This is a genomic window from Microbispora sp. H10949, from assembly GCF_014161435.1.
GTDB lineage: Bacteria > Actinomycetota > Actinomycetes > Streptosporangiales > Streptosporangiaceae > Microbispora > Microbispora triticiradicis.
This window is the reverse complement of the sequence record NZ_JABBWZ010000007.1, coordinates 338,444-395,184: the sequence shown is the minus strand read 5'-3', so window position 1 is coordinate 395,184 and position 56,741 is coordinate 338,444. Positions and strand designations below refer to the sequence as shown.

The following is a 56,741-nucleotide window of genomic DNA, read 5'->3' as shown; positions in this document are numbered from 1 at the left end:
GAACCGGGCGTAGAAGGCGACCGCCCGCTCCTTGCAGGCCGCGGTGTAGCCGCCGACGACCTTGGGGGTGTTGCGCAGGCCGAACTTCGGGTTGCCCGGGTCGATCCGCTCCGGCGAGAACGCCAGGTGGAAGTCCTCGCCCGCGGAGAGCCCCGACTCCTCCAGGATCGGCCGTACGAGCTCGTCGGTGGTGCCGGGCCACGTGGTGGACTCCAGCACGACGAGCGTGCCCGCCTGAAGGCGCTCGGCCACGGCCCGGGTGGCGCCCTCGACGGCCGACAGGTCGGGACGGTGGTCCTCGTCCAGCGGCGTCGGGACGCAGATGACGATCGTGCTGGACCGCGACAGCACCGAGGCGTCCAGCGTGGCGGTGAAACCCGCCGCGAGCATCGCGTCGAGGTCGGCGTCCGTCAGGTCGTCGATGTAGGAGCGGCCGGCGTTGAGCGCGTCCACCTTGCGGGGGTCGACGTCCAGACCAGCCACCCGCAGACCGGCCGCCGTGGCCTCCTTGGCCAGCGGCATGCCCACGTATCCAAGCCCGATGATCGTGAGATCGAAGGCAGTCACGATACGGCCTGAGGGCGGAAACAACACTTCATGGTGGCAAAGGTTATCTCAACTCGGCACCAGGCACGCCTGATGCAACACATCGGACTTCGTGCGTTTTACCGGGTTTCGGTCAGCGACTGGTAGATCCCCCGGTAGGTCCGGGCCAGGCTGCTCCAGGTCCGGTGCGCGGCGACCTCGGCCTTCCCGGCCTCGCCCATGACCCGGCGGCGCTCCGGATCGTCGCGCAGCGCGGCCAGCCCCTTGGCGAGCGCGGCCGGGTCTCCTGGCGGCACCAGCAGACCGGCGCCCTCGCCGCCGACGAGCTCCGACAGCGCGGGCAGGTCGCTGAGCACGACCGGCTTGCCCAGCGCCATCGCCTCGACCGGCTTCAGCGGCGTGACCAGGCGGCAGACGCGCAGGTCCTCGCGTGGGCAGACGAAGATGTCGATGGCGGCCTGGGCCTGCAGCGCCTCGTCCGGGCCGACCCGGCCGGGCAGGATCGCGTCCCTGAGGCCGAGCCGCTCGACCTGTTCGAGCAGCGCGGGCCGCTCCGCGCCGTCGCCGACGAGCAGCACCCGCACCGGCGTCCCGGCGTCACGCAGCAGCGCGGCGGCGTCCAGCAGGGTGGCGAAGCCCTCGTAGCCCACGATGCTCGACACCGAGCCCACGACGATCTCGCCGCGGCCCACGCCGTAGCTCTCGCGGAACGCCTCGCCGTCGTAGTCGGCGGTCAGCAGGGAGTCGTCCACCGCGTTGGGCGCGAGGAAGATGCGCTCCCGGGGGACGCCGCGCTCCATGATCTCGGTGGCCATGGTCTCGGCGAGCGTGACGACCGCGTCGGCCTCGCGCATGATGCGCGCCTCCCGCTCCCGCTGGAGGACGTGCCGCTCGCTGCCGACCCGGGCCGGGTCCCGGGAGACCCAGGTCTCCTCCAGGAAACCGCGCACCTCGTACACGAAGGGGGTGTTCGTCCGCTCGCGGACGGCGAGCGCGACGGAGCCGTTGCGGTGGTCGGTGGCCGCGTGCAGGACCTGCGGGCGGAGGGTGCGGACCAGCTCCGACACGTCCGCGGCGCCGCGGATCATCCGGCCCTGCGTCTCGAACGGCACGTCGTCCTTGGGCAGCAGCCGGTAGTAGGGGACCCCGTCGATCTCCTCGTACGGCTCGGCGTCGGTGTGCCCCTGGAGCATCGGCCAGCCCCAGCTCGTCACGACATGCGGGTCGAGCCCGGCCGCCCGCTGCGCGGTGACGATGCGGTGGGTGCGCACGGTGTATCCCGCCTGCGTGTACGGCAGCGCGTTGGTGACCATGTGCAGCACCCGGCCGGGCACCCGCTCGCCCATGATGACCTTGGGCTTCGGCGGGATCGGGTCCGGGCCCAGCGCCGCGAGCTCGCCCTCGTAGTAGGCGATCCTGCGGCGGACGAACGGCCATCGGGCCTGCGCCTGGAGCACCCGGACCGACTCGGACATCCGCCCGGCGTCGAAGTGCGCCTTCGCCTCCTTCAGCGGGCCCTTCGCCGCCCGCTGCAGGATCTTGCGCGTACGGACCTTGACGAAGCGGGCGGCGGGCCAGGCGACGCGGCCGACGAACGGGCGCACCCCGGCCGGCATCGCGTCGGCGGCCGCCTGGGCGATCCGCATCGGGTCAGACTTGGCCTTGCTGGCGACGATGCGGGAGACGAGGATCGGGTTCCGCGCGAACCCCCGGAGGAAGCCGCCGAGACCGGCCTTCGCGGACGCGGCGGACACGACCTTTACGGGCTTGTTGGCCTCGGTTTCCACGGCGCGACCGTACCATAGGCAACGTTTGTCTCAGGGTTAGGTGAAAGGCGAGGTAGATGAGAGACCAGCCCCTCGTCCTGCACGTTTTGGGCGCCCGGCCCAACTTCGTCAAGGCGGCGCCCGTCGTCAAAGGACTGGCCGCGCTCGGCGTCCGGCAGGGCATCATCCACACGGGTCAGCACTACGACGCGCTGATGTCGGACGTGTTCTTCGCCGACCTCGGGCTGCCCGAGCCGATCGCGAACCTCGGCGTCGGCAGCGGCACCCACGCGCGGCAGACGGCGGCCCTCCTCACCGGGCTTGAGGACGTCGTCCTGGAGCACCGTCCGGCGCTCGTGGTCGTCTACGGCGACGTGAACTCCACGCTCGCGGCGATCCTGGTCTGCGCCAAGCTGGGCGTGCCGACCGCGCACGTCGAGGCGGGCCTGCGCTCCTTCGACCGGGGGATGCCGGAGGAGGTCAACCGGATCGTCACCGACGCGCTGTCGGACCTGCTCTTCGCCACCTCGCCGGACGCGCTGGCGCACCTCGCCAACGAGGGCGTGGACCCGGCGAAGGTGCACCTCGTCGGCAACCCGATGATCGACAGCCTGTTCGCCGCGCTGCCCTCGCTCGACCCCGCGCCCGTACAGGAGCGCCTCGGCATCTCCGGGCGGTACGCGGTGGCGACGCTGCACCGCCCGGCGAACGTGGACGACCCCGAGGCCGCCCGCGAACTCGTCGACGCGGTGCTCGGGGTGGCCGAGCAGGTGCCGGTGATCGTGCCGCTGCACCCCCGCGGCCGGCAGCGCCTCGCGGAGGCCGGCCTGGTCGATCGCGACGGACTGCGGATCGTGGACCCGCTGGGTTACGTGGACTTCCTGTCCCTGGTCCGGGGCGCCGCCCTGGTGGTGACCGACTCCGGCGGCGTGCAGGAGGAGACGACCATGCTGGGCGTCCCGTGCCTGACCGTACGGCCCAACACCGAGCGGCCGATCACCGTGACGCACGGGACGAACCGGCTCGTGACCCCGGCGTCGCTGCCCGCCGCCGCGTCGAAGGCGCTCGCGGACGGCGCCGCCACCCCCAGCGGGGAACTGCCGCCGCTCTGGGACGGCGCCGCCGGGCCGAGGATCGCCCGCGTCATCGACGCCTGGCTCCGCGGTGACAACCTCTCCCCCGCCGCCAAAGGCCGGGCGCGCTAGCGCCCGGCGAGCGATCCGTAGGGGCGCGCCGCCAGTCTGGACTGAGGAGCGAGGAACGAGCGACGAGGGAAGACGGCGGGTGTGAGCGCCCCGACGGTGAGCGGGAAGCACAGGCCGGGCGCGCTAGCAGGAAGCTAGCTGCGAGGCTGAATCACCTATTTCGGCATAAAGGCGGCGGCGACAGCCGTACGATGACTCTTCCTTCGAGGGGGGAAGCATGGCTGAGACCGACGAGACTCCTGAAGAGCCCCGTTTCCAGCGGCTGGGGCCGGTGAACTGGCTGCCCGAGGAGCGCAAGCACGTCGAGCAGTACGAGGCGCGCATCCGCGACCTGGAGAATCGGCTCGCCTACCAGGAGGCCCGCGCCGACTACGCGCTCTGGCGGCTCCAGGCCACCCAGACCCAGAAGCCGTACCGGGTCGCGCAGGTGCTGACGAACGCGGCCAAGCCCAAAAAGATCGTCCGGCTGCCGCGCGACCTCAGCAAGGCGATGAAGGACGGCAGGAAGGCGCCGAAGGCGCCGCCGTCCGCGATCGAGGTCGCCGCCGCGGCCGAGGCGCGGGGTCCCGAGGTCAAGATCCCGACCCTCCAGTGGCCCGACGGCCCTGTCGTGCGGCCCGACATGCGCGTCGCGGTGATCCTCGACGACTTCTCCCGCATGGCGTTCAGGTACGAGTGGGACCAGATCGAGTTCGGCCTGCAGGACTGGCGGGAGATCTTCGCGGAGCGGCGTCCGGAGATGCTGTTCTGCGAGTCGGCCTGGCACGGCAACCAGGGCCGCTGGCGTTACCAGATGACCGGGACCAACGCGCCCAAGCAGGAGTTGCGCGACCTGATCGCCTGGTGCCGGGAGGAGGGCATCCCCACGGTCTTCTGGAACAAGGAGGACCCGCCCAACTTCGACTTCTTCATCGAGACGGCCAAGCTGTTCGACCACGTGTACACGTGCGACGGCGACATGATCCCGAAATATCGCGAGATGCTGGGTCATAACCGTGTCGGCGTGCTGCAGTTCGCCGCCCAGCCGCGGATCCACAACCCGATCCAGACCAAGCAGGGCCGGCCGTACGACGTCGTCTTCGCCGGCATGTACTTCCGCGACAAGCACCCCGAGCGGCGCGAGCAGATGGAGACCATCCTCGCGCCCGTACGCCCGCTCGGCCTGCACATCTTCGCCAGGAACGGCACGGTCGCCGACAAGTACGCCTGGCCGGAGGAGTACCGCCCCCACATCGCCGGCGAACTGCCGTACGAGCAGATGCTGGCCGCGTACAAGATGTACAAGGTCTTCCTGAACGTGAACTCGGTGATCGACTCCCCGACCATGTGCGCCCGGCGCGTCTTCGAGCTGTCGGCCTGCTCGACCACCGTGCTGTCGGGCTGGTCGCGGGCCATCGAGGAGACGTTCGGCCCGCTGATCCCGGTCGCGCACTCGCAGGAGGAGGCGTACAACCGGGCGATCTACTTCATCAACAGCCCGGAGCTGCGGTCCCGGCAGGGACACCTGGCGATGCGCGAGGTGTTCGACAAGCACCTGTTCTCCCACCGGGTCGACCAGATCCTCACCGACCTCGGCCTGCCGGTCGTGTCGCGCTCGCGGTCGATCTCCGTCGTGCTGCCGACCAACCGGGCCGGCCAGCTCGAACACGCGATCACCCAGGTGGCCCGGCAGCGGCACCGCGACCTGGAGCTCGTGCTGGTCATGCACGGCCTGTCGGAGGACCCGGCGGTCGTGCGCGACAAGGCGCTCGCGGCGGGCATCCCGGCCGTGAAGGTGCTCACCGCCGACCCGTCCTGGACGCTCGGCGAGGTGCTCAACCACGGCATCGCCCACGCCGACGGCGAGCTGATCTCGAAGATGGACGACGACAACATCTACGGCGAGCACTACCTGTCCGACCTGGTCCGTTCCTTCGACTACGCCGACGCCGAGATGGTCGGCAAGGGCGCCCACTACACCTACTTCCCCGACCAGAACGTCACGATCTTCCGCCTGCCCGGGCTGGAGCACCGCTACGCCCACCTGATCCAGGGAGCGACGATCCTGGCCAGGACCGACCTGCTGCGCGCGTTCCCGTTCGAGCCGGTCAACGCGGGCGAGGACACCCGGCTCGTACGGCGCTGCAAGGAAGAGGGCGTACGGATCTACTCGGCCGACCGCTACAACTTCATCTACATGCGCGGCTCCGACGCCACGGCCCACACCTGGCAGGCCGCGGACTACAAGCTGACCCGCAACGCCCAGTTCTGCTTCGCCGGCAACCCCGAGCCGCACGTGCTCATCTGAACGTACTTGTCCGGCGTGAGGGCCGCGGCCCTCACGCCGCCTCCCGGCCGACGCTCTGAACTGGTCGTTCTCTCCTTGGTACCCCTGGCTGTACCCCCATTGGGGTGTACGCGGGAGCGACCGGGAGGGCCCGCGGCTGGTGTGCTGATCACTGTCAGTCGAGCACTCCCACAGGAGAGAGTGAAATGGCAGTCGACAGCTGGCCGGAGGCCGAGCGGTACACGAGTCGGAGCGGGGTTCGGGGCTTCATCCGCAACCATCCGCTGATCAGCTTCTTCGTCCTGGCCAACCTGATGAGCTGGGTCGCCTGGGTGCCCTACATCCTCTCGGCGACCGGCCTGGCGGTCTGGGACTTCGCCTTCCCCCGGTTACTCGGCAGCACGCAGCTCGCCGGGGTGCTGCCCGGCGCCTATCTCGGCCCCATCTTCGCCGCGTACATCGTGACCAGGGTCGCGGACGGCAAGGAAGGCGTCCGCCGGTGGCTGCGGAGGATGACCAAGTGGCGGGTCGGCTGGGTCTGGTATCTCGTGGCCGTCCTCGGCGTCCCCGCCGCCATCATCGCCGCCTCTCTCGCGCTCTCCGGCGAGGACATCCACGTGCCGCCCGTCGCGGTGCTGGTCGCCTACCTGCCCAGCCTGCTGATCCAGATGGTCACCACCGGTCTCGCCGAGGAACCCGGCTGGCGTGACTTCGCCCTGCCCCGCATGCAGCGCAGATTCGGCCCGCTGGGCGCCACCGCCATCCTCGGCCTGCTGTGGGGCGTCTGGCATCTGCCGCTGTTCCTGAGCGAGTGGGGTGGGTGGCCGGACGTCACCATGATGAGAGTCGGCGAGTTCGTCGCCTTCTGCTGCGCCTTCAGCGTGGTCGTCACCTGGATGTTCAACCGGACCGGTCAGAGCCTGCCGCTGGTCATGCTGCTGCACGTGAGCGTCAACAACTTCATGTCGCTCCCGTACGGGGAGATGTTCCCGTCGATCGCCACCGCCGAGCAGGCGAGCCATGTCACCCTGCTCGCGGCCACCACGGCGGCGATCCTGCTGCTCATCGCGACCCGCGGCCGTCTCGGCTACCGTCCGGTCGAGGAACCCGTGCCGGAGCTCGCCCGGCAGAGCTGAAGGGATGTCCTGTTCCAAGCTCTCTGGCCCACAAGGGGGTGCATGATGGCGGCACACCAGGCGGAACCGGCCGACACCCGGCGAAACGATCGGAGGGGTGTCGCCGCACGCGCCCGTGATGTCTTCGGCGCGTTCGAACATCTCGTCGGCGGCCTCGGCACGGCGCTGCTGGCGCTCGCCGCTCTGGTGTGGCTCGTCGTGGCCGGACTGACCTGTGTGATCGGTGTGGGCCTGCTCCTGCTGCCCACCGTGCCGCGTGTCCTACGGTCCGCCGCCGAGCGCGAGCGTGACCGGTTGTCCCGCTGGGGTCCGGAGATCGTCCGTTTGGGGCCCGCGCCGGCCGGCGCACGCGCCGCGCTCGCCGATCCGGCCGTACGGCGGGAGCTGTGCTGGATCCTCGCGCACGGCACGCTGGGCCTGTTCCTCGGCGTGGCCGGGTTGACCATGGTGCTGAACGCCGTGCAGAACATCACGTATCCGCTGTGGTGGCGGGCGCTGCCCGCGGAGGATCCCACCCCGACCCTGGTGTTCTGGGACGTGATCGACGACGCCGGCGCCATGGCGGTCGCGATCCTCGGCGTGGGAATGGCCGCCTGCTTCCTGGTGCTCGGGACGGGAATGGCCCGGTTGCAGGCGTGGCCGGGACGCCGGCTGCTGGCGCCCACCGCCGACGTCGACCTGTCCCTGCGGATCGCGGAGCTGTCGGCCACTCGCGCGGCGGCACTGGACGCCCACGCCGCGGAGTTGCGGCGGATCGAACGCTCGCTGCACGACGGGGCGCAGAACCGGCTGGTCGCGGTCACCGTGATGCTCGGCGCGGCCCGCCGCGCGCTGGCCCGTGACCGGCCGGACGCGGAGGACATGCTCGAACGCGCCCAGGAGACCGCCGAGCACGCGCTGGCCGAGCTCCGTACGGTCGTCCGCGGCATCCTGCCCCCTGTGCTGGCCGACCGGGGACTCGCCGGTGCGCTCGCCGGGCTCGCGGCGAACTGCGGTGTGCCCTGCCGGGTCGACGTCGACGCGCTCGGCAGGTGCCCCGCCTCCATCGAGGCCACCGCCTATTTCGTGACCGCCGAGGCACTCACCAACATCTCCAAGCACAGCCGGGCCCGGCACGCCACGGTGACCGTACGGCGTGAAGGCGACCGGTTGTCCCTGCGAATCGAGGATGACGGCGTCGGCGGCGCGGACGAACGGCGCGGCTCCGGGCTCACCGGCATCCGCAGCCGGGTCGAGGCGCACGACGGCCGTCTCACCCTGACCAGCCCGCCCGGCGGGCCGACCGCACTCGAAGTGGAGTTGTCATGCGGATCGTGATAGCCGAGGACGATCCGCTGCTGCGTGAAGGCGTCGCGCTGCTGCTGCGCGCGGAGTCCTTGGACGTCGTGGCCACGACCGACTCCCCGGACTCCTTCCTGGCGGCCGTCGACGCCCACCGGCCCGACGTGGCCATCGTCGACGTCCGGATGCCTCCGACCCACACCGACGAGGGCATCACCGCGGCGGTCGAGGCCAGGCGCCGTCAGCCCGGCCTTGCGGTGCTCGTGCTGTCCGCCTACGTCGAGCAGGCGTTCGCCACCGAGCTGCTCGCCGGCGGAACCGACCGGCTCGGATACCTGCTCAAGGAGAGAGTCGGCCGCGTCGACCAGTTCCTCGACGCCCTGCACCGGGTGGCCGCGGGAGGCACGGCCATAGACCCCGAGGTCGTCGCGCAGTTGCTCACGCGCACCCGCACCGACAGCGGGCTGGAACGGCTGACCGCCCGGGAGTTCGACGTGCTCGCCCTGATGGCCGAGGGACTGGGCAACACCGCCATCTCCGAACGGCTCTTCGTGAGCGAAGGCGCCGTCCACAAGCACATCCGCAGCATCTTCGCCAAACTCGACCTGGCGCCCACCGACCGAGCGGACCGGAGGGTCACAGCCGTCCTGCGCTACCTGGAAGAGACCCAGCGCCGCGGCTGACGTCGTACACACGCCGCACCCCGGCGTTGCGGCGTCTGCCTGATGGGACCCGCACCCCCACTGGCTGTGACTCCAAGTAATCACCTCGATAGCTTGTTCTATACAGAGAGTGATGAAAGAATTAGGGCAAGAGTTCGAATTGCAGGAGTGGTGGGAGGAGGGGCGCATGGAGTCTCCGACGTTCGACGCGTCAGCGCCCCGTCCTCCGGCTGATCCCTGGTGGGCCAGGATCATCGACGGCCCGCCCCTCTGGTCCTCGGACGACTCTCCTGCGTCCGAGCCCGGCGCCGAAGACTCGCATCTTCGCCCTGCCGCCGCGCCGAACCACGCTGTTGACGGCGGCGCTTTTGGCGCGGGGTCGTCGTCATGGGTGGCGGTAGCGGCGCTTGCTGAGGCGGCTCGGGCGGTGGCGCTCGTTCCAGTGCCCGAGGCACCTGAGGTGTGTCTGGCCGAGGCCGAGGAGTTGCTGTCGGCCCGCGACCGCATCACCAGCGCGTTGGCTGCCCGGGTCGGGCGTGTCCATCGGGCCGGGGAGGCGAAGAGCCATGGGCATGCCTCCACCAAGTTGTGGTTGCGTTCCGCTGGGGGGATGACCCCTGCGGGAGCAGGCCGGTTGCTGACGATGAGCATGGAGCTGGTCCGCCTGCACGAGGTGCGCCGCCTGTTCGCGGAGAGCAGCTTGCCCGAGGGGATCGTGGAGGCGATCTGCACCGCCACCTCCGGGCTGACCGACGACCAGGCCACCACCGCCGAGCGGATCTTGCTGCAGTTGGCCGGGTCGGCGGGTGCGGCGGAGGTGGCCAGGGCGGGGCGGTATCTGCGGGCGGTGCTGGACCCCGACGGCCACGAGCAGGACGAGCAGGCCGACTTCGACCGCCGGTTCTTCCGGGTGCGGCGGCGCAGGAACGGCGGGTTGGAGGGAGAGTTCTACCTCCCGGTGGAAGCCGCCGCACGGCTGCAGCACTGGCTCGACGTCTACGCCAAGCCGAAGGCCGAGGGCGACGACCGCACCCCGAGCGTGCGGAACGCGGACGCGTTCATCGCGTTCCTGGAAAGCAAGATCGTCACCGAGCTTCTGGTGCTCGTCAACGCCGAATCCCTCCCCGACGACCCCGCGACGGCTCCCGGCAGCGAACCACACGCCGGTGATGCTCCGGGGCGTGACAGCGGGCGCTCCGAAAGCGACATACCCGAGTGTGACGGTGACCGGTTCGGGAGCGATGCGCCGATGCCGGGCGACGAGCACTGGGCTGACGCGCCTGTCAGCCGGGACCCTGGCGTGGATGCTCCCACCTGCGGCGACGAGCGTCTCGATAAGGATTGCTCGGCCACGGGCAGCCCGAACGTCGCCGAGCCGCACTCCCACTCGGCCCACGGCGACGAGCACGCCGAGCCGCGTGGCGGCGGGAACTGCACTGGAAACCGACGTGCGTCCGGCTGCCCCGATGAGGACCGCCCTGCCGGTGACTGCCCTGCCGACGACTGCACGGCAGGGGACTACCGGCATGCCTTCATGCCGGGTGAGGTGCCGCACGGGATGCCGAGGGCGGGAGCCGACACTCCGCCGGGTGCGGAACACGGCAGCGACACCTGGCCGGGAAACGACGCCCGGCCTGGAAGCGACGCCCGGCCTGGAAGCGACACCTGGCCGGGAGGTGAGTCCTGGGCGGGGGCGGGAGCCGACGCTCCGCCAGGGTTGGGGGGCAACAGTCCGCCGGGGGTGTGGTTGCGGGGGTTGCCGGGGCTGATCCTGGCGACCGGGCATCTGCTGCCCGCCTCCAGGGTGCACCGGCTCGCTCGCACCAGCACCCTGGTCCGGATCGTCATGAACGCCGGTGGGCAGGTGCTGGACATGGGCCGCAAGGTCCGTCTGGCGACCCCGGCGCAGCGGCGGGCGGTCTTCGCGCGGTATGCGACCTGCTGGGTGGACGGCTGCCCGCTGCCGGCCACGATGTGCCAGGTCGACCACGCCGAGGACTGGTGCAGCGGCGGGCTGACCGACCTCACGCTGCTGGGACCGGCGTGCCAGTTCCACAACCGCGACCGCTACCGCCACCCCAGCCGCTACACCCGCCGCAAGGTCGGAGCCGACCGCTGGGCCTTCACCTACCGCAACCCCCGCACCACCCGGCGAGCGAGGACATGACGGGAGAAGGGGGCGATGGCTGCCGGCGTCGCGGCCTTATACCTGACGGTTGTTGACATGATCGGGGGATAGTCTCCCGCCGGAAGGAGGCGATGCGATGCGTTACGTAGCGCTGTTGCGCGGTATCAACGTCAATCCCGCCACCGCGGTGGCGATGGCCGATCTCAGGGCGCTTCTCGACCGCCTCGGGTACGGGGACGTGCGTACGCACCTGCGCAGTGGAAACGCCCTGTTCACGGCCGGCGGTGACGCCGATTCGATCGCCGCCGCGATCGAGCGCGGGCTCCAGGAGGAGCTCGGCCTGTCCACAACGGTGATCCTCCGTACTGCTGAGGAGCTTCGCGGCGTGGTGGAGCGCAATCCCCTGGAGGTCAGGGACCCCGCGCGGTTCGCCGTGGTCTTCCTGGCCCGGCCGCCGGACCGGGAAGGGCTGGCGAGCATCGAGCCGGCGGCGTACGCCCCGGAGGAGATGCGGATCGGCGAGCGGGAGCTCTACGTTTACTTCCCCGACGGGCTGCGGCGTCCCAAGCTGCCGCCGCTGCTGGAGAAGCATGCGACCGGCCCGGCGACCATGCGCAACTGGAACACCGTCACCCGCCTGCTCTCGCTCGCCACCCAGTAGGGTCGGTGTCCTGATGAGCGCCACTCTTGTCGCGAAGGAACTCGCCGCCGGGCACGGCGACCGCGTCCTGTTCACGGATCTCGATCTGGTCGTCGCGCCCGGGGACGTCGTGGGGCTGGTGGGGGTGAACGGCGCGGGCAAGTCGACGCTGCTGCGCCTGCTGGCCGGCCTCGACGCCCCCGAGCACGGCAGCGTACGGCTCAGCCCGCCTGCCGCCAACGTCGGTCATCTGCCGCAGGAGCCCGAACGGCGGCCCGGGGAGACCGTCGCCGCCTTCCTCGCCCGCCGTACCGGGGTCGCCGCCGCACAGCGGGCCCTCGACGCGGCCACCGAGGCGCTCGTCGGCGGCGATCCCGGCGACGCGTACTCCGAGGCCCTCGATCGCTGGCTCGCCCTCGGCGGCGCCGACCTGGAGGAGCGGACCGCCGAAGTGGCGGCCGACCTCGGGCTCACGGTCGGCACGGAGCAGGAGATGGCGTCCCTGTCCGGCGGGCAGGCGGCCCGGGTGGGGCTGGCCGCGCTGCTGCTCAGCCGTTACGACGTGTTCCTGCTCGACGAGCCCACCAACGACCTCGACCTCGACGGCCTGGACCGGCTCGAACGCTTCGTGACGGGACTGCGCGCCGGGACCGTGGTCGTCAGTCACGACCGCGAGTTCCTCGCCCGCACGGTGAACAGGGTGGTCGAGCTCGATCTCGCCCAGCGGCAGGTGCGCGCGTACGGCGGCGGGTACGACGCCTACCTGGAGGAGCGCGAGGTCGCCCGCAGGCACGCACGCGAGCAGTACGAGGAGTACGCCGACACCAGGTCTTCGCTGGAGGCCCGGGCCAGGGGCCAGCGCGCTTGGATGGAGAAGGGCGTCAAGAACGCGCGCCGCAAGGCCACCGACGGCGACAAGCTCGGACGGAAGTTCCGCACCGAGGCGACGGAGAAGCAGGCGGCCAAGGCCCGGCAGACCGAGCGGATGATCGAGCGGCTGGAGGTCGTCGAGGAGCCGCGCAAGGAGTGGGAGCTGCGGATGGAGATCGCCGCCGCGCCCCGCTCCGGGGCCGTCGTCGCGACGCTGCGCGGCGCGGTCACGCGACGTGGCGCCTTCACGCTCGGGCCCGTCGACCTGCAGATCGACTGGGCCGACCGGGTCGCGATCACCGGCGCGAACGGCTCGGGCAAGACCACCCTGCTCGGCGTGTTGCTCGGCCGGGTAACCCCGGACGAGGGGACGGCGACGCTCGGCCCCGGGGTGGTCGTCGGCGAGGTCGACCAGGCCCGCGCCCTCTTCGAAGGCGACGAGCCGCTGCTCGACGCGTTCGGCGCGCTCGTCGACCTGCCGCCCGCCGACGTCCGCACGCTGCTGGCCAAGTTCGGCCTGCGCGCCGACCACGTGCTGCGCCCGGCGGCCACGCTGTCACCCGGTGAGCGCACGAGGGCGGCACTCGCTCTCCTCCAGGCCCGAGGGGTGAACCTGCTCGTCCTGGACGAGCCCACCAACCATCTCGACCTTCCCGCGATCGAGCAGCTGGAGTCGGCGCTCGCCTCGTACACGGGGACCCTGCTGCTCGTCACCCACGACCGGCGCATGCTGAAGGCCGTCCACACGACGCGCCGGGTCGTCGTCGAGTCCGGCCGGGTCCGCGAAGACTGAACCGCTACGGCCGCTGAGCCTCACGGCCGAAGTAGCGGGCCACGACCTGCGTGTGGAGCGGGAACGCCAGCTCCTGAGGGGCGTCGATCACCAGCCACTCGCTGGTCTCCGCGGTGGGGACGACCGGCGGGAGGGCGTCCGCGGCTGTGCGCGGCCCGAGGCCGAAGATCAGCACGGTGCCGTCGGGCGCGCTGAGCACGTCGAACAGCCGCACTCCGGCCGCGTCGACGACGACGCCCGTCTCCTCGCGGACCTCCCGTACGGCGGCCTGCTGCCAGGACTCGCCGATGTCGATGAAGCCGCCGGGGAGGGCGAGCAGGCCGCGGTGCGGCTCGACCGCCCGGCGGACCACGAGAAGGCCGGACGTACGCGCACCGTCCACCGGAAGCACCAGGACCGCGACCGGCAGGGGGTTGAGATAGCCGGTGTTGCCGCACTCCTGGCAGGTCCTCGGCCAGGGCAGGCCGGGCGCGTAGGCCGCTCCGCAGAAGGAGCAGTGGGAGTTCCTGATCGCCACGCTCGCGAGGGTAGCACCGGCGGACTCGACGTTGATCACGGATCGGTGCCGCGCCGGAACCGTCTCATCCCTCCGAGGTGACGTGCAGGGCGACCGGCCGCAGGACCAGGCCGTCGGCCCACTTCACCGACTCGGGCGGGGTGGCCAGGCGGAGGTCCGGGCGCCGGGTGACCAGGGCTCTGAACGCCTCGGTGAGCTCGACCCTGGCGAGGCTGGCGGCCAGGCAGCGGTGCGGGCCGTACCCGAACGCCACATGCGGGTTGGGCGGGTGGCCGGTGAAGCGGTGGATGTCGAACTGGCCGGGCTCGAGAAACGCCCGCGGGTCGTGGTTGGCGGCGTTCAGGTTCGGCATGACGACCGTCCCCGCGCTCAGCGGGCCGCTGGGCAGGTCGGTGTCCGCGGTGACGCGGCGCATGAAGGCGTTGGCGGGCGGCCCGTCGAAGCGCAGGACCTCCTCGACGGCGGTGGCCGTCAGGGCGGGGTCCGCGACCAGTTCGTCCCACTGGCTCCGGTGCAGCAGCAATCGGAACACGCCACGGGCGATCATCGAGGCCGTCGTCTCGTACCCGGCCGTGATCAGGGAGAAGACGGTGTTGACGAGCTCGCCCTCCGACAGCCGGTCGCCTTCGTCCCTGGCCTGGATGAGCAGGTCGATGAGGTCCTGCCCGGGCGAGAGGCGATGCCGGGCGACCAGTTCGGCGGCGTAGGCCATGAAGTCGGTGTAGGCCTCCTGGCGCACCTGCCCGTCGGCCGTGGAGGTGGTCAGGAACATGTCCGTCCACCGGACGAACTGCTCGTAGTCGTCGATCGGCACGCCGAGCATTTCGCAGATGACATGGGCGGGTAGCCGCAGCGCGTATCCCTGGACCAGGTCGAAGTCGTCGCCCAGGCCGTCGAGGAGATCCTCGGCGATCTTCGCGATGCGGGGCCGCCACGGCTCGATCTGGCGCGGGGTGAAGGTTCCGTGCATGATCCGGCGGTACCGCGTGTGCTCCGGCGGGTCCTGGTTGACCAGCGCGTCCGGGTCGTCGTCGATGCCGACGCCGCTCACGAACCGCGGCAGCCCGGGAAGGCGGAGATTGCGGCTGGATGTGGGCGAGGCCAGCAGGGCGCGGACGTCCTCGTACCGGACGACCATCGGGACGCGGTCGCCGCTGGGCATGGTCGCCGGCTCCAGCGGCCCCGACTCGCGCCTGCGGGCGAGCTCCGGCGACGGCGTGGCGAGCGGACCCGGCACGATGTCCGGCCCCCCGCTTGGACTCGGCTCGGTGGCCATCGCAACCCCTTCCCGGTCTGGGGCGCCCGGGGGGCGGCCTACGCGGAACGTACGAAATGTCGCCCGGCCCGTCAACAGGCCCGGAATGTTCTGCCATACGGTGACAGTTGCGCATGACGAAACCGCTGTGCCGAGGGCGTTCTTGAGGGAGTCTCATTCGTGACCACGACGACGACATCGAAGGGCATCGGGCTACGGTCGGAACGCGGTCCCGTCCTCGCCGCCATCATGCTGTGCACCGGCTTGGTGGCGCTGGACAGCACGATCATCGCGACCGCGGTGCCCTCGGTCGTCGGCGACCTCGGCGGGTTCTCCCAGTTCCCGTGGTTGTTCTCGATCTACCTGCTCACCCAGGCCGTCACCGTGCCCATCTACGGCAAGCTGGCCGACGTCTTCGGGCGCAAGCCGGTGATGTTCTTCGGCATCGCCGCGTTCCTGCTCGGGTCGGTGCTGTGCGGGGTGGCCTGGAGCATGCCCGCGCTGATCGCGTTCCGGGCGATCCAGGGCATCGGCGCCGGAGCGGTGCAGCCGATCAGCATCACGATGGCCGGCGACCTCTACTCGGTCGAGGAACGGGCCCGGGTCCAGGGCTACCTCGCCAGCGTGTGGGGCATCTCGGCGGTCGTCGGCCCGACGCTCGGCGGCGTTTTCTCCGAGTACGTCTCCTGGCGCTGGATCTTCTTCATCAACCTGCCGCTCGGCGCGGTGGCCGCCTGGGTGCTCGCCCGCCGGTTCGAGGAGCGGGTCGAACGCGGCTCCCACCGGATCGACTACCTGGGCGCCGTGCTGCTGACCGGCGGTTCCTCGCTGCTCATCCTCGGCCTGCTGGAGGGCGGCGTGGCCTGGGAGTGGAACTCGGCGCCCAGCCTGCTGATCTTCGGGGCGGGAGTGCTGCTGATCGCCGCCTTCGTCCTCGCCGAGCGCCGCGCGGCCGAGCCGGTGCTGCCGCTGTGGGTGTTCCGCCGCCGCACGCTGACCGGCGGCAACCTGGTCTCCGTCGGCGTCGGCGCCCTCACCATCGGGCTCACGTCGTACGTCCCGACGTACGCGCAGGGGGTGCTGGGCACCGGCGCGCTGGTGGCGGGCTTCGCCCTGGCCGCGCTCACTATCGGCTGGCCGCTCGCGGCGACGTTCTCCGGCCGCCTCTACATGCGCATCGGATTCCGCGACACCGCGCTGATCGGGATCGTCGTGGTGGTGGCGGGCACCGTGCTGTGCGCGCTGCTCGGCCGGAACGCGATGATCTGGCAGGTCGCCGCCGTCTGCTTCGTGGTCGGCGTCGGCCTCGGGCTGTCGGCCAGCCCCACGATGGTCGCCGTGCAGTCGGTCGTCGGCTGGGAGCGCCGCGGCGTGGTCACCGCGACGAACATGTTCTCCCGCTCGATCGGCAGCACGGTCGGCGCCGCGATGCTGGGCGCCATCTCCAACGCGACGCTGTCGGACCGCTTCGCCCACCCGCCCGCCTCCCTCGCCGACTCCGCGGCGGGGCGCCTGCCCGACAGCCTCGACGCCACGAGCCTGGTGCTGAACGCCCAGGGCGCGGCGGCCCACTCGGCCGCCGCGTCCTTCGTGCGGGGCGCACTGTACGACGCCGTCCACCACATCTTCATCGCGCTCGTCGTCGTGGCCGTGCTCAGCGTCGGCGCGCTGCTGCTCATGCCCCGCCGTACGACGGAGCTGTCGTTCGACTGACCGGACGCCCCGGCCGAGACGTCAGGCGGCCGAGCTGTCAGGCGGCCGTGCGTTCGCCGAGGGGGCGGCGGCGCAGGCTCGTCCGCTGGAGAGCCGGCGGCACGTACGCCTGGTCGAGCACGCCGACGTCGGTGCCGGGCGGGACGATCGCGTCGATCCGGTCGAGGATGTCGTCGGTCAGAGCGACGTCGACGCCCGCGAGCAGGTCGTCGAGGTGGCTCATCGTGCGCGGCCCGAGGACGGCGCTGGTCACGCCGGGATGAGCGATGGCGAAGGCCATGGCGAGGTGGGTCAGCGGCAGACCCGCCTCCTGGGCGAGCGAGATGAACCGTTCGACGGCCTCGATGCGGTGCTCGTCGTTGACGTGCTTGAGGAAGCCGGCGCGGCGGAGCTCGTTCTGCCGCCCCTTGCGGACCTGTCCGGTGAGCAGTCCCTGCCCGAGTGGGCCCCACACGAGCGTGCCCATTCCGTAGCGCTGCGCGGCCGGCAGCACCTCGCGTTCGATGCCGCGGTTGAGCAGCGAGTAGGGCGGCTGCTCGGTGCGGAATCGCTCCAGGCCGCGCCGCTCGGCGACCCACTGGGCCTCGACGATGTCGGACGCCGGCATGGCGGACGTCCCGATCGCGCGGACCTTCCCACTGTGGATCAGGTCGGAGAGCGCGGAGAGCGTCTCCTCGACGTCCGTGGCGGGGTCCGGCCGGTGGATCTGGTAGAGGTCGATGTGGTCGGTCCCCAGGCGGCGCAGCGAGTTCTCGACGGCGGTCATGATCCAGCGCCGCGAGGCGCCCTGCTGATTGGGATCGTCACCGACGGGGCGGCTCACCTTGGTCGCGAGCACGACGTTGTCCCGCCGTCCCTTGAGCGCCCTGCCGACGATTTCTTCCGAGTCGCCGTAGGCGTCGGCGGTGTCGATGAGGTTGATCCCGGCGTCCAGCGCCTTGTGGATGATGCGGGCCGAGTCGCCGGGATCGGGGTTGCCGATGGACGTGGCGAACATCAATGCGCCGAGCCCATAGGGGCTGACCTTGATGCCGGTGCGGCCGAGCGTGCGGTACTGCATGCGAACCATGCCTTCCTTCGTCGAACAGCCGGGGTCATCCGTAGCGTCGGCTCCCAGCCTCCGGCGGCGCGGGCGTGGGCGGGAGAGACGCCCTTATCCCGGGACAGGCCGTCCCTGGCAACGTCCGGCGCACCGGGGCATGGTGAGGGGCATGGTGAAGGGTGTGGACAGAACCGAACTGGCCGACTTCCTGCGTCACTGCCGTGCCCGAGTCACCCCTGCCGATGTGGGGCTGTCGCACGGCGCGCGGCGGCGCACCCCGGGACTGCGCCGTGAGGAGGTCGCGCAGCTGGCGAGCATGTCCACCGACCACTACACGCGGCTCGAACAGGCCAGGGGCTCGCACCCGTCCCGCCAGATGCTCGCCGCCGTCGCCCGCGCGCTGCGGCTGACCGGCGACGAACGGGACCACCTCTTCCACCTGGCCGGCGAGGAGCCGCCGCGGGACCGGTCGGCCACGGAGCACGTCCGGCCCGGCCTGCTGCTCATCCTCGACCGGCTGATCGACACGCCCGCCCAGGTGGTGAACGACCGCGGCGACGTCCTCGCGCAGAATTCGATGGACAAAGCACTTCACGGTGACATGTCCGCCCGCCCCGAGGCGGAGCGCAACCTCATCTGGCGCTACTTCACCGACCCGTCCGCGCGGGAGCTCTTCCCTCCCGGGGATCGTGACCTCGCCGCCCGCACGGCGGTGGCGGATCTGCGCGCCACCTCCGCCCGCCGCCCGGACGACGCCCGGCTGGCAGAGCTCGTACGCCGGCTCCGCGCCCGCAGCGAGGAGTTCTCCGCGCTGTGGAACGCCCACGACGTCGCCGTACGCCGCGCCGACGTCAAGCGCTTCCAGCATCCGGTCGTCGGCCTGCTGGAGCTGGACTGCGAGGTGATGCTGAGCCCGGAGCACGATCAGCGGCTGGTCGTCTACACCGCCCGCCCGGGCAGCGAGTCCCGCGAGCGGCTGGAACTGCTGCGCGTGATCGGCCTCCAGGACCTGATCCGCGGCTGAACGCACGAGACGTTCGTCCCCGTCCGAAGGGACGGGGACGAACGCGGGCCGTCAGGAGGCGGCGTCGACGGCGTTCTTCGTGGTGGGCTCGGCGCCGTTCACGCTCGCCCCGCCCTGCTGGACCGCCGCGGGAGAGCCGCCGGCCAGGAGGGTGCGCGCCAGGCCCAGCCCGGTGCCGCCCAGCGTGAGCGCCTTGGCCAGCATCTCCTCGATGCCCTGGGCGCCGTTGAGCACCACCATGTGGTCGACGTTGCCGAACGCCTTCGCCCCGGCCTCGACGATCTGCGGCCAGTTCTCGGCGAGCTGCTGGGCGATGACGGCCTCCTGGTTCTCCCGCAGCGCCTCGGAGCGGGCCCTGATCGCCTCGGCCTCGGCCAGGCCCCTGGCCTTGGCGGCCTCGGCCTCCGCGAGACCCCGCGCCTTGGCGGCCTCGGCCTCGCTCAGACCGGTCGCCCTGGTCGCGGCCGCGGCGGCCTCACCGCGCAGCCGCACCGACTCGGCGTCGGCCGCGGCCGCCTGCTTGACCTGCGACGCCTGCGCGACCGCCCGCAGCTCGGTCTCCTTCGCCTCCGCCTCGGCCTGCGCGATGCGCGCGTCGCGCTCGGCCTGCGACAGCGTCACGGTCTCGTACGCCTTGGCGTCGGCGGGCTTGCGCACCTGCGACTGGAGCCGCTGCTCGGAGAGCTGGGCCTCCAGCTCGGCCGTACGGGTCTCCTGGACGACGACCTCCTGACGGGCCGTGGCCTCCGACAGCGGACCGGACTGCCGCGACCGCGCCTGCGCCTCGTCGATCTCCGCCTGGTAGGAGGCCTGCTTGATCTGCGCGTCGCGCCAGGCGGCGGCCTTGTTCGCCGCCGCGATCTGCTCGGCCTCGGTGGCCTCCTGGTCGCGCTGCGCCTCCGCGATACGCGCGGACGCGGCGATCTTCGCGGCGTGCGGCTTGCCCAGGTTCGTGATGTAGCCGGTCTCGTCCTCGATCTCCTGGATCTGCAGCGAGTCGACCACCAGGCCGAGCTTGCTCATCTCGTCGGCCGCGGAGCTGCGGGTCTCGCTGGTGAGCCGCTCCCGGTTCAGGATGAGATCCTCGACGGTCAGGTTGCCGATGATCGAGCGCAGGTGACCGGTGAACAGCTCGTGGATGGCGCCGTTCATCGAGTCCTGCTGGTCGAGGAAGCGCCGGGCGGCGTTCGCGATGCTGGTGAAGTCGTCGCCCACCTTGTAGATGATCACGCCGCGCACCTGGACCGGGATGCCCTGCTGGGTCACGCAGTTGACCTGGAGGTTCGTGGCCCGGCTGTCGAGCCGCAGCCGCCGGGAGGTCTGGAAGCCGGGCAGCACGGCGGTGCCCTTGCCGGTCACGATCTTGAAGCCCAGGCTGTCGGCGAGCTCGTTTCTCGTGTGGGCCCCGAGACCCGAGATGATGAGCGCCTCGTTGGGCTCGGCCACCCGCCAGATGGCCTTGAACAGCATGGTGAGGACGATGAGGGCGACGATGGCGACGCCGCCCACGACCAGGATCTCCGAGGGCATGGGAGCCTCCGTCCTAGTGGGGGGAAAGTGAGAGGAGGAGGGTGCCGGTCAGACGATCGCGCGAGCGACGTAGACAGTGCGCGGGGGCGAATACTCCACGACGACGACGATGGACCCCACCGGGATCTCCTCGTCCGGGACGCTCGGATAGGCGTAGAACGCCTCGACACCCCCGCGGATGGGCACCATCACCTCGCCGACAAGGCCGGGACCGATCCTGCCCGTGACCCTGCCCTGTCTGCCGACCACCCGCGTCACCCCGTCGTTTTCACCACATCTGGCCGCACCGCGAATGCGTACGCTACCCCGGATTGCGCGCTTCGCCATGTTCAGCACCATCGCCCGGAAAACGTGCGTACGGACGCTGGAGTTCCGCCCTGCGCCTACCGGGCCGGTGACCGGGCCGCCGGCTGGGCCGGCGCAGCGTCGTGAACGCCCAGGAGACGTCCGGCTCCACCGCCCACCGGAAGGCCCGCCGTACCGGGGAGGTGCACAGCAGGGCCGCCAGTACGGCGCCCAGCAGGACCATCGCCGCCACGCCGAGCGGATTGACGAGCGCGTCGTGGAAGCGCTCCGTCACCTTCACCGCGAAGCCGTGCAGCAGATAGGCGTACATGGTGGCGGCGCCGAGGCCGGAGAACCAGGTGCGGCGGTCCGGGGTGAGCGCGAGGAACGCCAGGACCAGCAGGAAGCCCGCCGCCAGCATGGCGAGCCTGATCAGGGTGCCGGTCAGGTCGTCCACGCCGATCTGGTGGTTGGAGTGGCGCCAGCGGATCCACTCCGTCGGCACGAGCCGGTGCACGGCGAAGGCTCCGGCGAGCGCCGCGGCCAGCACGGCGCCACCCGTGATCGCGGCGACCCGCCCGCGCAGCAGCTCCAGGTGGCCGGGGGTGAGCATGAGCCCGAGCACGTAGAACGGCAGCAGGCCGAAGGTGCGGTTCATCGACAGCTCGTCCGGCAGCGCGCTCGTCCCCGACAGCAGCGAGAGCCCGACCGCGACCACCAGAGGATGCCGCAACTGCTGCCAGACCGGAGTGGACAGCCGCCAGAGGAACAGCGACATCAGGAACCAGGTCAGGTAGTACGGATCGAGCAGGCTGATCTCCAGCTTGCCGTACAGGAAGTAGCGGGGCAGCGAGTAGGCCACCTCGAAGATGACGTACGGCACGGCCAGGCCGCTGATGAGCTTGCGCGCCTTGCCGGCGGAGAACGTGAAGTTGCGCGACAGGTAGCCGCTGATCACGATGAACAGCGGCATGTGGAAGAGGTAGGCGTAGAAGTAGAGCGCGTGCGCCGCGGGGACGTCCCGCAGGTCCTCCACGAGGTGCCCGGAGACGACGAGCACGATGGCCAGGAACTTGGCGTTGTCCAGCAGCGGGTCGCGGGCGGGGGCCGCCGTGCCGGACGTGCGCGCGGGAACGGTCACGGTCATGCGGCCGGACCCTAGTCACCCGTCCGTGAGCACCGGCGCAACCCCGGGCGAACACTCCCCGAACTCTTGGGCCCGAACTCTTAGGCCCGGTAGCGCGTGGCGAGCTCGGGGCTCTGCCCTCCGAAGGCGGCGAGCTCGGCCCGGAAGACCGCGTCCAGGAGACCGGCGTCCTCGACGCCGGGGGCGCAGACGACCTCTCCCAGCTCCAGCCCGCGCAGGCAGGCCGTCACGACGTCGTCAGCGCTCATCCGCGGCACGGCGCTCAGGTCGAGGCCCTGCCGCTCGTGGAACTCGGTGGCCACCACACCCGGGCACAGCACCTGTACGGCGACTCCCGTACCCTCCAGCTCCGCGCTCAGGGTCTGGGACATCGCGACGAGGTGGGCCAGGGTCCCGGCGTAGACGGCGCGGCGGGGCATCTGGGAGTGCGGGGCCGGGCCGCTGAAGGCGATCATGCCGGCCACGTTGACGATCGCGCCTCCGCCCCGCTCCCGCATGCCCGCGACGGCGGCCCGGGCGAGCATGGTCGGGGCGACGACCTTGACGTGCACGAGCTCTCCGGCCTTGTCCGCGGGAAGCTCGGCCAGCGGCATGTAGTGGGCGACGCCGGCGTTGTTGACGAGCAGGTCGAGCGGCTCGTCCGCGCAGATCCCGGCCACCGTGTCGATGCCCTCGTCGGTGGACAGGTCGGCGGCCACGGTCCGGATCCCGGCTTCGGGATGTGAGGCGGCGAACTCCTCCAGACGCTCCTGCCGCCGGCCCACGACCACCAGGTCGTAGCCGTCGGCGGCCAGGCGCGCGGCGAAGGCCCTGCCGATCCCGGAGGTGGCGCCGGTGACGAGTGCGAGCCTGCTCATGACCGCGTGTTCCTTTCGGTTGCCGTGTCCGTGCTGCCGTGTTCGTGCTGCCGTGTTCGTGCTGCCGTGTTCGTGCCCCCAGCCTCCGGGACGACTCCGCGGCCGGGCCAGTCGTCCGGTCTTCCTGGGACTGCCGGTACCACGCGGGTCCTGGCCGGAACGGGCAGACTGGCGGCATGGCGACGTCGGAGTTCGGGCAGGCCGTGCGCCGGTGGCGCGACCGGGTCGCACCGGAGGCGGCGGGACTCCCCACAGGGGGGCAGCGGCGCGCGCCGGGGCTCCGCCGCGAGGAACTGGCCCTGCTGGCCGGGATCTCCGTGGACTATGTGACCCGCCTGGAGCAGGGCCGGGCCGCCAATCCGTCACACCAGGTCGTCGAGGCCCTCGCCCGGGCCCTGCGGCTGCCGGACGCCGAGCGCGCGCACCTCTTCCAACTGGCCGGGCTCCGGTCGCCGGGGCCCGGCACCGTGCCCACGCACATCACCCCGAGCGTGCAGCGCCTGCTCGACCGGCTGACCGGCTCCCCCGTCGCGGTCTTCGACGCCACCTGGACGCTGCTCCAGGCGAACCAGCCCTACGCCGCGCTCATGGGCGACTCCTCCGGCCGGCTCGGTCGGCGGCGCAACGGGGTGTGGCGCACCTTCCTGGGGCTGAACGACCGGGTGCGGCACACCACCGTGTCACGGCGCGAGCTGGAGGCGGCCCTGGTGGGCGACCTGCGGGCGGCCACCGCCCGCTACCCCGCCGACCAGCGGCTCAAGCGACTGGTGGCGGACCTGCTCGCGAACAGCGACAGGTTCGCCCAACTGTGGGAGACCGGCATCACCGGGCACCACCAGGCCGCCCGCAAGACGATCGACCACCCGGAGGCGGGCGCCGTGACGCTCGACTGCGACGTGCTCACCGTGGCGGGCGGCGATCTGCGCGTCATGGTCTACACGGCCGAGCCCGGCACCGAGGACGCCGAGCGCCTCGCGCTGATCACCGTCCTCGGCACCCAGGATCTGAACACTCGGTCTCTCGGCAGCTCAGCCTGACAGTCCGGTGGCGGCGGCGCTGGAGTCCCAGAGGGCGGCCGCGAGGGCGGGGTCGGACATCGTCTTCGGCACCCGCGCGGGGGCGTTCTTGACGAAGTAGCGGCCCGGGTGCTCCACGCCGTCGGAGTGGGTGGCGAGGTGGACGATCCTGGCGGCGCCGGCCTCGGGCGGCTCGCCCACCCCGGGAACGCGCCACACCATCTTCATGAAGAGCGTGCCGTCCGCGAAGGACGTCTTCAGCACTCCCGGGTGCAGGCAGGTGGCGGCCAGCCCGCGCTCGGCGAGCGACACGGTGAACAACGCGTTGGCCTGCTTGGAGTCGCCGTACTGCAGCCAGCCGTTCCAGCGCCGCCGTTCCCTGGACAGGTCGGCGGGGTCGAGGCGGCCGGTCTTGGCGGCCCGCGACGAGGTGGTGACGACCCGGGCGGACGACGCCGCGAGGCGGTCGGCGAGCAGGTTCGTGAGCAGGAACGGCGCCAGATGGTTGACCTGCATCATCAACTCGTTGCCGTCCACCGTCGTCCGCCGGTCGGGCGACATGACGCCCGCGTTGTTGACCAGCACGTCGATGCGGTCGTACCGGGCCAGCAGTTCCGCGGCCAGCCGGCGCACCTCGTCGAGGGAGGAGAAGTCGGCCACGAGGGTGTCCGGGCGGGCGCCGCCGGCCTCCGCGGCCCGGTCCGCGACGGCGCGCAACCTCTCGGGGGTACGCCCGATGAGCACGATTTGGTGACCTCGCCGAGCGAGATCAAGGGCGGAAGCTGCACCGATTCCGGCACCAGCCCCAGTGATCACTGTAATCATCGTTTCCTCCCCCTGCGCGGCGAGTGTATCGGTGCTAGCCTTCTGTGCGATCTTCCGGAGGTGCATTCCCCCATAAATGCGGCACAGCCTCCAGCACTGCAGGAGTGGCCATATGGGTTCAAAAAACCGCTCGATTCGGTTCAAGATCTTCTTACTGCTGCTCCTACCATTGCTCATGTTGAGTGCTATGTGGGGGTTTGCCCTAAAACTCACGGTCGGCGACGGTGTCATCCTCATGCGTTCCAAGACGCTGTACGACACCGTGGGCATCGCCTCCACCGACCTCGGGCTGCAGATCCAGGCCGAACGCGCACTCACCGCGGGAGTGCTGAGCAGCGGCCAGACGAACTCCGCCGCGCTCACCGCCCAGCAGGCCAAGACCACCGCCTCGGTGGACAGGTTCCGGAGGACCGCCGGCGAGGACTCCACCCGTGACGCCATGGGCGAGGACCTCGTGGCGCCCCTGGAGTCCCTGCTGTCCTCCCTCGAACGCCTGCCCTCGATCCGGGAGTCCGTCTCGCTCGGCCAGATGGACCGGCTGTACGCCATCAACTCCTACAACGCGATCATGGATGACATGTTCGCGCTGTACGAGAGGCTGGTCTCGGTTCCCGACCTGACCGTCTTCCAGCAGGCCAGCGCGATGCAGGGGATGGGCAACGCGCACGAGATGATCAGCCGTGAGGACGCCCTCATCCGCGGCGCGCTGGCCAGCGGCGTGATGACCGGCGAGGAGCAGACCGCGTTCAGCGAGTGGGTGTCCACCCGCCGCTTCCTCTACCGGAAGAACCGCACGGTCCTCACCGGCGACATGCGCGCGCCGTACGAGCAGGAGCTCACCTCGCCGCTGTTCGACCGCTTCACGGCGCTGGAGAACCTGCTCGTCAACCGGGTGCGCACCGGCGGGCCGGTCCCGCCGGAGGCCCAGAAGTGGTCGCCGACCGTCGACCAGCTGATCCTCAGGCTCGACTCGGCCCGGGTGAAGGCGTCGGACGCGCTCAACACGAACGCCACCTCGGTCGCGACCGGGATCCTGCTCCGCATCCTGGTCGCCGGAGGGCTCGGCCTCGTCGTCATCGTGACGACGATCATCTTCTCCGTGCGGTTCGGCCGCCGCCTCGCCCGCGACCTCGCCGGGCTGCGCGACGCCGCGCTCGACCTCGCCGACGTACGGCTGCCGCGCGTCGTCGAGAAGCTGCGGCGCGGCGAGGAGGTGGACATCGAGGCCGAGGCGCCCCCGATCAACGCGACGGGGTCCAGCGAGGTCGAGGACGTCGCCCACGCGTTCGGCTCCGTGCAGCGCACCGCCGTCGAGGCGGCCGTCGGTCAGGCCGCCCTCCGCCGCGGCGTCGGCCAGGTCTTCCTCAACCTGGCCCGGCGCAAGCAGACCCTGCTGCACCGCCAGCTCACGCTGCTCGACTCGATGCAGCGCCGGGCCGAGGACCCGGAGGCGCTGGAGGACCTGTTCCGGCTCGACCACCTCACCACCCGCATGCGGCGGCACGCGGAAGGCCTGATCATCCTCTCCGGGGCCACGCCGGGACGCGCCTGGCGCAAGCCGGTGCCGCTCATCGACGTGGTCCGGGCGGCGATCTCCGAGGTGGAGGACTACACCCGGGTCACGATGGCGCCGATGCCGGCCGCCACCCTCATGGGCGCGTCCGTGGCCGACCTCGTCCACCTGATCGCCGAGCTGATCGAGAACGCCACCGTCTTCTCGCCGCCGCACACCCGGGTGGAGGTCCGCGGGGAGCTCGTCGCCAACGGGCTCGCGATCGAGGTCGAGGACCGCGGCCTGGGCCTCTCGCCCGAGGAGTACGACGAGATCAACGCGCGGCTGACCGACCCGCCGGAGTTCGACCTGGCCGACAGCGACAGGCTCGGGCTCTTCGTCGTCAGCCAGCTCGCCGCCCGGCACGGAATCAGGGTGGTGCTGCGCGGGTCGCCGTTCGGCGGGACGACCGGGATCGTGCTCATCCCCCGCACCCTGGTCGTGGAGGACGGCGCGCCCGCGGCGATCGAGGGGCCGCCCGCCCCCCGCGGCGCCCACGCCAAGCCGATGCCGAGGGCCGTGCACGAAACGGTGCCGGACACCGTGCCGGACACCTTCCCGGAGAGATTCCCGGAGACCGCGCCCGAGACCACGCCGCCGACGCTGCGCGAGGCCGTCGCGGGACGGGTGTGGGAGCCCGACGGAGCCTCGGAGTTCCCCGAGTCGTCCCCGTTCTTCACCCCGGCCGCCCTGCGGACCGAGGCCGTGCCCTCCTCGATGCGCGAGGCTCCGCCCGCCCCCACGCCCCTCCCGACACCGTTCCCCACACCCGTCCCCACGCCCGTCTCCACGCCGGAGCCGGCCCCCGCGAACGGCGCGGGCAACGGTTCGGGGAATGGCGCGGGGAACGGCGCACCGAACGGCACCGCGTCCCGGGCCAGGGGGTCGGCGCCCAACGGGACCCACGCCGGTCTGCCGCGCCGGGTCCGCCAGGCCAACATCGCTCCGCAGCTACGCACCCCGTCCACGCAGCCGCCGCTGTCCGCCCCTCCGATGGAGGAGCGGTCGCCCGAGGAGGCCAGGGCCGTGTTCGCCGCCTTCCAGAGCGGAGCGCGCCGGGGCCGGGAGGACTCCGACCAGCCGGGTGGGGTAGCACCCGGTGACCACGCACACAACACGCACGGCGAGAAGGGTGACGCATGACCGGCAAAGCGACGTCGACCGGCGAACTGAACTGGCTGCTCGACGATCTCATCAGCAGGGTCGCCGCCGTCCGCCAGGCGGTGATCCTCTCCACCGACGGCCTCGTCGTGGGAGCCTCCCAGGGGCTGAGCCGGGAGGACGCGGAGCACCTGTCGGCGGTCGCCGCCGGGTTCCAGAGCCTGGCCAGGGGTGCCGGGCGGCACTTCGGCGGCGGCGAGGTGCGGCAGACCATCGTGGAGATGGAGGCGGCGTTCCTCTTCGTCACCGCCGCCGGGCAGGGCACCTGTCTGGCCGTCCTGGCCGCCTCCGACGCCGACGTCGGCCACATCGCGTACGAGATGGCGATGCTGGTCAAGCGCGTGGGCCAGCACATCTCCACCAACCCGCGCCGGATCTCCCCGTGAGACGGGCGCGCATATGACGGGACCCCAATGGATGGACGAGGAGGCCGGGCCTTTGGTCCGGCCCTACGCGCTGACAGGGGGCCGGGCGCGGCCCTCCGGCGCGAAACTCGATCTCATCACGATGGTGACCACCACGGGTTCACGCAGGGACCTGTCCGGGATAGGTCCCGAGCAGCGGCGGATCCTCGACCTCGCGCGCCGCGGCGCGTCGGTGGCGGACATCGCGTCCGACATCGACCTGCCCCTGGGCGTGGTCCGCGTCCTGATCGGGGATCTGCTCGATCTGGGACTCGTCGAGGCACGGGCTCCGGGCAAAGTGGCGCCGCTGCCAAGCGAGCGCATTCTCAAGGAAGTGATCAATGGCCTTCGCGCCCTCTGAGGAGCCGGTCGCCCTCAAGATATTGGTGGCCGGCGGCTTCGGCGTCGGCAAGACCACGCTGGTCGGCGCGATCAGCGAGATTCGCCCCCTCCGTACGGAGGAGGTGCTGTCCGACCGCAGCGTCGGCGTCGACGACACCGACGGCGTGGAAGCCAAGACGACCACCACGGTCGCGATGGACTTCGGACGCATCACCATCAGGGAAGGCCTGGTGGTCTACCTGTTCGGCACCCCCGGGCAGGAGCGCTTCTGGTTCATGTGGGACGAGCTCAGCTACGGCGCGCTCGGCGCGGTCGTGCTGGCCGACACCCGGAGGCTGACCGACTGCTTCCCGTCCATCGACTACTTCGAGCAGCGCGGCACGCCGTTCATCGTGGCGGTGAACTGCTTCGACGGGGCGGACCGGCACGAGGCCGACGACGTGCGGATCGCCCTCGACCTCGATCCGGAGGTGCCCGTCCTGCTCTGCGACGTACGGCGGCGCGCCTCGGCGAAGGTCGTGCTCGTCACCCTCGTGGAGCACGCGCTCAAGATGCTGACGGCCGCCCAGCGCTGAGCGGCCCGATCCCGGCGGATCAGCGGTGGGCCGCGAGGTCGGCCCGCCGCCCGCCGATCCACTCACGGAGCGGCGGCCCCCAGGTGAGCTGGACGAGCCGCAGGGCGAACAGCCCGAGGACGGACACCTCGGCGGTCAGCAGCAGCCGCTCCACCAGGCCGATCATGACGCCGTGGCCGGGCAGCGCCACGTAGGTGATGGCGGCGAGGCCGAGGCCGGAGGCGAGCGCGAGCCATTCGAGCGGCCGGGCGACGGCCTGCCACCGCTCGTCCTGGCCGAGCCGGCCCACGAGCTGGATCGCGGCGGCGGGCACGCTCACGAAGGCGGCCGCCGACAGGAGTCCGTGCAGGTCGCCCTGCCAGCTCGTGTCCGACGGGACGACCGCCGCGCCGATGAGGGAGGCGCTCCACAGGCCGATCAGGCGGGCGGGCCAGCCGTCCACGGGCGCGTGCACGGCGCGCATCCCGGCCAGCAGGGCGAGGGAGGCCAGGCCGAGGACGGCCATGGCGGTCTCGATCACGCCGCCGGCGTCGCGCGCCGCGTACTGGCTGATCGTCATGGAGACGGGGTCCAGCGAGGGCTCCCCGCCCACCTGCGCCGCCACGACGGTGACGACGGCGAGCAGGATGCCACCGCCGGCGAGCAGGGGATAGATCCTCTTGGCCATACCTTGAGGATCCCGCGTACGGCCCGTTTCTAACATCCGGGACAACGCGTACATCACCCCGATAGGGGGTCAGGGTCGTCTCAGGGTGGGGTCTCCGGGGTCACGTGGACCCCACCCCGGACGTCTACTCCTGCGCGCCTCTACTCCTGCGCCGCCTCGTGGTAGCGCTCGCGCAGGCCGGGAGTGGGGTCGCCCTCGTACCGCTCGGTGCCGCCCGACTCCCAGTGGGGCGGCTCCGGCTCGCCGGACAGCAGCCAGGCGGCCTGCTTGGCGGCGCCGTCCGCGACGTACTCCCCGGGGGTGGGGACGAGCACCGGACGCCCGAACACGGTGGGCGCGATCCGGCGCACCGCCTCCGAGCGGGCGCCGCCGCCGATGAGCAGCACCCTGGCCGGCTCGACGCCGAGCGCGTCCAGCGCGTCGGCGAGCCCGCACAGCATGCCCTCGACCGCGGCCCGGGCCAGATGCTCGGGGCTGGAGTTGGACAGGCGCAGCCCGTGCAGGGAACCGGTCGCGTCGGGCCGGTTGGGGGTGCGCTCTCCCTCCAGGTACGGCACGAGCACCAGCCCGCCGGAGCCCGCGGGCGCCCGCAGGGCCAGATCGCTCAGGCCCTGGGGGGTGACCCCGAGCATCCGGGCCGCCGCGTCCAGCACCCGCGCCGCGTTCAGCGTGCAGACCAGCGGGAGGTACCGCCCGGTGGCGTCGGCGAACCCGGCGACCAGCCCGGCCGCGTCCGCGGACGGGGTCTCCGAGCAGGCGAACGCCGTCCCCGACGTGCCGATGGACACCACCACGTCACCGGGCCGCATGCCGACGCCGAGCGCCGCCGCCATGTTGTCGCCGGTGCCGGGCGCGAGCAGCGCGCCGCCGTGCTCGGCCGTACCCGCCTGTTCGGCCGGGCCGAGCACGCGGGGCAGTTCCGGCACCCGGCCCATGGCGAGTTCCAGCAGGTCGGTGCGGTACTCGCCGGTGGCGGGCGACCAGTATCCGGTGCCGGAGGCGTCTCCCCGGTCGGTCGCGATCGTGTCCGTCCGCCCGGCGAGGCGCCAGGTGAGCCAGTCGTGCGGCAGGCAGACCGACCGCGTACGGCGGGCGTTGTCCGGCTCCTCGCGGGCGAGCCAGCGGAGCTTGGTCACCGTGAACGACGCCACCGGCACGCTGCCGACGGCCTCGGCCCACGCCTTCGGGCCGCCCAGCTCGGCGACCAGGTCGGCCGCGGCCCCGGCGGACCGGGTGTCGTTCCACAGCAGCGCGGGCCGGACCACCTCGCCGTTCTCGTCGAGGCAGACCATGCCGTGCTGCTGTGCCCCCACGCTGACGGCGGCGACGTCCGCCAGGCCGCCCGCCTGCTCGATCGCGCCCTGCAGGGCGGTCCACCAGTGGTCGGGATGGACCTCCGTGCCCTCCGGGTGGGGGGCACGGCCCTCGCGCACGAGGGCCCCGCTCTCCGCGTCCCGGATCACGACCTTGCAGCTCTGGGTCGACGAGTCGACCCCTGCCACGAGCGTCACAGTCGTCCCCTCACTCTGTCTTCCGGCCGGGCGGTCAGCCGCGGACGCCGAGGAGGTGCTCCAGCGCGAGCTGGTTCAGCCGGGTGAAGTGGAAGCCGCGGGCGGCCACCTCGTCGACGTCGATCGACTCGGCGAGGACGTCGTCGTAGGTCTCGCCCTCGGCCAGGGTCGGCTGGGCCAGCTCGGTGAGCTTGCTGGCGGCCAGCGCCTCCTGCACCTCGGGGTCGGCGCGGAAGGCCTTCGACTTCTCCTTGAAGATGAGGTAGGTCCGCATGTTCGCGGCCGCCGACTCCCAGACGTCTTCCTTGTCCTCGGTGCGCAGCGGCTTGTAGTCGAAGTGGCGCGGGCCGTCGTAGCCGCCGTTCTCCAGCAGGTCGACCAGGAAGAACGCGCTCTTCACGTCGCCGTGGCCGAAGACGAGGTCCTGGTCGTACTTCGGGCCGTGCTGGCCGTTGAGGTCGATGTGGAACAGCTTGCCGTGCCACAGCGCCTGGGCGATGCCGTGCACGAAGTTCATACCGGCCATCTGCTCGTGGCCGACCTCGGGGTTGAGGCCCACCATCTCGGGGTGCTCCAGCGAGTTGATGAACGCCAGGGCGTGCCCGATCGTCGGGAGCAGGATGTCGCCGCGCGGCTCGTTCGGCTTGGGCTCGACCGCGAAGCGGATGTCGTAGCCCTTGTCGATCACGTACTGGCACAGGAGGTCGAAGCCCTCCTTGTAGCGGTCGAGCGCGACCCGCACGTCCTTGGCGGCGTCGGACTCGGCGCCCTCACGGCCGCCCCAGCACACGTACGTCGTGGCCCCGAGCTCGGCGGCGAGGTCGATGTTGCGAATGACCTTGCGAAGGGCGTACCGCCGGACGTCGCGGTCGTTGCTGGTGAACCCGCCGTCCTTGAAGATCGGGTGGGTGAACAGGTTGGTCGTGGCCATCGGCACCTTCAGGCCGGTCTCGCTGAGAGCCTTCTTGAAGCTCTCGATGGCCTTGGTCCGGTCCTGCTCCACCGCGAGGAGGTCGTCGTCGTGGAACGTCACACCGTACGCGCCGAGCTCGGCCAGGCGGTGCACGCTCTCGACCGGGTCCAGCGGGGCCCGGGTGGCGTCGCCGAACGGGTCGCGCGCCTGCCAGCCGACGGTCCACAGCCCGAACGTGAAACGGTCCTCGGGAGTGGGGGTGTACATGAGTCGCCTCCGAATTAGTCTATGTTGTGGACTAAATATCCGACGTGGCGGGCTCCGGGTCAAGAGGGCGTGTCCAGGTTCTCAACCCCCGATAGTGGAGGGTGTGATGTCGCAGGCCGTACGACACGACGCGATGCGCGCCCGGAATCTGGCGCTCGTACTGGGCGAGGTCGGCGCACGCGGCGCGGTGACGCGCGCCGCTCTCGCCGAGATAACGGGCCTCACCAAGACGACCGTCTCCAAGCTGGTCGGAGACCTCATCGAGGGCGGGCTGGTGGTGGAGACCGGCGCCGTCCGGGACGGCGAGCGGGGCAGGCCCGGCGTCGAGATCCGGATCAGCGGGCGCCATGTGGCCGCCCTCGGCCTGGAGGTCAACGTCGACTACCTGGCCGTGTGCGTGGTCGACCTCGCCCGGACCGTGCGGCTGCGCCGTACACAGGCTGTGGACAACCGCGCCGCACTCCCTGTGGACAGCATCGCGCGACTTGGGGATCTGGCCGCGAACGTTGTGGACGAGGCTGTGGAGAAGGGGCTCCGGGTGGTCGGCGGGGTGCTGGCCGTGCCCGGCCCTGTGGACAGGGCCACCGGCGACGTCCGGAACGCTCCCAACCTGGGCTGGCGCGACGTCCCGCTGGCGTCGCTCCTCCAGCACTTCCCCTTCCCCGTACGCGTCGAGAACGAGGCGAACCTGGCCGCGCTCGGTGAGCTGTGGTTCGGGTCGGGACTGCCCGATTTCCTGCACGTTTCAGGGGAGATCGGCATCGGCGCCGGACTCGTCGTCCGCGGCCGGCTCTTCCGGGGGGCGCACGGCTTCGCCGGCGAGCTCGGGCATGTCGTCGTCGCGCCCGACGGGCCGCAGTGCCGCTGTGGCGGCCGGGGATGCCTCGAACAGTACGCCGGGCAGGACGCGCTGCTGGCCGCCGCCGGGGGCGTCCGCGGCCAGCTGGGCGTCGCGCAGGTGGCCCAGCGCCTGCGGGAGGGCGACGAGAGGGCGCGGGCGGCCTGCGAGCGGGCGGCGTGGGCGCTCGGGGTGGCCCTGTCGTCGGCGATCAACCTCGTGGACCCCGGCGCCATCGTCCTCGGCGGGATCTACGCGCCGCTCTTCCGCTGGATCGGCGACGTGGTCGGGGACACGCTGCGGGCCCGCCTCGGCCAGATGCGCGGCACCGTGCCGCCGGTGATCGTGTCGCGGCTCGGCGCGGAGGCGGCCGCCCTCGGCGCGGCCGGCCAGGTGATCGAGCAGGTCATGGCCGACCCCGCCGCTCTTCTACACACCTGAGCTAGACTTACTTGAGAGCTCAAGTAACGGGAGGGCGTCATGCCGGTCCAGCGACTCAACCACGCGGTTCTCTATGTGCGGGACGTCGACCGCAGTGTGGCCTTCTACCGGGAGGCTCTGGGCTTCCGCGTCGTCAACGCGCTTCCCGGGGCGGCGTTCCTGCAGGCCGAGGGGTCGTCGAACGACCACGACCTCGGGCTCTTCCAGATCGGCGCGCAGGCGGGGCCGTCGTCGGCGGGCCGGGCGACGGTGGGGCTCTACCACCTCGCGTGGGAGGTCGACACGCTCGCCGAACTCGACCGCGTCGCGACCCGGCTGGCGGCGATGGACGCCCTGGTCGGCGCGTCCGACCACGCCACCACCAAGGCCCTCTACGCGAAGGACCCCGACGGACTGGAGTTCGAGGTCTCCTGGCTCGTGCCCGCCGACCTGATCACCGACGAACTCCTGGCCGGACGCACCACGATCAGGCCGCTCGACCTGGCCGCGGAGCTGGAGCGATACGGTGCGCACACGCGCGGCGGGGTCGGCGTCAGCGTCTGACATCAGCGGCCGACTCTGAACCTGACCGAAACGCCTACATACGGCAGGCCAAAAGGACTAAATGTAACGGGTTTGTCTTCATTGACCGACCTATCCATACCACTTATCGCGAATCCCCTCCCTCACCCCCTCGTCGGCCTCTAGCATGATCGCGGTCTGCACCGGTACGGCGAGGGGACAGGACGAGTCGTGGACGACGAGGCCCAGCGCGAGGCCGCCGCGAGAGCGGCCCGAATCGACACGAGCAAGCCGAGCATCGCCCGTGTCTACGACTTCTTCCTCGGCGGCAAGGACAACTTCGCCATCGACCGCCAGATCGGGGAGGCGACCCTGAAGATCGCGCCGGACGCCCCCGCGGCCGGCCGGTCGAACCGGGCCTTCCTCCGGCGCGTCGTCCACTATCTGGCTGCCGAGGCGGGCATCCGGCAGTTCCTCGACATCGGCTCCGGCCTGCCCACCCAGGGCAACGTGCACCAGGTCGCCCAGGCGGCCGCTCCCGAGTCGCGGGTCGTCTACGTCGACAACGACCCCATCGTGCTCGTCCACGGCCGGGCGCTGCTCGCCACGAACGGGAGCACCACGGTCATCGAGGCCGACATCCGCGACCCGGAGTCGATCCTGAACCACCCCGGGGTGCGCGACCTCATCGACTTCACGCAGCCGGTGGCCCTGCTGCTGTTCGCGATCCTGCACCACCTCAACGACGACGAGGATCCCCACGCGATCGCCGCCCGCTTCCGGGACGCCCTGCCGTCCGGCAGCTATATGGCGCTGTCCCACTTCCACAACCCGGGCCCGTCCATGCCCGAGGTCTCGGCCCAGGCGACCACCGCCGAGAAGCTGTTCAACGAGAACCTCGGCACCGGCCGGTGGCGCACGCACGACGAGATCGTCGCGTACTTCGGCGACATGGAGCTCCTGGAGCCCGGCGTGGTCCCGCTCGCGGAGTGGCGGCCGGACCCCGGCGAGCCGGTGGACCGCGGAATCACCTATCACACGTTCGTCGGTGGCCTGGCCCGCAAGCACTGAGATCGTCCCGGCCGAATAAACGTGAGTTAGGTCACTGTCCCCGCGCCGGGCCGTACGGGTATCAGTGCAGGCGGCGTCACGTCCGGCGACGGACGGGCGGGCGCCCTGGTCCCCGTACGGCCGGTGGCTCGGTTGACACCGGTCGGTGAGGACGGTGATGCTCGGAGGTGGCTGCCCCTCTACAGGAAGGCGGCACCGCATGATGACCGTCAATGGGTCGTTCGAATCCACTCGCAACAAGAATCTGCTCTACACGGACCCGCAAATCAGCATCCGCACCTCCGTGGACGGGTCCGTCCGCCTGATCGGCCAGATCGATCTCACCAACGGCGACGCCATCGCCGGCGCTCTCAACAAGGCCTGGACGAAGTCCGGCGCGCAGGGCGTGGACGTCGCCGAACTGAGGTTCATCGACCTCTACGGCCTGCGCGCCCTGGCCGTGCTGTCCGACTCGCCGGTCGGCCACCCCATCCAGCTCAACAACGTGCGGCCCGCGCTGCGCAAGCTGCTGCTCATGCTGGACTGGCCCGCCTTCACGATGGCCTGAGCCGGTCGGCCCCTGCCCCTCTGCGCGTTTCCGCCTGCGCGTTTCCGCCGTCGCCGATGGAGGAAAAGTAACGGAGGACGGTCGTCCGGCCGTTTTGCCGTCATTCGTGAGTTGCCCCCGACTCTCGCGAGGAGGGGTGATGATCCTCACTCAGGGGCTCACGACATCGGTGGCCCTCTTGCGGAGCGTGCTGCCCGAACCACTCCGCGAACTGCTGCCGTGCACCCGTGAGGTGCGCCTCTGCCCGGGAGGGCTGCGCATCGGCCTGCACGGCATCGGCCGGCCGGGCTCCGAGGAGGCCGCCACACGGCTGGAGACGCGGCTGGGCGAGGTCGCGGGCGTGGAACGGGCGGAGGTCAACGGCCGCATCTCCTGCGTCTTCGTCGCCTGCGACCCCGAGCTGACCGACCAGGACGAGCTCCTGAGGCTCACCGCCGAACTCGACTCCCTGGAGGAGCACGCCCGTGAGACCCCCGTCCACCTCGCGCACGAGCACCTGAGGGCGACCGTACGGCTGGGCGCGGGCCTGGCCGGGATCGGGTGGGTCTTCCTCGCCAGGGCGGTGCGGGTGCCCCGGCTCCCCGCCGCCGTGCCCTCGCTGGTGCAGCTCGTCAACGCGACGCCCGCGCTCCGCGAGGAGCTCGACCGGCGCCTCGGCCGGCGTCCCGCCGAGGTCCTCTTCACCACGGCCAACCTGGTCACCCAGACGCTCACGCTCCGCCCGGCGGGACTGCTGGTGCAGGCGGCGGCCTCGTTCGGCCGCTACGTGGAGACCAAGGCGGGCCGGTACGCCTGGAAGGACCTGGAGGAAAGGCTGGCCGAGCGGCAGGGCGCCTACCACCATGTCAGGGCGGGGTCGCGGCCCCGGCCCTGCCCTCTCCCGCACGGCCCGATCGAGCGGTACGCCGACGTGGTCGGCCCGATCAGCGCCGCGGGCTACACGGTGGCCCGGTTCCTCACGCGGGGCGAGCGGGCGGTGTCCGTGCTCGTCTCGGCCACCCCGCGGGCCGCCGACCTCGGCCGGGAGGCGTTCTCCGGCGCCGTCCTCCGCGCGCTCGGCAAACACGACACCGTCGTCTTCGACGCCGACTCCCTGCGCAGGATGGACCGCGTCGACACCGTGATCCTCGACGCCGCCGCCCTCACGACCGGCTCGTGGACGATCGACCGGGTCGAGCCTCTGGTGGACGGACTGGACACCGACGAGCTGTACTCCCGGCTCTACTCCCTCATCGACTTCGCCGACCCCGGGCACATACGGAACGGGGACGGGTGGTCCGCGCGGCCGCTGCCGGACCCCGCGCGGCTCGTTCCCGGCGGCGACGGCTGGCGGAGCCGGGGACTGCGGGCCGTGGAGGTGGCCAGGGACGGCGCCCGGGTCGCCGTCGCCGGTCTCGCCCCGGAGATCGACGCCCTGGCCGTGCCCGTCGTCAGCGCGGCCAAGGGGGCCGGCACCGTCTTCCTCGCGGGCGGCGACGAGGGCCTGGCACGGCGTCTCGCCATCTCCCGGATGCTGCCCGGCGGCGCCGAGCTCGCCGGGCGCGTCTACGAGCTTCAGGCGGAGGGCCACTGCGTGGTCGTCGTGTCCGCGGGCGCCCGGCACGCGCTGGCCCAGGCCGACGTCGGCCTCGGGGTCGTCGATCCGAAGGGGATCGTGCCGTGGGACGCCGACGTCGCCGGGGAGCTGCACGGCGTCCACCTGTTCCTGCGCTGCCTGCCCCGCGCGCGCCGCACCAGCGCGAACGCCGTACGGCTCGGGGCCGCGGGCGCGGTCGTCGGCACCCTGCTCGCCGTCGCGGGCCCGGCCGGCACGGCCCTGCGGCGGGCGCAGATCGCGGGCGCCGCCGTCTCCGGGGCCGCCATCGCGCTCGGCGAGTGGGCCGGGCGCGGCGCGGGCCGGATCCCTGTCCCGCCCCGCGCCGACACCACCCCGTGGCACGCCATGTCCGCCCGGGAGGTCCTCTCCCGGCTCGGCTCCTCGCCCCAGGGCATCGCCGGGCAGGAGGCGGAGCAGCGGCGCGCGCAGGCCGCGCCCGAGGAGGAGGAACGGCCGCACTCGCTGACCCGGGCCACCGTGGAGGAGCTCGCCAACCCGCTCACGCCCGCCCTCGCCACCGGTGCGGGCATCTCCGCCATGGTCGGCTCGATGCTGGACGCCGTGCTGATCGGCGGTGTCATGATCGTGAACGCGTTCCTCGGCGGGGTGCAGCGGTTCAAGGCCGACCAGGCACTGCACCGCCTGACCGAGTCGACCGAGGTCCTCGTACGGCTGCGCCGGCCCGAAGGGGTGGTCGAGGCCACCAAGGACGACCTCGCCCCCGGCGACGTCATCGAGCTGCGCGCGGGCGACGCCGTGCCCGCCGACGCCCGCGTCATCAAGGCGGTCGGGCTGGAGCTCGACGAGTCCAGCCTCACCGGGGAGTCCCAGCTGGTCGCCAAGACCGCCACGCCGACCATGGCGGCGGCCGTCGCCGACCGCGTCTCGATGGTCTACCAGGGGACGACGGTCGCGGCCGGCAGCGGCCGGGCGGTGATCGTCGCGACCGGCGACCTGACGGAGGCCGGGCGCAGCGCCCGCCTCGCCGGCGAGCCCGGCCCGCCGACCGGTGTCGAGCTGCGCCTGCGGGAGCTGAGCCGGCGGATCCTCCCGCTCTCGATCGCCTCGGGGCTGGTGCTGCTCGTGACCGACCTCCTGCGCGGCCGGTCCCTCGCCCAGGCGCTGACCCCCGCCGTCAGCCTGACGGTCGCCGCCGTGCCCGAGGGGCTGCCGTTCGTGGCGACCGTGGCGGAGCTGGCCGCCGCCCGGCGGCTGTCCAGGCGGGCCGCCCTGGTGCGCAACCCGTCCACGATCGAGGCCCTGGGCCGGGTCGGCGTGCTGTGCTTCGACAAGACGGGCACGCTGACCGAGGGCCGGATCAGCCTGCGTCACATCTCGGACGGACGCGCGGGCCGCCCGGTCGAGGCGGCGGACGCGGACGTCGCGTTGCGGCGCGTCCTCGCCGCGGCCGTTCGGGCGAGCCCCCGGTCCGGCGCCGGGCGGGTGATCGCCCACCCGACCGACCGCGCCGTGCTGGAGGGCGCCCACCGGCTGGAGGTCATCCCCGAGGAGGGGTTCGAACGCTGGGAACGCGTGGACGAGATGCCGTTCGAGCCCGGCCGGGGATACCACGCCGTGCTCGGCCGCACCGAGCACGGCCATCTGCTCAGCGTGAAGGGCGCCCCCGAGGTCGTGCTCACCCACTGCACCACGGTCCACCGCGAGACCGGTGCGGTGCCCTGCGACGAGTCCGTACGGCTGGAGCTGGAGCAGGAGGTGGAGCGGTTGGCCCGGCAGGGTTACCGGGTGCTCGCCGTCGCGCAGCGGCCCGCGTCCGACCGGAGCGACCTGGACGAGTCGCGCATCGAGGAGCTGTGCTTCCTCGGCTTCCTGGGCCTGGCCGACCCGGTCAGGCCCACGGCCGCGCAGAGCGTCGGCCGCCTCATGCGGGCCGGGGTCAGGGTCGTCATGGTCACCGGCGACCACCCCAGCACCGCCGAGGCGATCGCGGTCGAGCTGAACGCGCTGAACGGTGGGCGGGTGATGACCGGCCCGGCGCTGGACGAGCTCGACGACGAGACGCTGACCAAGGTGCTGCCCGAGGTGTCGGTCTTCGCCCGGGCCACCCCCGCCCACAAGGCCAGGATCGTCACCTGCCTGCGCCGGGCCGGAGAGGTCGTCGCCGTCACCGGCGACGGCGCGAACGACGCGCCCGCCATCCGCACCGCCGACGTCGGCATCGCCCTGGGCTCGCGGGCCACCCCCGCCGCCCGGGCCGCCGCCGACCTCGTCGTGACCGACGACCGCATCGAGACGATCGTGGACGCCATCGTCGAGGGCCGGGCGATGTGGAGCTCGGTGCGCGACTCGCTGAGCATCCTCCTCGGCGGCAACATCGGCGAGATCGCCTACACCGTGGGGTCCTCCCTGCTCGCCGGCGGCAGCGCGCTCAACGCCCGGCAGCTCCTGCTGGTCAACCTCCTCACGGACATGGTGCCGGCCATGGTGGTCGCCGTACGGCCGCCGGCCTCGACCGACCCGGAGAGACTGCTCGCCGAGGGCCCCGAGGCGTCGCTGGGCGCGTCGCTGACCCGCGACATCTACCTGCGGGCCGCGGTGACGGCGGGCGCGGCCACGGTCGCGTGGCTCGCCGGCCGCCTCAGCGGCACCCGCACGCGGGCGAACACGATCGGTCTCGTCGCGCTCGTGTCGGCCCAGCTCATGCAGACCATGGTGGAGGGCGGGCGGGACCGGGTGATCGCGCTGGCCGCCCTGTCGTCGCTCGCCGTCCTGGGGTTCATCGTCACGGTGCCGGGGGTCAGCACCGTCTTCGGGTGCCGGCCCCTCGGACCGGTGGGCTGGGTCATCGGCCTCAGCAGCGCCGCGGCCGCCACCTTCGTGGGCGTGCTCGCAGGGCGACCGGCCGTACGGTGATCAGGGGCGGGCCGCCTCCGCCTGCCGTACGGACGTGCGCGTGGGCGTCGCCTCGGCGGCGGGGTCGCCGGGCCACCAGAAACGGTCGCCCAGCAGCGTGACCAGCGCGGGGACGAGCACGCTGCGCACGAGGACCGTGTCGAGCAGCACGCCGAACCCGACGATCACCCCGATCTGGGTGAGCGTGATCAGCGGCAGCACGCCGAGCACGGAGAACACCGCCGCGAGCAGGACCCCGGCGCTCGTGATGACCCCGCCGGTCACCGCGAGGGCGGTGACCACCCCCTCGCGGGTGCCCTGCTCCGCCGCCTCCTCCCTGGCCCGGGTGGCGAGGAAGATGTTGTAGTCGATCCCCAGCGCCACGAGGAACAGGAAACTCAGCAGCGGGACGTCGAGGTCGAGCGCCGGGAAGCCGAACAGGTGCCTGAAGGCGAACCAGCCCGCCCCGAAGCTCGCCCCGAAGCTCGCGATCACGGTCAGCACCAGCGTCACCGCCGCGACCACCGAGTGGAGCAGGGCGAGCAGGACGAGCAGCACCACTCCCAGCACGAGCGGCATGATCAGCTTCTGGTCGCGCGCGGCCGCGTCGCGTTCGTCCAGGTCGACGGCCGGCTGCCCGCCGACGACGGCCTGCGCGTCGGGCACGGCGTGCACCGCGGCGCGCAGCGCGCGGACCGCCGAGAAGGCGGCCTCCGTGCCCGGTTCCGCCCGCAGCACCACGTCGGCCCGGGCGTACTCGGCGGTCCGGTCGCCCGGCGTGACCCGCACGACCCCGGGCACCCGCGAGGCGGCGGCCTCGACCTCTTCGGCCGCGGAGGCGCGGGAGATCAGCACGAGCGGCTGCGCGCTCCCGGCCGGGAAGGCGCGGCCGAGCGTCTCCTGCCCCGCGATGGCCTCCACCTTCTCCCGGAACTGCTCCGTCTGCGACAGGCCGACCTTCAGCCCGGCGACGCCCAGGGCCAGCACGGCCAGCACGGCCACGCTCACCGCGGTCATCAGAGCGGGCCGCCGCGACACCGCGCCGCCCACGCGCGCCCAGACTCCGTCGCGGGCCGGGTCCGGCTGCCCGTTCTTCGGGGCGAACGGCCAGAACAGCCCCCGGTCGAACAGCACGAGCGCGGCGGGCAGGACCAGCAGGGCGTAGCAGACGGCGGTCACGATGCCGATCGCCCCGGCCAGCCCGATGCCGCGTACGGCCGGCGAGTCCGCGAGGACCAGCGTCACCAGGGCGAGCGTGACCGTCGCCGAGCTGGCCAGGACGGCCGGGGCCGCCGAGCGGACGGCCCGCGCCATGGCCAGGTGCCGGTCGTCGTGGACGCGAAGCTGCTCCCGGTAGCGGGCGATGAGCAGCAACGCGTAGTTGGTGCCCGCGCCGAACACCAGCACGGAGGTGATGCCGAGGGTCGAGTCGTCCACGGTCAGCCCGGCCGTGCGGGTGAGCACGGCGACGATCTTGGCGGCGACCTGGTCGGCGACGCCGATGACACTGAGGGGGACCAGCCACAGCCACGGGCTGCGATAGGTGATCAGCAGCAGGAGCGCGACGACCGACGCGGTGACCGCCAGCAGGGTGAGGTTCGCGCCGTCGAACACCGCCGCGAGGTCGACCTTGAACCCGGCCGGGCCGGTGACCTGCGCCCGCGCCCCCGCGGGCAGGCCGGCCGCGGCCTCCTCTCTGACCTTCCGTACGGCGTCGGTGAGATCCGCGAGCGGCAGTGCGCCGCGCAGCGGCACGCTCAGCAGCGCCACGTCGCCCTTGTCCGAGTAGACGGGCGGCGGCACCCGCCCGCCCGCCGCCAGCGCCGTGAGCCGCCGCGCGTCCGCGTCGATCGACGCCCGGTCCTGCGGAGACAGCCCGCCGTCACGGCTGTAGACGACCAGGGCCGGCGCGAGCTGGCCGCTCGGCAGCCGCTGCTGCAGCCGGGCCACCGTGGCCGACTCCGCGCCTCTGGGCAGCGCGGCGGCCGGGTCGGTGTTCACCTTCGACGCGCCGCCGAGCGCCAGGGCCAGACCGGAGACGACGATCGCCAGGACGACCGCGAGCCACTTGCCCCGGGGACCCCAGAGCGCCGCCCATCCACTAGTATCTGCTCGCCTCATCCGCCATCTCTTTCCATGGTGAAATATTTCAGACGGTGGAATATTTCTACCGTGGAAAGATTAGGTGGAGCCGGGGGTGGTTGGCAACGCGGGAGGTGGTGCGTGTGGCCGAGGAGACCATCGATCCCTTCGAGCTGATGAACCTGATGCGGCGTCTCAACGTCGAGGTGGACCGGTTCGCCGAGCAGTTCGCCGTCGACCACGGACTGCACCGCACGGACCTCGACGCGCTCACTGTGATCATGGACGCCTCACGCGAGGGGCGGCCGCTGACCCCCGGGGCACTGGGCGCGGCGCTCAACCTGAGCGCGCCCGCCACCAGCGCCCTGATCAACCGGCTTGAGCAGGCCGGCCATCTCACGCGGCATCGGAGCACCGGCGACCGGCGCAAGGTGGAACTCGCCATGCACGAGCAGGCGGCGGCCCTCGCGGGCCGGTTCTTCGCACCGCTCGGACGGCGGATGTCGGCGGCGCTCGAGGAGTTCACCCCGGAGGAGCGCCAGGTCATCGGGCGCTTCCTCGGCCGGAGCATCGAGGCCACCGTCGCGGCCCGGCAGGAGACGGGGGCGCCTGAGAAGGGCTCGTGAAGAGGGCGCCTTTCGGGCTGGAGCGTACGTCAGCGGCGGCGGTGCGCCCTGCCGCCGTGGTGATGCTTCCTACCCTGGTGCCGCCGCGCCGCGTGGGCCCGCGGCCGGTGGGTGCGCGGCTTGTCCGTCACCTTGAACTTCTGGAAGCCGAAGTCGGGCAGCGCGATCGGCTTGGAGGGGTCGTCCGAGATCGGGACGACCACCACGTCGTGCCGCACGCCGTCCTTGCCCTTCAGGTGGTAGACGGCCTGCTCGGGCTGGCCGGCCTGGCTGGACTGTCCGGTGAAGGAAGCGGGCGCGACGACCGGCACGGTGGCTGGCACAGTGGCCGGCCCGGCGGCCGGTGCGTACGCCGGGCTGTAACCGGTGCCGTCCCCGGTGTTGTCGTCCGGGCCTGAGGGGCCGTATCCGGGGTCGCCGACCACCGTGTCGGGCTGTTGCGCCGGCGCCTCCCCGCCCGTCCTGTCAGCGGTGGTGCCGCCGTTGGGGCCGGAGAGGGCCGCGGACGGCCCGGGGTCGGCGAACGTGGCTGGTCCGGCGATCAGCGTCGCGGCGAGAGCGGCGGCGGCCGAGAAGATGATCATGAGTCTCCCCCGAGGTCACGGATCCCTACGAGGAAGACGGTAGGCAGCGCGTCCGCGCCGATCACGCCGCCCACGCCCAATGTCGGGTCAAGCCTGGCGAGCCCGCCAGTCCGTGCCCGTCAATCCATATCCGTCAGTCCATGCCCCGCCGTCCGGGAGCCCAGAAGGGCTTCATCACGATGTCTCCGCGCGACCAGCCGCGTTCCCGGACGAGATGGTCGCGCACCGCCTGGCAGTCACGGACCTGCCCGGCCAGGTAGGCGACGCCCGGCGTGGCGGGGAGGTCCAGCGAGCGGATCGCGCCGACGAGATCGGCCGGCCGGTAGGACCAGCCGAGGCGGTCGGCCCGCTCCAGGGGAAGACGGTCCCCGGGGCTCTCCGCGGAGATCGCGCCGTACACGGTCGCGGCCGGAGGCAGGGCGCGCAGCATCGCCCCGAACGCGCCGGCCGCGGTCTCGTCCCCGGCGAAGAGGTGGTACGGCGCGTCCGCGCGCACGACGAACCTGCCCTGCGGGGCGAGGAACGCGACCGGATCGGCGACGCGGACCTCCCTCGACCACAGCGCTCCCGGCCCCGCCGAGGGGTGGTCGAGGACGGACAGGTCGAGATGCCCGTCGGGCGAGTACTGCCAGATCGAGTAGGTGCGCAGCAGCCCACGCAGCCACGAGCGCGGCGAGCGCGGGTCGCCCACCCGTACCCGGATGTGGTTGCCCGGTTTCCAGGTGAGGCCGCGCAGGCCGGGCCCGGCGATGCGAACGCGGCGCATGCGCTCGGCGACCTGCTCGATCTCCGCGACGGTGCCGTGCAGGAAGAGGCTCATCGCGGGGCCTCCCGACTTGAGTTCATGGGGTCAACAGTGCCGGTTGAGGTGCACCTGAAGTCAAGCGGGGAGGCGTCGCCGGCCCGCCGGCAGCTCAGGCCAGCGGACTGAGGTGGACGACCTTGGTGTGGGTCATCTCGTCGAGCAGCTCGGGGCCGTAACCGAAACCGTGCCCGCTGCCGCGCAGCGGCTGCGCGGCGCCGCCCGGCGCCCCGCCGAAGACGGCGTTGATCTTCACGGTGCCCACCGGCAGCTCCCGCCAGGCCCGCTGGGCGTTGGCCATCGACGGCGTCAGGACCGTCGCGGCGAGGCCGTACCGCGACTCGCGGGCCAGCTCCAGCGCCTCGTCGAACGACCCGGCCACCCGCACCGCCGCGACCGGGCCGAACGTCTCCTCCCACATGACGTCCATGTTCTCGGTGCAGTCGGCCAGGACGGTCGGCGGATAGAAGGCCCCGGGACCCTCGGGGACGTACCCGCCCGTCAGCAGCCGCGCGCCGGCCTCGATCGCGCCGCGCACGTGCCGGTCCACGATGTCGCGCTGCGCCCGGTCGACCAGCGGCCCGAGGGTGGTCTCCTCGTTCAGGCCGGGGCCCATGCGCAGCTCCTCGGCCCGCTGCACGAGTGCCGCGAGGAACTCCTCGGCGACGTCCCGGTGGACGTAGACGCGCTCGGCCGAGGTGCAGATCTGCCCGGCGTTGGCGAAGCAGCCGGTCGCGGCCTGCCCCGCCGCCCACTTCGCGTCCACTCCGGCGTCCACGATCAGCGGGTCCTTGCCGCCGTTCTCCAGCAGGGTCTTCGCGCCGGTGCGCGCGGCGACCGCGGCGATGGCGCGGCCCGCGGCGGTCGAGCCGACGTGCGCGACGAGGTCGATCCCCGGATGCGCGGCCAGCGCCTCCCCCGCGTGCCGGTCGCCCGGCACCATGGTCAGCACGCCCGGCGGCAGCTCCTCCGCCATCAGCCCGGCGAGCAGCGCCCCCGTGTGCGGCGTGCGCTCGGACGGCTTGTGGACGACCGTGTTGCCGGTCACGACGGCCGCCCCGACGAGCCCGCAGGCGATGGCCACCGGGTCGTTCCACGGCGTGATCACCGCCACGACGCCGCGCGGCTCGTGCACCATGAGGTCGGTGGCGTCCCAGCCGCCCTGCAGGCTGCGCCCCCGGTGCAGCGGCCCCAGCTCGGCGTACTGCCTGAGCGTGCCGGCGCCGGCCGCCACGCCGCCGCGGCTGTCGCCGATCGGCTTGCCCATCTCCCTGGTCACCAGTTCGGCGAGCTCGTCCGCGCGGGCCTCGATCCGGTCGGCGATCCGGTGCAGGCACGCCGCCCGTTCGGCGGGCGCCGTACGGGCCCAGGCCGCCTGGGCGCGGCGGGCCGAGTCGACGGCGCGCTCCACGTCCTCGGCGCAGCCTGCGGGGAAGTCGCCCAGCGGCTCCCCGGTCGCGGGGTCGGCGACCGTGCGGTCACGCTCGCTCGCGCTCGCCGTCCACTCCCCGTCGGTCAGCACCCAGCGATCCCTGTCCCGCACCCCGGTCTCCTCCCGTGACTCGTGCGACGTGGTCGCTCTACCCCCCGGTGCGTACGGTTATCACCACGGTTCCCGGACTTCCCGTCAGCGCACCTCCAGGCCGAGCGACGTGGCGACGACGATCGCCTGATTCGGGTCGACGACGGCGCCCGCGATCTCGGCCGTGCGCGGATCGAGCGCGGACAGGTCGCTGCCGCGCAGGTCGCAGCGGGAGAAGTCGGCCCGGTGCAGCCACGCGCCGGACAGGTCCACCCCGCGGATCGTCGCCCCGGCGCAGTTGGCTCCGGTCAGGTCGGCCTCGCGCATCCGCACGCCGGTCAGGGACGCGCGGCGCAGGTCCGCGCCGGGCAGGGCGGTCAGCGACCAGTCGCCGCCCTCCACCTTCATGAGGTCGTGGCCGCAGCGCTCGAAGACGCTGCCGACGAGCTTGCACCCCGTGAAGGTGGCGTCGAAGAACGAGCACCGGACGAACGTGCAGCTCACGAATGCGGAGTCGGTGTGCGTGGACACGTTGAACCGCACGTCCCGGAAGACGCACTCGAAGAACTCCGCGCCCCGGCTCGACGCCTCGGTCATGTCGACGTCGGTGAACTCCACCCTGCGGTGGCTCTCCCCCGACAGGTCCCGGCTGTCCCAGTCCTCGGACTCGACCGTGCGCTCCGTGGGCGGAGCCTGTCTGCCGTAAGCGCGCTCAACCACGGCGGCCCCCACTGCGGCCCCTCTGACAACACATGCGCCGACCGTATCGCCCGGCCCCGACAGTTACTTGATCGTTATGGTCTCGGACGCACAAAACCGGCTTTTCATACGTTCCAAGAGAGTGCAAATCGCAGTGAAACCCTCTTTGAGGAGTAGACCGTGAACATCCTCCGGCGGGCGGCCCACGTCACACTGACCGTCGCCGCCATCGCCGTCGCAACGGCCTGCTCGGCGGAAGGCACAGCCCCACAGACCGAAGCAGCACAGACCGCGGCGGCACAGACCGCGGCCACACAGACTCCGGCCGCGCCGGCCACCGAAGCCACCGGGACCGCCGCCGGGCTCGCACCGCACGCGGCGTCCAGGACGGCGCGCAGGGCGGGCAAGCCGAAGCTGGGCATCGCCGACATCACGCCGATGGGCGAGAAGGTCGAGCGGGTCGGCGTCGGGTTCCCGATCATCGTCACCTTCGACCGGGCCGTACGCGACCGGGCGGCCGCGGAGTCCGTGCTGCTGGTCCAGGCCGAGAAGCCGGTCGAGGGCGCGTGGCGCTGGGTCTCCGACCGCAAGGTCGTCTACCGGACCAAGACGTACTGGAAGCCGCACCAGAAGGTGCTCTTCAAGGCCCTGCTGAGCCGGATCCCCGGCAACGAGGCCGCCAAGGACGTCTCGCGCCGCTTCGCGGTCGGCACCGCCAACATCGCGGTCGTCGACACGAAGAAGCACGTGATGAAGGTCCGCCGCGACGGCAAGCTCGCCAAGACGATCCCGATCAGCGCGGGCCGCGGCGGCCTGGTCAAGAACGGCGTCGACGTCTACCTGACGACCAGCGGCGTCCACCTGGCCATGGGCAAGAAGCGGGTCGAGACGATGACCTCGTCCTGGCTCGGCGTCACCGACCCGAAGGACCCGCTCTACTACAAGCTGGAGATCCCCTGGGCGGTCCGGATCTCCGACAGCGGCGAGTACGTCCACCAGAGCGCGGGCGACTACCAGTTCCTCGGCAAGTCGAACCAGAGCCACGGCTGCGTGCGGGCCACCCCCGCCGGGGCCAAGTGGTTCTACGGCATCAGCCAGCGCGGCGACGTCGTCCAGGTCACCGGCACCAAGCGCAAGCTCGACTGGCGCAACGGCTGGAGCTACTGGCAGCTGAACTGGACCCAGTGGAAGCGCGGCAGCGCCCTGCCGGCCGGTTCCCCGGCCCCCTCCGCGTCCCCCTCCCCGACCTCGGGCGGCCTGGAGGGGTGACGCACCCCAGGTAGGCCTGTCGGCCACTGAGAGCCGCGTGAGAGCCGTGTGGGAGACTCCACACCTGTGACTCCCGCCCTCGACCTCGCCGGAATCTTCGTCTTCGCCCTTTCCGGCGCGCTGCAGGGCGTACGCAAACGGCTCGACGTGGTCGGCATGGCGGTGCTGGCGTTCTTCACCGCCGTCGGCGGCGGGATCACGCGCGACCTGTTCATCGGCGTGCAGCCCGCCGCCTTCCGGGACACCGGATATCTCCTCGTGCCGATCGCGGCCACCGCCATCGCCTTCTTCTGGCATCCGCAGGTCGAGCGGGCGATGCCCGGCGTGCTGGTCTTCGACGCGGCGGGCCTCGGCCTGTTCTGCGCGGTCGGCACCGCCAAGGCGCTGGCGTACGGCCTCTCGCCGCTGCACGCCGTGCTGCTCGGCGTCTGCACGGCGGTCGGCGGCGGTGTCATCCGCGACGTCCTGTCCGGCGAGATGCCGACCCTGCTCTACGACCGCCAGCTCTACGCCGTGCCGGCGATGCTCGGCTCGACGGCGATGGCCGTCCTGTACGCGCTGGACATCCGCGGATTCGCCGCCACCCTCTCCTCGGCCGTGCTCGCCTTCGCGCTCCGCATCCTCGCCATGCGGTACGGCTGGCGCGCTCCCCTCGCCCGGGGCGTCGGCGGACCGGTCTGAGCCGCCCTGACGCCGGCCTCACGCGCCCGGCCGCTTAAATCCAGATTTATCACTATTAAGTGATTTCGCATGCCCGGGCACCCCGGGAAAAAGTCGCGGAAGGCGGCCGACGGGTGCTTTGATGAGTCGCGGGAAAAAGAACACCGAAGGAATTCCGAAGAAATGCCGACCTGAGGGCATGGACATGCTCAGGACTCTTCTCCTGCCGACGGTCGCCCTGCTCGGCGCCGGCGACCCGCGTCCGGGCGACGACTCGCACGCGCTCGGCCTGGACGACGAATTCTGACATTTCTCCCGCGACTTGCCGGACAACCAGAAAGCCCCCCGAAATGACGTTCACATTCCAAGACGTACGCTCGCAGACGTACAAGGCGCGGGACGCCTGGTGGACCGTGTTCCTGGTGGATCCCCTGGCCGGCCGGCTGGTCGTCGGAACCGCCAACCGCACGTCCGTCACCCCCAACCAGATCACCTGGGGCGCGTTCGCCCTCGGCCTCGGGTCGGCCTGGTGCTTCCTGCGGGCGGAGTGGGCGTGGCTGGTCGCGGGGGCCGTGCTCTACCACCTGAGCTTCGTCCTCGACTGCATGGACGGGAAGATCGCCCGGCTCAAGGGGACGGGCACCGTCCTCGGCGGCTGGCTCGACTACGTCTTCGACCGGATCAGGGTGCTGACCTGCACCGTCGCGCTGGTGTGGGGGCAGTACCGCGTGACCGGCGAGGACGTCTACCCGCTGCTGGGCATCACGGTGGTGTTCCTCGACATGCTCCGCTACGTCGACGCCCTGCAGATCGCGAAGGTCCGCCGGGAGATGCGGCGCAGGGTGCGGCGGGCCTACTGCGAGTCGTCCGGCGGCCCCGCGCCCCTTCCGCGGGCGCTGCTGCGCGAGGACCCCGAGGACGACCCGGACGAGATCAGGGTCCGCCTGGCCGCGGCCGTGGACCTGCAGGAGGAGTTCCGCACCCGTTTCTCCTGGTATCCGCGGCTACGCGAGTGGCTGCGCGCGCACCGGGTCCGTACCCATCTGATGAGCGGCATCGAGTTCCAGATGGCGGTGTTCATCGTCGGGCCCATGACGGGCGCGATCGTACCGGTGACCATCGGCGCGGCGGCCCTGCTGCTGCTGTTCGAGGCCGCGATCATGTACAAGCTCCTGCTGTCGTCACGCGACCTGTCCCGCGTGCTCGCCGTGATCCGCGCCTCCGGATGACGCCGCGTCGTGACCGGCAGAGACGCCGGTAGAGACGCCGGTAGAGAGGCGGGTGCGGCGGGTAGCGGTGGGGACATGACCGAACGCGACGAATCCCGTGAGGACCTCCCTGCCCGGCCCGATCCGGGCCACCGCCGGCCACCCGGTCTCGACGACGTCACCGTCGACGCGCTGGGCAGGCTCAGCAAGGCGCTGGAGACGATCCACCGCGCCAGGGGCCACCTGTACGCCTTCCACCAGCTCACCGGCACAGCGGACTTCGAGCTGGACGACGCCGTACGCCTGCTGCGCCAGGCCGGGCACGACAAGTGGGCCGACCGGATCGAACGCGAGCTCATCGGCCGCAACGTCCTCCAGGGGCGCTGGACCTTCCAGATCGTGGAGGAGTACGACGACGGCTACTACACGCTCTTCCAGGAGCTGGAGCGACAGGCGCGTGACGAGCTGGCCGGCGGCCGCCGCCATCTCTTCGAGGCGGAGCTCAAGCAGCAGCGCCGCACCCCCGGGCAGCCCGGCCACGAGACGATGCCGTGAGGCGAACGGCGGCGCGGGCGGCCGGCCGAGCGCCGGTTATCCTGCGGGGAGGATGCCGACCGTACCGTGCGAGACCGTACGAGACCGTGCGAGGTGAGGCCGTGACGGACCGCAGACCCCTCGGGACGAGCTTCGAGTCGTGGATCGACCGGCAGATCCGCGAGGCCGCCGAGCGCGGGGAGTTCGACAACCTGCCGGGCACCGGCAAGCCCATCCCCGGCGCGGGCGAGCCGTACGACGAGATGTGGTGGATCAAGCAGAAGATGCGTGCGGAGAACCTGTCGTTCCCGCTGCCGGAGACGCTGGCGCTGCGCAAGGAGGCCGAGGAGGCCAGGGCGGCGGCGCTGGGCGCGCGGACCGAGACCGAGGCGCGCCGGATCGCCGAGGAGATGAACGACAGGATCCGCGAGAGCTACCACAGGCCCCTGTCGGGCCCACCGGTCGTGCAGCCGCTCATCGACGTGGACGAGGTCGCCGCCGGATGGCGGGCCGCCCGCCCGGTCGCCGACCAGGCCGCGGAGAGGGAACCCGCTCCCCCGCCGGCCCCGGCCAGGCGCTCCTTCCTCCGCCGCCTGTGGCGCCGTTGAACACCTGACGAAAGTCGGGTGAGAGACCTTCCGATCGTCCGCTGTGCCGCCCCCCTGAGGGCTCATACCGTACGTGACCTGCGTACACGTGAGAGATCGGGGAGAAGACGGTGCGGACACGGAGAATCGCCGCGGTCGCCGGCCTGCTGGCGACACTGACGGCGGGGACGGCGCTGGGGACAGCGGCGGCGACGGCGAGCACCGCGGCGGGAGCCGTCGCCGAGCGGCCGGGCGAGGTGACACCGGCGGCGATCGACCACTACGTGCGGTCGTACATGCGGCGGACCGGCCTGCCCGGCGCGATGGTTACGGTCGTCCACGGCGATCGGGTGGTGTACGCCGCCGGGCACGGTCACACGGCGGGCGGCGAGGCGATCACCGCGGACACGCCGATGCCGCTCGCCTCGATTTCCAAGTCGTTCACCGCCCTGGTGGTGCTCCGCCTCGCCGACGAGGGCAGGATCGACCTGGACGCCCCGGTGCGGCGGTACCTGCCGGACTTCACGATGGCCGATCCCCGGGCCGGTGCGATCACCGTGCGGCAACTGCTCCAGCAGACCTCGGGCATGAGCGACCGGACCTTTCCCGAACTGACGCTCCCCGCGCCGGACGACCTTGAAAGCGCCGTCGCGATGCTCGGGAACGCCCCGCTCGCCGCGACGCCGGGCACCCGGATGATCTATCACAACCCCAACTACGCGGTCGCCGCGCGGCTGGCCGAGGTGGTGTCCGGGAAGCCGTTCGCCGACTGCCTGGCCGCCGCGGTGCTCACCCCGCTCGGCATGACGTCCACCCGGACGGTGAACACGACGGAGGAGTTCCCCGGCGCGGGCGCCGGGTACGTCCGGGCGTACGGCCGGCTGATCGGGCGTGCGCATCCGAAGTGGTTCGTCAACGGCTCCTACGGAGTCGTCAGCACCGCCAACGACATGGCCAAATGGCTCATCACGCAGGACGGCGCGGGTCACGTCCTCCCGCCGGGCACCGTCAGGACGGCTCAGGCCCCCTCGGGCGTGGGCGGCAGCACGTACGGCATGGGCTGGTCGGCCGGCCGGACCGGCGGGGGAGCCCCCATGCTGCGGCACACCGGCTGGCTGCTGACGCACAACTCGGCCCAGACGATCCTGCCCGCGAGCGGGTACGGCATCGCCGTCGTCACGAACACCGGCATGGTCTCCGGGGACGACGCGTTGATCATCAGCGACGGCGTCACCGGGATGATCGAGGGCAGGCCGGACACGGACGCGGCGCCCTTCACGATGTCGGCGGACTACTGGCTGGCCGGCCTGTCGCTGCTCAACCTCGCGCTCGGCGCGGCGGGGGTGCTGCGCTCCGGCGGCTGGGCGCGCCGCCGTACGGGCAGGCCCGCATGGCGGCTCGCCGCGCGGCTGGTCCCGTACGCGCTGCCTCTCGCGCTCTATCTCGGGCTCGCGGACCTGGCCGGGCTGTTGCTGAACCGGGTGGGCACGCTGGACCAGCTGACGTATGTCTGGCCCGCGCTGTACGTCTGGGCCGCCACCGGGGCGCTGGCCGCCGTCGCCGTCGTGGTCGCCCGCCTCACCCGCACCGTGCTCACCCGCACCGTGCTCGCCCGCCGCGCGCTTCGGTAGCGTCCCCGTCATGAGGTCAGACATGATCCGGGTCCTGCTGGCGGACGACGAGGCGCTGATCCGGGCCGGCATCAGGAGCATCCTCGGCACGGCCGGCGACATCGACGTGACCGCCGAGGCGGCCGACGGGCGCGAGGCCGTGGACCTCGCCCTGCGGCACCGCCCGGACATCTGCCTGCTCGACGTGCGGATGCCGCGGCTCGACGGGCTCGGAGCGGCCGCCGAGCTGCGGCGCGTCCTCCCCGAGATCGCGGTCGTGATGCTCACGACGTTCAACGAGGACGAGTACGTGACGAGCGCGCTCGGCTCCGGGGCCTCCGGGTTCCTGCTCAAGTCGGGCGATCCCCGGGAACTCATCGCGGGGGTCCGTGCCGTGGCCGCCGGCGGCGCGTACCTCTCCCCTGCCGTCACCCGCCAGGTGATCGCCCGCCTCCGTACGCGCCCCCACGGCGTGCCGGGAACCGCCCGCGACCGCCTGGACGAGCTGACCGAGCGGGAGCGCGAGGTGCTCGCGCTGGTCGGGGCCGCGCTGTCCAACGCCGAGATCGCCCGGCGGCTGCACCTCGTGGAGGGGACGGTCAAGGGATACGTCAGCCAGATCCTCACCCGCCTCGGCCTGAGGAACCGGGTCCAGGCCGCGATCCTGGCGTACGAGGCGGGTCTCGTGCCCGCCGCACCCGGCGCGCCGGCCGATCGGAGGCCCTGAGCCGTGCGGACGCCCCGGCTCCAGGACCTCGCGCTGTGGGCGGCGGTGTGCGTGCCACCGGCCGCGGCGGCGCTGGACCCCGACGGGCGGACCCTGACACCGCTGATCGCGGGTGTCCCGTCGTTCGCCGTCGCGACCGCGCTGGGACGCGCCCGGCCGCTGATCGCGCTCGCCGTGCCGGTGGCGCTGACGCTGGCGCTGGACGCGCGGATGCTGACTCCTCTGTACTGGACGTGGGCGGCGCTGGCGCTGTTCGGTTACCTGGCCGGGCGCCGGGCCGAGAGCGGGCGCGCGGCCCTGTGGTTCTTCGCCGCCGTCGCCCTCTCCGGGCTGCCGCTGTCCGCCCTCGTCCTGCGTGACCTGTGGGGCTGGCCCACCCAGCTCCTCACGTTGCTGCTCGCGGTGGTGCTGCCGTGGCTGGCCGGCCGCTGGCATCGCCAGTACGCCGAACTGGTGGACACGGGCTGGCGCCTCGCCGACCGGATGGAGCGTGAACAGCGGGCCGTCGCGGACCGCGCCCGGACCCGGGAGAGAGCCCGCATCGCCGGAGACATGCACGACTCGCTCGGTCACGACCTGACGCTCCTCGCGGTGCGCGCCGGAGTCCTCGAACTGGATCCCGGGCTCGACGCGCGGCAGCGCGACGCCGTACGGGAGCTGCGTGAGGCCGCGGCGGAGGCCACGCACCGGCTCCGGGAGATCATCGGCGTGCTGCGGGAGGACGACTCCCTCGTGCCGCCCCGGGAGGAGAGCGTGGAGGGCCTCGTCGAGCGCGCCCGCGACTCGGGCATCCCGGTCGTCGTCGAGCAGACGAGCGACACCGACGGCCTGCCCCCGATGGCGGCGCTCGCCGTCCGCCGCGTGCTCCAGGAAGCCCTGACGAACGCCGCCAGGCACGCCCCTGGCGCGACCGTGCGCGTCCGGCTCGTACGGGACGAGACCGCGTTCGGGGTACGCGTGGTGAACGACGCCGCCCCGGCGGTGAGCGCGCCCGGACGGGTGCCGCCCGGGGCCGCGCCGGGAGGGTCCGGGCTGGTGGGGCTCGACGAGCGGGTCCGGTTCGCGGGCGGGACCCTGCGCAGCGGTCCGACCCCGGCGGGCGGTTTCGAGGTCTGGGCCGAAGTTCCGATCGCCGGACGTGACGGGAACCCCCTGGTTCCGGAGTCCGAGGAGGGGCGTGCGGGCACCCACGCCGCCGCCGGGGAGCTGGCCCTCGCCCGGCGGCGGGTGCGGCGGCGGCTGGTGGAGGCGGCCGGGGTGCCCGTGGCGGTGCTCGCCGTGATCGCCCTGATCATGGTCCCTCTCGGCTTCGTCGGCTCGTCCCTCTCGGTCCTCGACCGGGAGACGTACGAAGGGCTGCACGTGGGTGATCCGCGTGACGACGTGCGGTCCGGGCTTCCCGTGTTCACCAGGGACGGGCCGCCGGACGGAGCGCCGGTCCCGCCCGAGGGACAGGACTGCCTGTACTACACGGTGAAGAACGCCGACCGGCTCGCCTACCGGCTGTGCTTCCGCGAAGACCGGCTGGTCTCGAAGGCCGTGGTGCCCTGAGCCGGAAAAAGCCTGAAACGCGTCCGGGTGAGCCGGACATGTGCGGGGCCGACGACCTCCCACAGGAAGGACGGCCGCATGGGCCCCCCGGATCGCAGAAGGCTTTTCGAGGAGATCTACGAGGCGCACTACTCCGACCTCCTGACCTACGTGTGGCGGCGCACCGGCTCTCCCGACGACGCCGCGGACGCCATCGCCGAGACGTTCACCACGGCGTGGCGGCGCATCGACGAGCTTCCCGAGGGGCGGGAGGCCAGGCTCTGGCTGTACGGCGTGGCCCGGCGGGTGCTCGCCAACCAGCGGCGCGGCGCGTCCCGGCGCACGGCGCTCGCCACCCGGCTCCGGGCGGAGCTCACCGCCTGGCAGGACCCCGCCCCCACCCCCGGCCACGACCGCGACGCCGTACGCCGGGCGTTCCGGCTGCTCGGAGAGCGGGACCGCGAGCTGCTGGCCCTGGTCGGCTGGGAAGGCCTGGACACGGCCGAGATCGCCACCTTGCTGGGCTGCTCCCGAGGCGCCGTGCGCCTCCGCCTCCACCGCGCGCGCCGACGGCTGGCGCGCAACCTGAAACTCGTCGGATCCGACCTTGCCACCTACGGCGTACGCGCCACCGAGCCGGCGAAGGGAACGTCATGAGACGCGACATCGACCACCTGCTCGCGGGAACCGCCCCCGCGCCGGGCCCGGGGATGACCACGGGGGCCCGGGAACTGTTCGAGGAGATCACGTCGCACGCGGTGGAGGAGCCCGAGACCGCCGGGGCCGAGCCGGGGGTCGGGAGCCCGCGCCGGTGGAGGCGCTGGGGCCTGTCCGTCGTGGCCGCGCTCGTCGCCGCGCTCGGCCTGGCCGGGCCGGGGTTCCTCGGCCTGGGCGCGGGCCCGGCCGCCGCCGCGCTCGACATCAGGCAGGAGAACGGCTTCTACGTCGTCATGGTGAGGGACCTCTACGCCGATCCCGAGGTGTACCAGGAACAGCTTCGTGGCCTCGGGCTGAACGTCTCGCTGCGCCTGGTCCCCGCGTCGCCGAGTCTGGTCGGCCGCATCTGGGAGGGCACGGTGCGTACCGGCGGCGAGCGGACCTCGGAGGGGGGACGCCGTAAGGACGCGATCGAGACCATCGACGGCTGCCTCACAGCGGACTTTCCCTGTGCGATCGGCCTGAGGATCCCCGTCGGCTATACGAAGAAGATCGACATCACACTCGGACGCCGGGGGCGGGAGGGCGAGCAGTACACCCTGATCGCGTCCGTCGACGCCCCCGGGGAACCGCTGCACTGCACCGGTTTCCGCGGCGAGCGCGTGGACCGGGTCATCGCGCTGCTGCGCTCCAGAGGAGTGCCCGACGCGGTCTTCGTCACCGCCGACGGTGATCGCGCCACCGTGCCCGGATCCTGGTACGTCCACGAGGGCGTGCTCAGGTCGGCCGGCAGCGTCCGCCTGCTGGTGGGCCCCACGCACAGTCGCCCCGACGTCCCCGGTCCCCGCATGCGGGGCGACGACTGCGTGAAGGACTCCTCCTGATCGTCCGGATGCCCCGGTCGTCTGTCGTGAGGAAATGCGATGATCGCCGTATCGTTCTCGGAGGAGATTCACATGAACGACCGGTTCGACGACGTCGCCGACCTCAACGCATGACCGTCGTACTCCACGGTCCTCCGGACGAAGAGGGCTCCTCTCTGCTGCTCCGGCTCTGGACGGAAGAGGACATCCCTGAACTGATCGACGCCTACCGTGACCCCGTCATGCGCCGCTGGACCAGGTTCCACGTCGACGACGAGCAGGACGCCCGGCGGTGGATCGAGCTCCAATGGAGAGGCTGGCATGACGGTGACCGGCTGAGCTTCGCCGTCGTGGAGCCGGAGCCTGGGCGTGGCCGCTCTCGTCTCGTGGGCAACGTGGTGGTCAAAGGTCTCGTCGCCGGCGGAGACTCCGCCGAGGTCGGCTATTGGACCACCCGCGAAGCACGCGGCCGGGGCATCGCCGGCCGGGCTCTCGAGTCGCTCAGCACCTGGGCTTTCGACAGGTTCGCCAGGCAGGGCCTGGACTTCCTCAAACTGCTCCACCTGGTGGACAACCACGCGTCGTGCCGCGTGGCACAGAAGTGCGGCTACGTCCTGGAAGAGGTCGTCCCGGCTCGCCCGCCGTTCCCCAGCGGGGGACACGTGCACGTCAGGCGCGCTCCTCAGGATTCTTCCCAGTGAGATTGACGGGCGCCGTCCCGCGCGTGGTTCATCGGGTGACGTCGACCAGGACCTTGCCGACCACGCCGTGCTCCACCGCCCGGTGCGCGTCGGCGGTGCGGTCGAGCGGGAAGCGGACCAGCGGCAGGCCGTGTTCCTCGCCGACCGGCAGGGCGCCGTCGCGGACCGCGGCGGCGACGTCCTCGGCGGCCGCGGCGCGCGCCGCGGCACCGGCCGTGTAGAGCACCAGGAACTGCAGGCGTGTGTTCAGCACCATGTTCTGCGGCACGTTCAGTTCGACCGGTCTGCCACCTTCGTTGGCGTACGTCGAGATCGTGCCGCGCGTACGCAGCACGG

At 72.1% G+C, this 56,741-nt stretch carries 51 protein-coding genes (2 of these 51 running past the window's edge); 32 read left to right on the top strand and 19 right to left on the bottom strand.

From position 1 onward, the window contains the following. On the bottom strand, positions 1-567 hold the start of the coding sequence (locus HHX40_RS21150) for a nucleotide sugar dehydrogenase (protein WP_182881961.1). Its footprint begins 696 nt before the window's first position; 567 of the gene's 1,263 nt are visible here — the first part of the coding sequence; its start codon is at positions 565-567; its stop codon lies beyond the left edge, outside the window. A gap of 98 nt (positions 568-665) precedes the next feature. Beyond that, entirely contained in the window at positions 666-2,333 is a 1,668-nt protein-coding gene (locus HHX40_RS21145; protein ID WP_111700356.1) for a glycosyltransferase family 4 protein, read from the bottom strand. A 56-nt stretch (positions 2,334-2,389) separates the two neighbouring features. On the opposite strand from HHX40_RS21145, the gene wecB reads away from it, so the two are divergent. The 8 genes from wecB to HHX40_RS21105 all read left to right on the top strand — a co-directional run bounded on the left by wecB (position 2,390) and on the right by HHX40_RS21105 (position 13,293). After that, positions 2,390-3,517: a non-hydrolyzing UDP-N-acetylglucosamine 2-epimerase gene (gene wecB, locus HHX40_RS21140; RefSeq protein ID WP_138459562.1), complete on the top strand. Its 1,128-nt coding sequence runs from the start codon at positions 2,390-2,392 to the stop codon at positions 3,515-3,517. A gap of 217 nt (positions 3,518-3,734) precedes the next feature. Further along, positions 3,735-5,804, top strand: a complete 2,070-nt coding sequence (locus HHX40_RS21135; RefSeq protein WP_182881960.1) for a glycosyltransferase family protein — start codon at positions 3,735-3,737, stop codon at positions 5,802-5,804. 185 nt (positions 5,805-5,989) lie between these two features. Beyond that, on the top strand, positions 5,990-6,919 hold the full coding sequence (locus HHX40_RS21130) for a CPBP family intramembrane glutamic endopeptidase (RefSeq protein ID WP_182881959.1): 930 nt from the start codon (positions 5,990-5,992) through the stop codon (positions 6,917-6,919). A gap of 42 nt (positions 6,920-6,961) precedes the next feature. Continuing rightward, on the top strand, positions 6,962-8,236 hold the full coding sequence (locus tag HHX40_RS21125) for a sensor histidine kinase (protein WP_182881958.1): 1,275 nt from the start codon (positions 6,962-6,964) through the stop codon (positions 8,234-8,236). Continuing rightward, on the top strand, positions 8,224-8,883 hold the full coding sequence (locus tag HHX40_RS21120) for a response regulator transcription factor (protein ID WP_150933850.1): 660 nt from the start codon (positions 8,224-8,226) through the stop codon (positions 8,881-8,883). Before HHX40_RS21125 ends, HHX40_RS21120 begins: the two co-directional genes overlap by 13 nt. A gap of 112 nt (positions 8,884-8,995) precedes the next feature. Then, on the top strand, positions 8,996-11,029 hold the full coding sequence (locus HHX40_RS21115; protein WP_310738214.1) for an HNH endonuclease signature motif containing protein: 2,034 nt from the start codon (positions 8,996-8,998) through the stop codon (positions 11,027-11,029). 97 nt (positions 11,030-11,126) lie between these two features. Further along, positions 11,127-11,651 (top strand): DUF1697 domain-containing protein, encoded by a 525-nt coding sequence (locus HHX40_RS21110; RefSeq protein WP_182881956.1) that lies wholly within the window; start codon positions 11,127-11,129, stop codon positions 11,649-11,651. Positions 11,652-11,664: 13 nt separating this feature from the next. Next, the gene (locus tag HHX40_RS21105; protein WP_182881955.1) at positions 11,665-13,293 is read left to right on the top strand and encodes an ABC-F family ATP-binding cassette domain-containing protein; all 1,629 of its coding nucleotides are present in this window, start codon (positions 11,665-11,667) and stop codon (positions 13,291-13,293) included. Positions 13,294-13,297: 4 nt separating this feature from the next. Here HHX40_RS21105 and HHX40_RS21100 read toward each other — a convergent pair whose 3' ends face one another. After that, entirely contained in the window at positions 13,298-13,810 is a 513-nt protein-coding gene (locus HHX40_RS21100) for an NUDIX domain-containing protein (protein WP_310738213.1), read from the bottom strand. 64 nt (positions 13,811-13,874) lie between these two features. After that, positions 13,875-15,086: a cytochrome P450 gene (locus tag HHX40_RS21095; RefSeq protein WP_182881954.1), complete on the bottom strand. Its 1,212-nt coding sequence runs from the start codon at positions 15,084-15,086 to the stop codon at positions 13,875-13,877. Between the two features lie 159 nt (positions 15,087-15,245). Between HHX40_RS21095 and HHX40_RS21090 the strand changes: the two genes are divergently transcribed. Continuing rightward, positions 15,246-16,778, top strand: a complete 1,533-nt coding sequence (locus HHX40_RS21090) for an MDR family MFS transporter (RefSeq protein ID WP_220499370.1) — start codon at positions 15,246-15,248, stop codon at positions 16,776-16,778. Positions 16,779-16,815: 37 nt separating this feature from the next. On the opposite strand, the gene HHX40_RS21085 is transcribed toward HHX40_RS21090, so the two are convergent. Beyond that, the gene (locus tag HHX40_RS21085) at positions 16,816-17,847 is read right to left on the bottom strand and encodes an aldo/keto reductase (RefSeq protein WP_310738212.1); all 1,032 of its coding nucleotides are present in this window, start codon (positions 17,845-17,847) and stop codon (positions 16,816-16,818) included. 154 nt (positions 17,848-18,001) lie between these two features. Between HHX40_RS21085 and HHX40_RS37800 the strand changes: the two genes are divergently transcribed. Beyond that, positions 18,002-18,844 carry a helix-turn-helix transcriptional regulator gene (locus HHX40_RS37800; protein ID WP_182881953.1) on the top strand — a complete coding sequence of 281 codons (843 nt, stop codon included), beginning with the start codon at positions 18,002-18,004 and terminating at the stop codon, positions 18,842-18,844. Between the two features lie 51 nt (positions 18,845-18,895). On the opposite strand, the gene HHX40_RS21075 is transcribed toward HHX40_RS37800, so the two are convergent. The 4 genes from HHX40_RS21075 to HHX40_RS21060 form a co-directional block, all read right to left on the bottom strand. Then, entirely contained in the window at positions 18,896-20,374 is a 1,479-nt protein-coding gene (locus HHX40_RS21075; protein ID WP_182881952.1) for a flotillin family protein, read from the bottom strand. A gap of 48 nt (positions 20,375-20,422) precedes the next feature. After that, on the bottom strand, positions 20,423-20,623 hold the full coding sequence (locus HHX40_RS21070) for a hypothetical protein (protein ID WP_182873007.1): 201 nt from the start codon (positions 20,621-20,623) through the stop codon (positions 20,423-20,425). A gap of 52 nt (positions 20,624-20,675) precedes the next feature. Then, positions 20,676-21,806, bottom strand: coding sequence for an acyltransferase family protein (locus tag HHX40_RS21065; protein ID WP_182881951.1), 1,131 nt, complete (start codon positions 21,804-21,806; stop codon positions 20,676-20,678). 80 nt (positions 21,807-21,886) lie between these two features. After that, positions 21,887-22,663, bottom strand: a complete 777-nt coding sequence (locus tag HHX40_RS21060) for an SDR family NAD(P)-dependent oxidoreductase (RefSeq protein WP_182881950.1) — start codon at positions 22,661-22,663, stop codon at positions 21,887-21,889. Between the two features lie 176 nt (positions 22,664-22,839). On the opposite strand from HHX40_RS21060, the gene HHX40_RS21055 reads away from it, so the two are divergent. Then, entirely contained in the window at positions 22,840-23,700 is an 861-nt protein-coding gene (locus HHX40_RS21055) for a helix-turn-helix transcriptional regulator (RefSeq protein WP_182881949.1), read from the top strand. On the opposite strand, the gene HHX40_RS21050 is transcribed toward HHX40_RS21055, so the two are convergent. Continuing rightward, positions 23,692-24,504 (bottom strand): SDR family NAD(P)-dependent oxidoreductase, encoded by an 813-nt coding sequence (locus HHX40_RS21050; protein ID WP_182881948.1) that lies wholly within the window; start codon positions 24,502-24,504, stop codon positions 23,692-23,694. The genes HHX40_RS21055 and HHX40_RS21050 overlap by 9 nt on opposite strands. 235 nt (positions 24,505-24,739) lie before the next feature. Between HHX40_RS21050 and HHX40_RS21045 the strand changes: the two genes are divergently transcribed. Genes HHX40_RS21045 through HHX40_RS21030 form a run of 4 tightly spaced genes read left to right on the top strand, consistent with a single transcriptional unit; the run spans position 24,740 to position 28,538 of the window. Continuing rightward, positions 24,740-27,199, top strand: a complete 2,460-nt coding sequence (locus tag HHX40_RS21045) for a sensor histidine kinase (protein WP_182881947.1) — start codon at positions 24,740-24,742, stop codon at positions 27,197-27,199. Next, the gene (locus HHX40_RS21040; RefSeq protein WP_030507694.1) at positions 27,196-27,603 is read left to right on the top strand and encodes a roadblock/LC7 domain-containing protein; all 408 of its coding nucleotides are present in this window, start codon (positions 27,196-27,198) and stop codon (positions 27,601-27,603) included. Before HHX40_RS21045 ends, HHX40_RS21040 begins: the two co-directional genes overlap by 4 nt. A 31-nt stretch (positions 27,604-27,634) precedes the next feature. Beyond that, positions 27,635-27,982: a DUF742 domain-containing protein gene (locus HHX40_RS21035; protein ID WP_244301666.1), complete on the top strand. Its 348-nt coding sequence runs from the start codon at positions 27,635-27,637 to the stop codon at positions 27,980-27,982. Beyond that, the gene (locus HHX40_RS21030) at positions 27,963-28,538 is read left to right on the top strand and encodes a GTP-binding protein (protein ID WP_111700339.1); all 576 of its coding nucleotides are present in this window, start codon (positions 27,963-27,965) and stop codon (positions 28,536-28,538) included. The genes HHX40_RS21035 and HHX40_RS21030 overlap by 20 nt, the downstream gene beginning before the upstream one ends. A 19-nt stretch (positions 28,539-28,557) precedes the next feature. On the opposite strand, the gene HHX40_RS21025 is transcribed toward HHX40_RS21030, so the two are convergent. From HHX40_RS21025 to xylA, 3 genes are all read right to left on the bottom strand, one after another. Continuing rightward, positions 28,558-29,205 carry a DUF998 domain-containing protein gene (locus HHX40_RS21025; protein WP_111700338.1) on the bottom strand — a complete coding sequence of 216 codons (648 nt, stop codon included), beginning with the start codon at positions 29,203-29,205 and terminating at the stop codon, positions 28,558-28,560. Positions 29,206-29,345: 140 nt separating this feature from the next. Next, positions 29,346-30,716, bottom strand: a complete 1,371-nt coding sequence (gene xylB / locus HHX40_RS21020; protein ID WP_182881946.1) for a xylulokinase — start codon at positions 30,714-30,716, stop codon at positions 29,346-29,348. 34 nt (positions 30,717-30,750) lie between these two features. After that, positions 30,751-31,896, bottom strand: a complete 1,146-nt coding sequence (xylA, locus tag HHX40_RS21015) for a xylose isomerase (RefSeq protein ID WP_111700336.1) — start codon at positions 31,894-31,896, stop codon at positions 30,751-30,753. A 106-nt stretch (positions 31,897-32,002) separates the two neighbouring features. Here xylA and HHX40_RS21010 point away from each other — a divergent pair, with 106 nt between their 5' ends. The 5 genes from HHX40_RS21010 (at position 32,003) to HHX40_RS20990 (ending at position 39,765) form a co-directional block, all read left to right on the top strand. After that, positions 32,003-33,175: an ROK family transcriptional regulator gene (locus HHX40_RS21010; RefSeq protein WP_111700335.1), complete on the top strand. Its 1,173-nt coding sequence runs from the start codon at positions 32,003-32,005 to the stop codon at positions 33,173-33,175. 39 nt (positions 33,176-33,214) lie between these two features. After that, entirely contained in the window at positions 33,215-33,718 is a 504-nt protein-coding gene (locus HHX40_RS21005) for a VOC family protein (protein ID WP_111700334.1), read from the top strand. A 189-nt stretch (positions 33,719-33,907) separates the two neighbouring features. Beyond that, on the top strand, positions 33,908-34,747 hold the full coding sequence (locus HHX40_RS21000; RefSeq protein ID WP_310738211.1) for an SAM-dependent methyltransferase: 840 nt from the start codon (positions 33,908-33,910) through the stop codon (positions 34,745-34,747). Between the two features lie 199 nt (positions 34,748-34,946). After that, the gene (locus tag HHX40_RS20995) at positions 34,947-35,294 is read left to right on the top strand and encodes an STAS domain-containing protein (protein ID WP_182881945.1); all 348 of its coding nucleotides are present in this window, start codon (positions 34,947-34,949) and stop codon (positions 35,292-35,294) included. Positions 35,295-35,433: 139 nt separating this feature from the next. Then, a complete protein-coding gene (locus tag HHX40_RS20990; RefSeq protein ID WP_182881944.1) occupies positions 35,434-39,765 on the top strand; it encodes a cation-translocating P-type ATPase in 4,332 nt (1,443 codons plus the stop codon). Here HHX40_RS20990 and HHX40_RS20985 read toward each other — a convergent pair whose 3' ends face one another. Then, on the bottom strand, positions 39,766-41,865 hold the full coding sequence (locus HHX40_RS20985; RefSeq protein WP_182881943.1) for an MMPL family transporter: 2,100 nt from the start codon (positions 41,863-41,865) through the stop codon (positions 39,766-39,768). A 104-nt stretch (positions 41,866-41,969) separates the two neighbouring features. On the opposite strand from HHX40_RS20985, the gene HHX40_RS20980 reads away from it, so the two are divergent. Then, positions 41,970-42,452 (top strand): MarR family winged helix-turn-helix transcriptional regulator, encoded by a 483-nt coding sequence (locus HHX40_RS20980; RefSeq protein ID WP_220499368.1) that lies wholly within the window; start codon positions 41,970-41,972, stop codon positions 42,450-42,452. Between the two features lie 29 nt (positions 42,453-42,481). Here HHX40_RS20980 and HHX40_RS20975 read toward each other — a convergent pair whose 3' ends face one another. From HHX40_RS20975 to HHX40_RS20960, 4 genes are all read right to left on the bottom strand, one after another. Further along, complete coding sequence (locus HHX40_RS20975; RefSeq protein ID WP_182881942.1) at positions 42,482-43,036, bottom strand: hypothetical protein; 555 nt, start codon at positions 43,034-43,036, stop codon at positions 42,482-42,484. Positions 43,037-43,169: 133 nt separating this feature from the next. Then, positions 43,170-43,856 carry a siderophore-interacting protein gene (locus tag HHX40_RS20970; protein ID WP_182881941.1) on the bottom strand — a complete coding sequence of 229 codons (687 nt, stop codon included), beginning with the start codon at positions 43,854-43,856 and terminating at the stop codon, positions 43,170-43,172. Positions 43,857-43,950: 94 nt separating this feature from the next. Continuing rightward, a complete protein-coding gene (locus tag HHX40_RS20965; protein ID WP_220499367.1) occupies positions 43,951-45,381 on the bottom strand; it encodes an aldehyde dehydrogenase family protein in 1,431 nt (476 codons plus the stop codon). Between the two features lie 84 nt (positions 45,382-45,465). After that, positions 45,466-46,080 (bottom strand): pentapeptide repeat-containing protein, encoded by a 615-nt coding sequence (locus HHX40_RS20960; RefSeq protein ID WP_182881940.1) that lies wholly within the window; start codon positions 46,078-46,080, stop codon positions 45,466-45,468. 159 nt (positions 46,081-46,239) lie between these two features. Between HHX40_RS20960 and HHX40_RS20955 the strand changes: the two genes are divergently transcribed. The 11 genes from HHX40_RS20955 (at position 46,240) to HHX40_RS20905 (ending at position 56,405) form a co-directional block, all read left to right on the top strand. Beyond that, on the top strand, positions 46,240-47,328 hold the full coding sequence (locus tag HHX40_RS20955) for a L,D-transpeptidase (RefSeq protein WP_182881939.1): 1,089 nt from the start codon (positions 46,240-46,242) through the stop codon (positions 47,326-47,328). A 66-nt stretch (positions 47,329-47,394) separates the two neighbouring features. Beyond that, on the top strand, positions 47,395-48,009 hold the full coding sequence (locus HHX40_RS37795; protein WP_138459579.1) for a trimeric intracellular cation channel family protein: 615 nt from the start codon (positions 47,395-47,397) through the stop codon (positions 48,007-48,009). A gap of 329 nt (positions 48,010-48,338) precedes the next feature. Then, positions 48,339-49,217 carry a CDP-alcohol phosphatidyltransferase family protein gene (locus HHX40_RS20945; RefSeq protein WP_182881938.1) on the top strand — a complete coding sequence of 293 codons (879 nt, stop codon included), beginning with the start codon at positions 48,339-48,341 and terminating at the stop codon, positions 49,215-49,217. A 75-nt stretch (positions 49,218-49,292) separates the two neighbouring features. Further along, positions 49,293-49,751 (top strand): hypothetical protein, encoded by a 459-nt coding sequence (locus HHX40_RS20940; RefSeq protein WP_117409234.1) that lies wholly within the window; start codon positions 49,293-49,295, stop codon positions 49,749-49,751. Positions 49,752-49,852: 101 nt separating this feature from the next. Beyond that, complete coding sequence (locus HHX40_RS20935; protein WP_182881937.1) at positions 49,853-50,338, top strand: DUF1992 domain-containing protein; 486 nt, start codon at positions 49,853-49,855, stop codon at positions 50,336-50,338. A 110-nt stretch (positions 50,339-50,448) separates the two neighbouring features. Beyond that, on the top strand, positions 50,449-51,948 hold the full coding sequence (locus tag HHX40_RS20930) for a serine hydrolase domain-containing protein (RefSeq protein ID WP_182881936.1): 1,500 nt from the start codon (positions 50,449-50,451) through the stop codon (positions 51,946-51,948). A gap of 22 nt (positions 51,949-51,970) precedes the next feature. Beyond that, complete coding sequence (locus HHX40_RS20925; RefSeq protein ID WP_182882041.1) at positions 51,971-52,654, top strand: response regulator; 684 nt, start codon at positions 51,971-51,973, stop codon at positions 52,652-52,654. A 3-nt stretch (positions 52,655-52,657) separates the two neighbouring features. Then, the gene (locus HHX40_RS20920) at positions 52,658-54,205 is read left to right on the top strand and encodes a sensor histidine kinase (RefSeq protein ID WP_182881935.1); all 1,548 of its coding nucleotides are present in this window, start codon (positions 52,658-52,660) and stop codon (positions 54,203-54,205) included. A gap of 78 nt (positions 54,206-54,283) precedes the next feature. After that, positions 54,284-54,841: an RNA polymerase sigma factor gene (locus HHX40_RS20915; RefSeq protein ID WP_182881934.1), complete on the top strand. Its 558-nt coding sequence runs from the start codon at positions 54,284-54,286 to the stop codon at positions 54,839-54,841. Then, positions 54,838-55,725, top strand: coding sequence for a hypothetical protein (locus tag HHX40_RS20910; protein WP_182881933.1), 888 nt, complete (start codon positions 54,838-54,840; stop codon positions 55,723-55,725). The genes HHX40_RS20915 and HHX40_RS20910 overlap by 4 nt, the downstream gene beginning before the upstream one ends. A 110-nt stretch (positions 55,726-55,835) precedes the next feature. Beyond that, positions 55,836-56,405: a GNAT family N-acetyltransferase gene (locus HHX40_RS20905; RefSeq protein ID WP_182881932.1), complete on the top strand. Its 570-nt coding sequence runs from the start codon at positions 55,836-55,838 to the stop codon at positions 56,403-56,405. 28 nt (positions 56,406-56,433) lie between these two features. Here the strand turns inward: HHX40_RS20905 and HHX40_RS20900 are convergent, their stop codons facing one another. Then, on the bottom strand, positions 56,434-56,741 hold the end of the coding sequence (locus tag HHX40_RS20900; protein WP_182881931.1) for an NADPH:quinone reductase. Its footprint extends 712 nt past the window's final position; the window shows 308 of its 1,020 coding nt (coding positions 713-1,020); its start codon lies beyond the right edge, outside the window — the gene reads right to left on this strand; the stop codon is at positions 56,434-56,436.

What these genes read in the sequence shown, in the direction of transcription:
- wecB (WP_138459562.1), top strand. Translation starts at nt 2,390, where the DNA reads ATGAGAGACCAGCCCCTCGTCCTGCACGTTTTGGGCGCCCGGCCCAAC.
- HHX40_RS21135 (WP_182881960.1), top strand. Translation starts at nt 3,735, where the DNA reads ATGGCTGAGACCGACGAGACTCCTGAAGAGCCCCGTTTCCAGCGGCTG.
- HHX40_RS21130 (WP_182881959.1), top strand. Translation starts at nt 5,990, where the DNA reads ATGGCAGTCGACAGCTGGCCGGAGGCCGAGCGGTACACGAGTCGGAGC.
- HHX40_RS21125 (WP_182881958.1), top strand. Translation starts at nt 6,962, where the DNA reads ATGATGGCGGCACACCAGGCGGAACCGGCCGACACCCGGCGAAACGAT.
- HHX40_RS21120 (WP_150933850.1), top strand. Translation starts at nt 8,224, where the DNA reads ATGCGGATCGTGATAGCCGAGGACGATCCGCTGCTGCGTGAAGGCGTC.
- HHX40_RS21115 (WP_310738214.1), top strand. Translation starts at nt 8,996, where the DNA reads ATGAAAGAATTAGGGCAAGAGTTCGAATTGCAGGAGTGGTGGGAGGAG.
- HHX40_RS21110 (WP_182881956.1), top strand. Translation starts at nt 11,127, where the DNA reads ATGCGTTACGTAGCGCTGTTGCGCGGTATCAACGTCAATCCCGCCACC.
- HHX40_RS21105 (WP_182881955.1), top strand. Translation starts at nt 11,665, where the DNA reads ATGAGCGCCACTCTTGTCGCGAAGGAACTCGCCGCCGGGCACGGCGAC.
- HHX40_RS21095 (WP_182881954.1), bottom strand. Translation starts at nt 15,086, where the DNA reads ATGGCCACCGAGCCGAGTCCAAGCGGGGGGCCGGACATCGTGCCGGGT.
- HHX40_RS21085 (WP_310738212.1), bottom strand. Translation starts at nt 17,847, where the DNA reads ATGGTTCGCATGCAGTACCGCACGCTCGGCCGCACCGGCATCAAGGTC.
- HHX40_RS21075 (WP_182881952.1), bottom strand. Translation starts at nt 20,374, where the DNA reads ATGCCCTCGGAGATCCTGGTCGTGGGCGGCGTCGCCATCGTCGCCCTC.
- HHX40_RS21065 (WP_182881951.1), bottom strand. Translation starts at nt 21,806, where the DNA reads ATGACCGTGACCGTTCCCGCGCGCACGTCCGGCACGGCGGCCCCCGCC.
- HHX40_RS21060 (WP_182881950.1), bottom strand. Translation starts at nt 22,663, where the DNA reads ATGAGCAGGCTCGCACTCGTCACCGGCGCCACCTCCGGGATCGGCAGG.
- HHX40_RS21055 (WP_182881949.1), top strand. Translation starts at nt 22,840, where the DNA reads ATGGCGACGTCGGAGTTCGGGCAGGCCGTGCGCCGGTGGCGCGACCGG.
- HHX40_RS21050 (WP_182881948.1), bottom strand. Translation starts at nt 24,504, where the DNA reads ATGATTACAGTGATCACTGGGGCTGGTGCCGGAATCGGTGCAGCTTCC.
- HHX40_RS21045 (WP_182881947.1), top strand. Translation starts at nt 24,740, where the DNA reads ATGCGTTCCAAGACGCTGTACGACACCGTGGGCATCGCCTCCACCGAC.
- HHX40_RS21040 (WP_030507694.1), top strand. Translation starts at nt 27,196, where the DNA reads ATGACCGGCAAAGCGACGTCGACCGGCGAACTGAACTGGCTGCTCGAC.
- HHX40_RS21035 (WP_244301666.1), top strand. Translation starts at nt 27,635, where the DNA reads ATGGACGAGGAGGCCGGGCCTTTGGTCCGGCCCTACGCGCTGACAGGG.
- HHX40_RS21030 (WP_111700339.1), top strand. Translation starts at nt 27,963, where the DNA reads ATGGCCTTCGCGCCCTCTGAGGAGCCGGTCGCCCTCAAGATATTGGTG.
- HHX40_RS21025 (WP_111700338.1), bottom strand. Translation starts at nt 29,205, where the DNA reads ATGGCCAAGAGGATCTATCCCCTGCTCGCCGGCGGTGGCATCCTGCTC.
- xylA (WP_111700336.1), bottom strand. Translation starts at nt 31,896, where the DNA reads ATGTACACCCCCACTCCCGAGGACCGTTTCACGTTCGGGCTGTGGACC.
- HHX40_RS21010 (WP_111700335.1), top strand. Translation starts at nt 32,003, where the DNA reads ATGTCGCAGGCCGTACGACACGACGCGATGCGCGCCCGGAATCTGGCG.
- HHX40_RS21005 (WP_111700334.1), top strand. Translation starts at nt 33,215, where the DNA reads ATGCCGGTCCAGCGACTCAACCACGCGGTTCTCTATGTGCGGGACGTC.
- HHX40_RS20995 (WP_182881945.1), top strand. Translation starts at nt 34,947, where the DNA reads ATGATGACCGTCAATGGGTCGTTCGAATCCACTCGCAACAAGAATCTG.
- HHX40_RS20990 (WP_182881944.1), top strand. Translation starts at nt 35,434, where the DNA reads ATGATCCTCACTCAGGGGCTCACGACATCGGTGGCCCTCTTGCGGAGC.
- HHX40_RS20985 (WP_182881943.1), bottom strand. Translation starts at nt 41,865, where the DNA reads ATGAGGCGAGCAGATACTAGTGGATGGGCGGCGCTCTGGGGTCCCCGG.
- HHX40_RS20975 (WP_182881942.1), bottom strand. Translation starts at nt 43,036, where the DNA reads ATGATCATCTTCTCGGCCGCCGCCGCTCTCGCCGCGACGCTGATCGCC.
- HHX40_RS20970 (WP_182881941.1), bottom strand. Translation starts at nt 43,856, where the DNA reads ATGAGCCTCTTCCTGCACGGCACCGTCGCGGAGATCGAGCAGGTCGCC.
- HHX40_RS20945 (WP_182881938.1), top strand. Translation starts at nt 48,339, where the DNA reads ATGACGTTCACATTCCAAGACGTACGCTCGCAGACGTACAAGGCGCGG.
- HHX40_RS20940 (WP_117409234.1), top strand. Translation starts at nt 49,293, where the DNA reads ATGACCGAACGCGACGAATCCCGTGAGGACCTCCCTGCCCGGCCCGAT.
- HHX40_RS20925 (WP_182882041.1), top strand. Translation starts at nt 51,971, where the DNA reads ATGATCCGGGTCCTGCTGGCGGACGACGAGGCGCTGATCCGGGCCGGC.
- HHX40_RS20915 (WP_182881934.1), top strand. Translation starts at nt 54,284, where the DNA reads ATGGGCCCCCCGGATCGCAGAAGGCTTTTCGAGGAGATCTACGAGGCG.
- HHX40_RS20910 (WP_182881933.1), top strand. Translation starts at nt 54,838, where the DNA reads ATGAGACGCGACATCGACCACCTGCTCGCGGGAACCGCCCCCGCGCCG.
- HHX40_RS20905 (WP_182881932.1), top strand. Translation starts at nt 55,836, where the DNA reads ATGACCGTCGTACTCCACGGTCCTCCGGACGAAGAGGGCTCCTCTCTG.